This is a genomic window from Pseudomonas sp. B329, assembly GCF_023127835.1.
In the GTDB taxonomy this organism is placed as follows: domain Bacteria; phylum Pseudomonadota; class Gammaproteobacteria; order Pseudomonadales; family Pseudomonadaceae; genus Aquipseudomonas; species Aquipseudomonas synxantha_A.
In genome coordinates, this window is record NZ_SPKP01000027.1 from 102,469 (window position 1) to 153,786 (window position 51,318).

Here is a 51,318-nt window from a genome sequence, read left to right on the forward strand (position 1 = left end):
TGCGGTGTTGTTGTCGGGAGTTTTGCTTGGCGCGATGGTGCTGCCAACCGAGATCAACCCAGAACTGCCGATCCCCTGTGGGAGCTGTCGAGCTTCAGCGAGGCTGCGAAAGCGGTGGTTCAGGCGATGAAAATGTTGCCTGTGCCGCCGCCATCGCAGCCTCGCCGGGGCCCGACAGCTCCCACATTTGGGCGGTGTTGTTGTCGGGAGTTGTGCTTGGCGCGATGGCCCTGCCAACCGAGATCAACCCAGCACTGCCGATCCCCTGTGGGAGCTGTCGAGCTTCAGCGAGGCCGCGAAAGCGGTGGTTCAGGCGATGAGGATGGGTCAGAGCTTCGGCAACTGCCCGACGCGGCCCATCATTTCAGTGACGATCTGCAGGTCCAGCAGGAACTGCTCAACCGTTTTGAACTCACTGTCGGTGTGCCCGGTGTACTTCTCTTCCGGACGGGCCAGGCCAAATTGCACCCCGTTGGGCAAGTCGTGCACCGAGGTTGCACCGGCCGAGGTGCCGAACTTGTGCGGCATGCCCAGGTTTTCCGTGGCGACCGCCAGCAAGGCTTTGACCCACTCACCTTCAGGGTTGCGGTACATCGGTGTATCCAGCGAATAGGCGAAGCTCACGTTGACCTTGGCTTGCTGGTTCCAGGCATTCAGTTTCTGTTCGATCTGTGCCTTGAGTGCCTCCGGGGTTTTACCCTTCGGCGCCCGCAGGTTCACCGCCAGCTTGAAGGCTTTGTCATCCAGGCCGACAAAGGTCGGCGAGGTGGTCAACGGCCCCATGAAGTCATCGGCGAAGCCCACGCCCAATTTGCCGCCCAGGTAATCCAGGCCCCAGTTGTCCGCTGCATAACGCGCCGCATCAGTGATGTGGTTGTGCTTGAGGGCAATCTTGCCGTCGACGCCGTGGATCAGTTCCAGCATACGAGCCACCGGGTTGACCCCGGTTTCGGGTTCGGAGGAGTGGGCGGATACGCCGGTGACAGTGAGTTTGACGTCCTTGCCATCGACCTTGGCGCTGACCTGGAAATTGCCGCCGTTGCGCTTGGCATAATCATTACCGGCCTGCTGCAGGCTGGCCGCTAACTCAGCAGGCTTATCGCTGACCAGCGTAGCGACCGAAACCGATGGAATCTGGTTGGTGGCCTTGCCGCCGGTCATTGCGATGATTTCTGCGCCTGTGCCTTCACCTTTGCGCACCGGGAAGGTCGCCATGACGGTGCCCGAGCCTTTCTCGGCGATCACCACCGGGTAGCCGCCATCCAGCGCCAGGTTGTATTGCGGCACGGGGTTGCGTTCGAAGTAGTAGGGAATCGCGTCACCGGCGGTTTCTTCGGTGGTGTCCACCAGCAGCTTGAACGTGCGCGCCAGCGGCAGTTTTTCTTCCTTGATCACCTTCATGGCATACATCGCCACGACGATGCCGTTCTTGTCATCTTCGGTCCCACGGCCATACATGCGGTCGCCGATCAGCGTGACCTTGAACGGGTCGAGCTTGGTGCCATCTTGCAGCACCCAGTTTTCCGGCGTGACCGGCACCACATCGGCATGGGCATGTACGCCGACGACTTCATCACCGCTGCCTTCCAGGGAGATTTCGTACACACGGTTATCGACATTACGGAAGTTCAGGTTGAAGGATTTGGCCAGGGCCTGGATCTTGTCGGCGATCTTGAGGAATTCCGGGTTTTTGTACTGTGGCAGCCCGTCTACGTTGAAGGTCGGAATCTCCACCAGTTCGCGCAAGGTTTCCAGGGCAGCCTTGCCGTACTTCACACGGGTGTAGATACCGAGCAGGCGATTGATCTCGTTCTGTTGCTCGGCGTTCAGGGTTTTGTTGTCGAGAAAGGCGCTGATAGCCGGGCCGACGTCAGCCGATTTACCCAGCTCGCCCTTGGCCAGGTTGCCGAGGAAGCTGCGGAAATCGGTGACCGATGTCTCGCCGAAGCTCTTCACAATCGCCGCGCTTTGGTCTGCGCTGATGTTGGCGAAAGCGGGGGTTGAGAGTGCCGAAAGGCTAGCCGCGAACAGGGTGGCAACGGCCAATTGCTTGAGTGGAAAGTGCATTGTTTAAGGCATTCCTTTGCAGGTAGTGAGTAGGGTGTTTCTGACAGGTAAGTCGGAAACATTTCCACACACTACCACTACTCAGGTGCCCAAGGTCAATGCTGGCCAGGATGGGGCTCAGGGTATTCATCCGTCACGCTCAAGGCTCTGGCGTAGGGCCCGTCCCACAGTTGCTCATGCAATTGCCCTACACGCCTGGCCATCGCTTCACTGCGCATCACCACCTCCAGATTGCGCGAGTTATCCAGGTAACCGCCCAACCAGTTGCTGGTGCCGATCCACGCCACTTGCCCGTCGATCTCCATGGTCTTGCTGTGGATCACTCGGGCATAAGGGATAAAACCTTGCTTGGCTTCGGGCAGGGTGACGATCTTGATTTCGACGTTGGGCAATACCGCCAGGCTCTTGAGGTAGGGCAGTTCCAGCTTGTCGGTGTTCCAGTTGGACACCATCAGTTTGATCGACACCCCACGGGCAGCAGCGGCACGCACGGCGTTGTCGATCACCGCGTAGTACGGGCGGGTTCGATCAGGCCCGTAGGACAGTGGCGCGTAATCGAGCAGTTGCACACGCACTTCTTTTTTGGCTTCGCCCAGCAGGCGTGGCAGTTCCAGCTGTGAGTCGCCTACGCCTGGCGGGTTGTAGCGTTGCGGGCTGGCCACCAGGTAGTTGCCGGTACGCAAGGGAACTTGGCCGGGGGCGGGCAGCGGTACCGGTTGTTTATCGGCGAGCGCGGCCTGGGCTTGCCAGTCTTGATCGAAGATCGCCTGCACCTGGCCCACGACGGCTGCGTCACTGATACGCAGCCCGGTTTCGTGGATATGTTCCAGGGAGCGCCAGTCGAAATTCTGGCTGCCGATAAACGCCTGCGTGCCATCCACCAGCAGGTATTTGGCGTGGATGATGCCGCCGCTCAGTTGCCCGTAGGGCAGCACCCGCAAGGTCAGGTTGGGGATCGCACGCAGGCGTTCCAGGGTGGCAGCTTCCGACAGCCTGAGGCCTTTTTCTTCCAGCAAAAAACGAATTTTCACGCCGCGCTTGCCGGCAGCCTCAAGGCGTTCGATGACCGTGTTCATCACCGAGCCGGGATGGTCGACGGCGTAGAACTGGCCGATATCAATGCGGCTCTTCGCACTGTCGAACAGCTCGATCCATACCGGGCCAGTCTGGCGCAAATCGGCGGTGACCAGGGCGGTATCCACCGGCACGGTGTGCACCAGCTCAAACCCCGGAATGGAAAAGTCCGCCTGGGCCAGCGGACTGAGCAACACGCCGGCGAGGCTGGCGATACGCAACTTCATCGAAAGGGACATAGGCGTCTCATCGGACAAAACAAAGGGGCGGGCGTATTACGCGCCCGCCCGACGGGTCACGCTGTGCGGCTGTGCAGGGAGGTCGGTACAAGGTGCGGCACTTCGCCTTGTACGCGGGCTCCGCTGGCCGCGCGGATCAACAGGATCTTCAACTGGTCGTTGATGCGTTCCAGGCTGTCCTGGAAAAAGTTGTGGAACACCACGCAGAACAGCGCGATGGCAATACCCAGGCCGGTGGCGAACAAGGCCGTGCCGATACCACCGGAAATCTGCCCTGGGTCGGAAACACCCGCCGTGGCCAGCGCCTTGAAGGTGTCGATAATGCCGAGGATGGTACCCAGCAAGCCCAGCAGCGGGGCGGCGGTGGTAATGGTCTCGATGATCCACAGGCTGCGGGCCAGCGGGGCGCGTGTCTTGAGGTATTGGGTGTCGATTTCGTCGTCCAGGTCCTTGCGTGAACCGTTGGAGGCTTTCTGCGCCAGCACCGGCAGGATCATGTTCAGCGGCAGGCTGTCGCGACGGCTCAGGTTTTCCGGCAGGTCACGCTCGCTGTGCACGGGGGCGCCGAGGGCGTCGATCAACGCCCGAGCCTGGCGGCGCACGTAGGCAAAGTAGATGCCGCGTTCGATGGCGATGAAGATCGCAATGGCCATCGCTGCGTACATCACATAGAAGGTGACGTCGTGGAGCAGGTTCATATCCATGCTGGTGTTCCTCTTGGGTCAGTCTTAGAAATTCGCTTCCAGCGAAACCGTTACGGTGCGGTCCAGGCCAACGATGTAGGCCGGGTCGCCATCGCGAAAACCGCTGTAGCTGGCCGCGTTGGTCTTGGTGGTGTACACGCCGTCCAGGTACTTCTTGTCGAACAGGTTGTCGACGTTCAGGCGCAGGGTCGCGTCCTTGACGACTTTCTTGTCCACCGGCAGGTAGATACCGGCGCCAAGGTTGAACACGGTGCGTCCGGAAATGGCTTCGTCGTTGGTCAGGTCGCCATAGAGCTTGCTGGTGTACTTGCCGCCGAAGGTGCCGTAGAAGCGCCCGTCGTCGTAACCAACGTTGGCCGCCAGCATGTTCTTGGGCACGTTGGCGAACTGCTTGCCGCTGGTGGGCAGCACGATGGGCTTGCCGGCGTTGTAGACGGTCAGGTCATCCTGCTGCTCGGCCTTGGTGTAGGTGTAGGAGGTGTAGTAGTTGAAGTGGTGGGGCAACTGGCCACTCCATTCCAGCTCCAGGCCTTTGTTGACCACGGAGCCCGCGTTGATGTCGGCAAAGTCGCCGTTGATGTCCCGGGACGAAACCTGGCGGTTCTTGAAGTCCATGTAGAACAGGGTGGCGGCCAGGGTCATGTCGTCGCCGCTGTAGCGCCAGCCCAGTTCATGGTTCCAGCTGGTTTCCGGTTCGGCGTCGATCGAGCCGGCGCCTTTGTCGTAGAGCACGTAGTTCTGCGGTACCCGCATGTTGCGCGACAGGCTGTAGAACAACTGGTCACGCTCGTCCAGCTGGTATTTCAGGCCGGCGTTGGGCAGCAGTTTGTTGTAGGTCTGGTTACGTTTTTCCGGGCGTTCGTTAAGGCTGCCATGGTTGGTGCCTTCACGCTCGACGTTCATGTAGGCCAGGCCGGCGATGAAGGTCCAATCCGGGTTGATGTACCAGGTGTCCTGGGCCCAGACCTTTTGCGCCGGGGTCACGGTGAAGCGGTCGCGCCCCTGGACCTGGTTGCCGTTGGCATCGACGATGGCGCTGTTGGAATCCGGCCAGGTATCCACTGGCTTGCCGTTGCTCTTTAGGGGAATGAACGGCTGGGTCTGGCTCTGGCGTGCGCGCTCGTACCAGTAGCCGAATTGCAGGCTGTGGTCGCCCAGGTCCCAGGTCAGTTTGGTGGTGATGCCCGGCCGCCAGGTTTGCGTGCGTGAAGGGCGGTAGTACACGCCGCTGTTCGGTGTGCCATCGGCGTTGTACTGGGCGGCGGTGGGCAGGTTGCCCAGATCGAACACGCCACCCTGGTTGGAGCCACGGTTGAGCGCATAGGCGGACGAGCCGACGCCGCTGCCGTTGCCCCAGTAGTAATACGGGATCACCGACAGCGCCAGGTTGTCGGCCAGTTTGAACTGGGTGTTGAGCACGGCGGTGAAGGTCTGGAACGGGTTCTGCGCCAGGGCGTAGTAGCTGTTGTACTTGCCGTTGCTGCCCACGCTCGGCGTGGCCGGGTAGGGATCGTACTTGCGGCCGTTCTGCTGGAACTGCGCCTTGGTCAACTGGCTGTAACTGTTGTTGTCCTGCTCGTGGTACTTGAGGATCAGGTTGGCGGTGTTGCCGTTGCCGGCGTCGAAGAAGCTGTTCCACTCCACCTTGTCCGCACGCACCGCGCCTGAGCCACGCCACATCTGCCCTTCGGTATGGGACACCGACAGCCAGTTGCTAAGACCGTTGATTTCACCGGTATTGAGGCGGGCGAAGGTCTTGCGCGTGGCGTTGCTGCCGACCACCTGTTTGACGAACGCGCCGGTTTCCTTGGTCGGGCGAATGGTCACGATGCCGATGTTGCCGCCGCTGGAACCAATGTGCGGGCCGTCGGATTCCGAAGCACCCTGGGTGACGAAGATCTGGTCGATGTTTTCCGGGTCGCCCAGCAGGTTGGAGTACAGCGCGTAGTTGCCGGAGTCGTTGATCGGCATGCCGTCCACCGACATGCCCACCTGGTCGGAGTTCATGCCGCGCATGGTGAAGCGAAAACCCGAGAGGCCGGTGTTGTCTTCACTGGAGATGTTCAAGCCTGGGGTGTACTTGAGCTTATCGATGGCATTGCCTGTTGCTGCCTGCTTGTCCAGTGCTTCCTTGGTCACCGTGGAGCGGCCCTTGATGCTTTCTTCCGGGACCATGTAACCGCCCCCTGCGCTCGCCTTGCCTTGTACCCCAATGGTGCCGACATCACTGTCGCTGGTCTCTGCCATGACCAGTCCCTGGCTCATGCTGGTCGCGGCAACGAGTGCCAGATGAATGCGGGTGAACTTCATCACTGTCGTCCTGATGTCGGGTGCTTATTGCACGCTGTAGTTGAAGGTGGCGGTGAAGCGCTGCTCATTGCGGCCCCCGAAGGCTTGTTCGGGGAACGGTTTGACTTGCTTGATGCGACGCAAGCTGTTGGTGGCGGCCCGGTTGAGCAACATGCTTGAGGCCTGAGTCTGCAAGCCGGAATCGAGCACACGGCCCTGGCGGTCCACCAGCAACCACACCACCACCTCGCCGCTGGGGCGTTCGAGCGACGCCTGGCGCCCGGTGGGGTACTGCTTGTAGGTGTCCAACTCGTTGCGCAAGCCTTTGAGGTAACCGCCTTCCAGGGCCTGGCCATCGACCTTCGGTGGCGCCGGTGGGGCGGGCGTCGGTGCCGTTTGGGCGACGGCGGCCGGGGCTGGCTTGGCGGCCACCGGTGGCGGCGTTGGCGCGGGCTTGGCGACCACGGGCGCCGGCTTGGGCACAGGTTTTGGCTTGGGTTTGGGTTCGGGTTTAGGCAGCGGCTTGGGCGGTGGCGGTGGCGCCGGCGCGGCCTCTTCCTCTTCTATTACCGGCGGTGGCGGTTCTTGTTCCACCACCGGTTCCGGTATGACTTCCGGTTCCGGCTCGACCAAGGCCAATTCGACCGCCGACTCGTCATACACCGGCTCGACCTTCAAGGTCTGGGACTGGATACCCAGTGCAATCAGCACCAGGGCGATCAGGGCCGGGACACTGCCCAGCAGCTGACGCGCACGAAACAGAACGTACATGATCAAGACTTACGCGTAGCAATGGACACGGAGGTGAAGCCACCCAGGCGCAGGGTGTCCATCACTTCCACCAGGCGCGAAACCTCTACGCCTTTGTCGCTGTTGACGATGATCGTCGACTTGGTGTCGGGCTTCTCGGCCGCCTTCAAGGCCGGCACCAGGGCATCCACCGTCAGGTCCTTGCCGTCCAGTTGCAACTGGCCTTCCAGGCCCAGGGTGAGGATGAATTTGTTTTGCGGTTTGAGCTGCTGCGAGCTGCTGGCGCTGGGCAATTGGGTCTTCATGCCGAGCGCGGGAATCACGTTCAGGCTCACCAGTACGAAAAACACCAGCAGGAACATCATCACGTCGATCATCGGGATCAGTTCGATGTGCGCCTTGCGTTTCTTGGGTTCGTCCCAGGTTCTCATTCCGTTACCCCGTTATTGAATTAGGGGCAACACGCTAGCAAGCAAAAATGACCGAATGGTTAACTTTAATTGACGGTTTAAAGGCTCTAGGACGGGTCTTTCAGAAAACTTACCGGTCAGTTTTGGCACGTAATGAAACTGACACTCGGGGCGTACATGCTTGAGAAATTTATCTTGAGAGCCAGCTTCCATGGACACAGCATTGCCTCAATTGACTACCCCGCGGCTGCTGTTGCGAGCACTGGAAATGCACCAGGCCCAGTTGCTTTTCACGCTCGCCAACGGCCCGAAAATTGCCGACAACACGGCGAATATTCCATCGCCCTACACTCTGGAAACCGCCGAGGATTTTATTGCAGGGATTGCCGATAAATACCGCACTGGTGAACTGCTGAACCTGGGGATGCATGTGCTGGGCACACACGAGTTGATTGGCATGGTCAGCCTGCGCATCAATGCTCGTCATCACTATGGGCACTTGGGGGGCTGGGTGGCGGCGCACTGCCGTAACCAGGGGTTCGCGGCAGAAGCGGCAAGCGCGGTGATGGACTTCGGCTTCGGCGAGCTGGGTTTGCAGCGCGTGGGCAGCCAGTGCTTTGGTCGCAACAAGGAATCGGCGCGGGTCATGGAAAAGATCGGCCTGCGCTATGAAGGCTGCATGCGCCAGGCGTTTCTAAAGAACGGCGTGTATGAGGACTTGCTCGGGTTTGCCGCCGTGCGTGACGACTGGGAGCGCTGTCTGTGAGCGGCGGGGTAGACCACAACCGGCGCCGGATACTTGGCGGGCTGGCGGTCGCTACCGCGTTTTCGATCCTCAGCCCGTTTGCGCGCAGTGCCGGGGTGGATTATCCGTTCACCCTCGGCGTGGCTTCCGGCGACCCGTTGCCGGATGGCTTTGTGATATGGACGCGCCTGGCGCCGTTGTTCAACGCCGCGGATGGCCGTGGCGGGCTGAGTCGCTCAGTGCCAGTGCGTTGGCGGGTGGCCAGCGATGCGGCGATGACGCGTATTGTGAGGCAGGGGGAGGTGCTGGCGACGCAGCGTTTCGCTCACGCAGTGCATGTCGAAGTGGCGGGGCTGGCGGCGGATCGGCCGTATTGGTACCAGTTTGAAGGGCTCGGTGCGCAGAGCCAGGTGGGCCAGTCCCGCACGATGCCGCCGCTGCAGGCCATGGCATCGGCCCGGCTGGGGTTTGTGTCGTGCTCGCACTGGGAGCGCGGTTACTTCAGTGCCTACCGACACCTTGCCGCGGAGCGGCCCGACCTGGTGTTTTTCCTCGGCGACTATATTTACGACAGCTCCTACGCGGCGGATTCTGGCAAGGTTTTTCGTTCTCACGGCAGTGGCAATGCGCAAAGCCTGAGCGACTATCGCAACCGCTACGCGTTGTACAAGACCGATCCGGACCTGCAAGCCCTGCACGCCGCCGCACCCAGCGTGGCGACCTGGGACGATCATGAAGTGCAGAATGACTATGCCAACCGCTGGTCCCAGGATCCCAAGGTTGCGGTGGCGCAGTTTCTCCAGCAACGGGCGGCGGCTTACCAGGCGTTTTACGAACACATGCCCTTGCGCGCCAGTAGCGTGCCCAAGGGCGCGGACATGCGTATTTATCGACGTCTGGACTACGGCCGGCTTGTACGTTTCCATGTGCTCGACGGGCGTCAGTATCGTTCCGAGCAACCGTGCATCGCAGCCAATGGCAGCCACCAGGGGCATGTTGTCACCACCCCTTGCAGCAACTTGCGTGACCCCGCCCGCACGTTGCTCGGCTGGCAACAAGAAGCCTGGCTGGACCAGGGTTTTGCCCAGTCGAAGGCGCAATGGAATGTGATCGCCCAGGATTTGCTGGTGGCGCCGCTGATCCAGCGCGATCTCACCAACCACAAGCCGGGGCGCTGGACCGATGGGTGGGATGGCTACATGGCTAACCGCTCACGGATGCTGGCGTCGATTGTGCGCAATCGCGTGAAGAACCCGGTGTTCTGGGGCGGGGACATTCATTCGTTCTGGGCCACTGACCTGCATGCTAACGCCGACAACCCGGACTCGGCGGTGGTTGCCACCGAGTTCGTTGGCTCGTCGGTGACCTCTGACGGCCCGCCCTATGACGCGTTCATGAAGATCATGCCGCTTAACCCCCATGTGAAGTTCTTCGACAGCCGCCAGCGCGGGTATGTGTCGGTGGAGTTGGCGGCCGACAGCATGTTGACGAATTTTCGGGCGATCAGTGACCCGCGTGACCCGGCGGCGACGGTGTCGACGTTGAAGTCGTTCGTGGTCGAGCCGGGCAGGGCAGGGGCGATTGCCGTCTAGCCTATTTCTCTGTGGCGCATCGGTCCACTGTGGGAGGGGGCTTGCTCCCGATAGCGGTGGATCAGTTACAGGTAAGCTGACTGACACACCGCTATCGGGAGCAAGTCCCCTCCCACATTAGTTTCAATTTCATAGCGCACCGACAATGCGCCCTTTTTCTCCGATAGCGCCAGGATCGTCACCTGGCCCAGCTCGCTCAACGCTTGCACATGAGTGCCGCCACAGGCGTAAGCCGGCAATTCACCGAAGCCGACTTCGCGGGTGCCTTCATCCAGCGTCATATGCCGTGGATAGTCAGCGGCGATCCATTGGTTGACCCATTGCTGGAGCGTTTGCGCATCCATGTCTTGCGCGCTTTGGCCACGGATAAAGGTGATCTTGCCTTCGCCCGGCCAGTGGTGGGCCTTGATCGGCATCCAGCCCAGACGTTCGCCGGCGTTGCCGATCAAATGGCCCGCCGAATGCAGGCGGCTGTGCAAGGCTCGACGCTGTGCGTCGACTCGTGCAATGACCGGTCCAGGTTCCAGAGGCCGGTCGACGTAATGCACCACCTGTTCGGCTTCCTGCACGACCCGCAGTACCTGGCTATCGCCGAGCCAGCCGGTGTCGAACGGCTGGCCGCCGCCTTGGGGATGAAAAATCGTCGACTGCGCAATCACGGCGAATTGCTCTTCGTGCGGGGTGCAACTGAGCACTTCCAGCTCGGCTGTCAGGTGGTCATGGGTAAAAAACAGGCGCTCGGTCATGGTCTACATCCGCATCAGGGTTCTGTGGGCAGTATAAATAGTGCGCAGATGAGTGATAATCCGCTCAATTATCAATGGACCTGTGCGTCATGAGCATCAATCTTCCTTTGCCGTTGTTGGGTGAAATGGCGATTTTCGTCAAGGTCGTGGAAACCGGCAGCTTCTCCGAAGCGGCGCGGCAACTGAGCGTCTCCCCCTCGGCGGTGAGCCGCAGCATTTCACGCCTGGAGCAAGCCCTGGCCACGCGCTTGCTGCAACGCACAACGCGCAAACTGCGCCTGAGCGAGGGCGGTGAAGAGGTGTTCAAGCGTTGCCAGGAGATGGTCAGCGCGGCCCGCTCGGTGATGGAAATCAGCGGCCAGTTCACCGATGAAGCCGAGGGCCTGGTACGGGTCAGCGTGCCCAAGGCGGTGGGGCGGTTCGTGGTGCATCCGCATATGCCGGAATTTCTGCGGCGCTACCCCAAGGTGGATGTGCAATTGATCCTTGAAGATCGGCATGTGGACCTGATCGACGACAATGTCGACTTGAGCATTCGTATCACTGACAGTCCACCTCCCGGCCTGGTCGGGCGCCAGCTATTGCCCATCGAACACCTGCTGTGCGCGACGCCGCAGTACCTGGCCGAGCATGGCACCCCAAGCCATCCTCATGATTTGCTCGAGCACAGTTGCATTTACCTGGGGGAAACGTCCGGCGATTCACGTTGGAAATTTCGCCAGGCCGGCAAGGCGGTGACGGTTGGCGTACGCGGGCGTTATGCAGCGAACCACACTGGGGTGCGGTTGGATGCGGTATTGCAGCATGTGGGGATTGGCAGCTTGCCGTATTTCACGGCGCGGCATGCGTTGGCGGCGGGCCAGTTGGTGCAAGTGTTGCCAGCGTGGGACTTTATTGCGTCTTACCATGGCGAGGCGTGGTTGCTGCATTCGCCAACGCGGTACTTGCCGCCGAAGTTGCGGGTGTTTATCGATTATCTGGTGGAGTGCATGGCCAAGGAGCCAAAGCTAAATGTGGGAGGGGGCTTGCCCCCGATAGCGGTCTGTCAGTCACCTTTACATTGACTGACCCACTGCTATCGGGGGCAAGCCCCCTCCCACATTTGAATCTCAGTGCTTGAAAAGTCAGTGCTTGCTCTGGTCCTGGGGCATGGCCAGCAGTTGCTTTTCCTGGTTCCAGTCGAACGGTTCGTCGTTCTGTTCGGCCTCATAGCGACGTTCTTCCAGGGCCTGGTACAGGTCCAGTTCTTCGTCGGGCATGAAGTGCAGGCAGTCGCCGCCAAAGAACCACAGCAGGTCGCGTGGCACCAAGTGGGCGATTTGCGGGTAGCGCAGGATGACCTGGCTCATCAGGTCCTGGCCCAGGTACTGGCTTTCGATCGGATCGATCGGCAACAGGGCGCGCAGTTCGTCGAAACGCTCCAGGAACAGCGAGTGGCTTTCCTCGGGTACCTGTTCGGCTTCGCCGACGGCAACCAGGATGCTGCGCAAGTGGTCGAGCAAGACGAGATGATCGGCAACGACGTTGGACACGAGATAAGTCCTCTAAAGCAAAAACGGGCGCGAGAGTATATGCCTCTCGCGCCCGTTTTTATATGACCGCCGGTATCAGCGGACTTTACCCTCAACCTGCATCAGCTCTTCCTTGCTGAAATCATCCACGTCAATCACCTTGCGCCGTGCCGCTTCGGCATCGCGCAGGGTTTGCGCTTCACCTGGTTGCAGCACGCCGGCATGCAAGGCGGCATCGATGGCAGACTCACCGGCAGTCGGTTTGACCTGCCCGCTTTTAAGCGCGGTATGCAGTTTTTTCTGCAACGGATGGCTGGCGCCGAGCAAATCGTAGGCATGTTGCAGAGCGCCTACTGGATCTTCCGCCGCTTGCGGTCGATAGCACCCGGCTAGCAGTTCTTCCAGGGTCGGGTCGCCCTTGGCACGACCGATTACCGCCGCCACTTCGGCATCCAGTGCATCGGAGGGCCCGGTATGCCGACGCCCGAACGGGAATACGATCACCCGCAGCAGGCAGCCGAGTACCTTGTTCGGGAAGTTGCTCAGCAGTTCATCCAGTGCGCGTTCCGATTCACCCAGGCTCTCTTCCATGGCCCAGGCAAACAGCGGCTCCAGATGGTCTGGCGAATCCAGGTCGTGATAACGCTTGAGCGCTGCGGACGCCAGGTACATATGGCTCAGTACATCACCCAGGCGGGCGGACAGGCGTTCGCGGCGCTTGAGCTCACCACCCAGCAGCATCATGCTCAGGTCGGCCAGCAGGGCAAATGCAGCCGCCTGGCGGTTCAGGGCGCGGAAGTAGCCCTGGCTCAAACGGTTGCCGGGGGCTTTTTCGAAATGGCCGAAGCCCAGGTTCAGCACCAGGGTGCTGGCGGCGTTGCTCACGGCAAAACCGATGTGTTGCATCAGCAGGCCGTCGAACTCTTTCAACGCCTGGTCATGGTCTTCGCGACCGGCCAGGGCCATCTCCTTGAGCACGAAAGGATGGCAGCGAATTGCACCCTGGCCGAAGATCATCAGGTTGCGCGAGAGAATATTCGCGCCTTCCACGGTGATGAAGATCGGCGCACCTTGCCAGCTGCGGCCCAGGTAGTTGTTAGGGCCCATGATGATGCCCTTGCCACCGTGCACATCCATGGCGTGGCTGATGCACTCGCGGCCACGCTCGGTGAGGTGATATTTGAGGATCGCCGACAACACCGAGGGCTTCTCCCCCAGGTCAACGGCATTGGCGGTGAGCATACGCGCGCTGTCCATCAGCCAGGCATTGCCGCCGATGCGCGCCAGGGCTTCCTGGATACCTTCGAAGGCTGACAGTGGCACATTGAACTGCTCGCGCACCTGCGCGTATTGCCCGGTCACCAGGCTGGTGAACTTGGCGGCGCCGGTGCCGACGGCAGGCAGGGAGATCGAGCGGCCTACCGACAGGCAGTTCATCAGCATCATCCAGCCTTTGCCGAGCATTTCCTGGCCACCGATCAGGTATTCCAGGGGAATGAACACGTCCTTGCCGGAGTTGGGGCCGTTCATGAAGGCAGCGCCGAGGGGCAGGTGACGACGGCCTATTTCTACGCCGGGCGTATCGGTTGGAATCAGCGCGAGGCTGATGCCCAGGTCTTCTTCTTCGCCCAGCAGGTGGTCTGGGTCATGAGCCTTGAACGCCAGGCCGAGCAAGGTCGCGACCGGGCCAAGGGTGATGTAGCGTTTTTCCCAGTTCAGACGCAGGCCGAGGGTTTCCTTGCCTTGCCATTCGCCTTTGCAGATCACCCCGGTGTCGGGCATGGCGCCTGCATCGGAACCGGCCAGCGGGCCGGTGAGGGCGAAGCACGGGATGTCGTCGCCACGCGCCAAGCGCGGAAGGTAGTGGTTGCGTTGTTCTTCGGTGCCGTAGTGCAGCAGCAACTCGGCCGGGCCCAGGGAATTGGGGACCATCACGGTGGACGCAAGGTCACCGCTGCGGGTCGCAAGCTTCATCGCAACCTGAGAGTGCGCATAGGCAGAGAAGCCCTTGCCGCCATACTCCTTGGGAATGATCAGGGCGAAGAATCCGTGGGTCTTGATGTGCTCCCAGGCCGCTGGCGGCAGGTCCATGGCTTGACCGATCTCCCAGTCGCTGACCATGGCGCAGAGTTCTTCGGTGGGGCCGTCGATGAACGCCTGTTCTTCTTCGGTCAATTGAACCTTGGGGTAGGCCAGCAATTTATCCCAGTCGGGGCGCCCGCTGAACAGTTCGCCGTCCCACCAGACGGTGCCGGCATCGATCGCATCGCGTTCGGTCTCGGACATCGGCGGCAGTACTTTCTGAAACCAGCTGAACAGCGGCTTGGTGAAGTATTGGCGGCGCAGGTCAGGCAGCAGCAACGGCGCGGCCACCACGGCGATGAGCACCCAGAAGATCAGCAGCAGCCAGCCCGGCGCGTGGCTCCAGGCGCCCATCGCCAGCAGGTAGACGGCGACCACGCCCAGGGCGGGCAGGGGGGCAGTTCGGCGGTGTGCCAGGTAGGCAATGCCGACCACCAGCACCAGTATCCACAACAACAGCATATGCAATCCTCCGTGAAACCAGGGGCGAAACCACCAGGGAGCTTAGTCCGCATCCGAACAAGCCGGGTGATCAGGGTGTTACAAGTTGTACTGGGGATACCCATCAGCAGGCGCCGACATTTGGCGTAATCGTCGTTATCTCTGTGGCAGGCCTGTCGTTAAACTCCAGGCTCACTTCGGAGATCAAGCTTATGAATGCGTACTTGAGTCCCAGCCGCTTCATCGATAGTGACCACCCTGCGGTGGTGGAGTTCGCCGAAAAACATCGCGGAACCCGCACGGATTTAAGTGACCAGGCAGTCAGTCTTTATTACGCCGTACGTGAGGCGATTCGCTACAACCCCTACACCTTCAGCCGCGACCCCAACACATTGAATGCCAGCTTCGCACTCGCTGCCGGCGAAAGCTATTGCGTGCCCAAGGCCACCTTGCTGGCCGCCTGCGCCCGTCACTGTGGCATCCCCGCGCGCATTGGCCTGGCAGACGTGCGCAACCACCTGTCCACACCGCGCCTGCTTGCCCTGCTCAAAAGTGACGTGTTCGCCATGCACGGTTATACCGAGCTGTACCTGAACGGCCGCTGGGTCAAAGCGACTCCGGCGTTCAATCAGCAACTGTGCGACGTGTTTGATGTGCCGCCACTGGAATTCGATGGCTTGCATGACAGTGTCTTCCACGCGTTCAATCGCCAGGGCCGTCGCTCAATGGAATATGTGGTGGATCACGGGCAATTTGCTGACGTCCCCGAGGCATTCTTTTTCGCGCATATCCGCCAGTGTTACCCGCACTTGTTTGCCGACAATGCACCGACCCTGCTGGGCGATCTGCAGGACGATTTAAGCCGTGGCTGATCCGGCGTATGCTGCTGCCTTCATCCAGCCAAGTTCATCCACAATAAGGCGCGGTCATGCTGAAAATCTGGGGTCGTAAAAATTCATCAAACGTCAGGAAAGCACTGTGGTGCGCCGAGGAACTCGGCCTGGACTATGAGGCAATTGATGCGGGCGGGGCTTTTGGTGTGGTCGACACCCCGCAATATCGGGCCCTGAACCCCAATGGCCGGGTGCCGATGATCGAAGATGGCGATTTTGTGCTGTGGGAATCCAACACCATCGTGCGCTACCTGTGCGCCAAACAGGCATCGGACTTCTACCCCAGCGACCTGCAAGCCCGGGCCAATGCCGAAAAGTGGATGGACTGGACCACCTCCACGCTCGCCGACCCGTTCAAGGCGGTGTTCTGGGGGATCGTGCGCACCCCGGCTGACAGGCAAAACTGGGACAGTATCAATGCCGGGCGCCAAGCCTGTATCGACGCGCTCAAAACCGTCGACCAGGCCCTTGCCGAGCAACCCTACCTGTCCGGTCAGGCGTTCGGCATGGGTGATATCCCTCTGGGTTGCTTCATCTATGCCTGGTTCGAGATGCCCATCGAGCGGCCGGCAATGCCCCATCTGGAGGCCTGGTACCAGCGCCTGCAACAGCGCCCGGCGTATCGCAAAGCGGTGATGACCGCGTTGACTTAATACACACTATTAATACGGGTGACTGTACTTGTGCGGCATGGGCAAGCACCATGCACGCATTGCATCGTCGGTTGAACTACCTGCGCTGCGCCCTCATCTATTCTTTCTATTCCCTTCTTTGGTGCGTATTCCGATATGAGTTCCGCTCTGTCCATCCGGCAGCTAACCAAAACCTACGGCAACGGTTTCCAGGCCCTGAGTGGTATTGATCTGGACGTCGCCGAAGGTGATTTCTTCGCCTTGCTCGGCCCCAACGGCGCCGGCAAATCCACCACCATCGGCATTCTCTCCACCCTGGTCAACAAGACCAGCGGCACGGTGAACATCTTCGGCCACGACCTGGACAAGTCCCCGGCGGCGCTCAAGCGCTCCATCGGCGTGGTGCCCCAGGAATTCAATTTCAACCAGTTCGAAAAGACCTTCGACATTGTTGTGACCCAGGCTGGCTATTACGGCATCCCGGCGAAAATCGCCAAGGAACGCGCCGAGCAGTACCTGACCCAACTGGGCCTGTGGGACAAGCGCGATGTGCCTTCGCGCTCGTTGTCCGGCGGCATGAAGCGGCGCCTGATGATCGCCCGTGCGCTGGTGCATGAGCCGCGCCTGCTGATCCTCGACGAACCCACTGCAGGCGTGGACATCGAACTGCGTCGCTCGATGTGGACCTTCCTCACCGAGCTGAACGAGAAAGGCATCACCATCATCCTCACCACCCATTACCTGGAAGAGGCTGAGCAGTTGTGCCGCAACATCGGCATCATCGACCACGGCACCATTGTCGAGAACACCAGCATGCGCAACCTGCTGGGCCAGTTGCATGTGGAAACCTTCCTGCTCGACCTGAAGAACAATCTGTCGGTGGCGCCGCACCTGCTGGGTTACCCCAGCCGCCTGGTAGATAGCCACACCCTGGAGGTGCAGGTGGACAAAGCCATGGGCATCACCGCGCTGTTCACCCAGCTGGCCACTCAGAACATCGAAGTGTTGAGCCTGCGTAACAAAACCAATCGCCTTGAGGAGTTGTTTGTGTCCCTGGTGGAGAAAAATCTGGCGAAGGTGGCGGTATGAGTTCCGAACTGCAACCCAACCTTGTCGCGCTGCAAACCATCGTTTATCGCGAAGTGAAACGCTTTACCCGGATCTGGCCGCAGACCCTGCTGCCGCCGGCGATCACCATGGTTCTGTACTTTGTGATCTTCGGTAACCTGATTGGCCGGCAGATTGGCGACATGGGCGGTTTCACCTACATGGAGTACATCGTGCCGGGCCTGATCATGATGTCGGTGATCACCAACTCCTACGGCAACGTGGTCTCCAGTTTCTTCGGCAGCAAGTTCCAGCGCTCCATCGAAGAACTCATGGTCTCGCCGGTGTCACCGCACACCATCCTGATCGGCTATACGCTGGGCGGTGTGCTGCGTGGCCTGATGGTCGGGGTGATCGTGACGCTGCTGTCACTGTTCTTTACCCACCTGCAAGTGCATCACCTTGGGGTCACCATTCTGGTGGTGGTACTCACGGCGACGATTTTCTCGCTGCTGGGCTTTATCAACGCCGTGTTCGCGCGCAACTTCGATGATATTTCGATCATCCCGACGTTCGTGCTGACGCCGCTGACCTACCTGGGCGGGGTGTTTTATTCCATTACCTTGCTGCCGCCGTTCTGGCAGACCGTGTCGCTGGCCAACCCGGTGCTGCATATGGTCAACGCCTTCCGCTACGGCATTCTGGGCGTGTCGGATATCAAGATCAGCGTAGCGATCACCTTTATGATCGTGGCGACCGTGGTGCTGTATATCGGTTGTGCGCGGCTGCTGGTGAGTGGGCGCGGGATGCGTACATAAGTACTGAGCTTAATGCAGTAGGTTTTTAGTTTTTCAGGGCCAGATCTATCAGGGCATGCAGTTCTTCAACCGCCAAAGGCTGGGCCGAAAACAGAATACGAAACACCGTCGGCGCCGCGAGCAGGTTGATCAGCCGGTCCACGCTCGGTGGCGCTGATAGCGGATAGCGATCAACCATCACCTGCAACTGCCCGCTCAGGATGCTCACGCAATACCCCTGCGTCGGGCTGCTTTGCACGTCGCGCATCATATTGCGCCCAACGTCCGAACTCATCTCATCCAGATATTGCTCAGCCCAGGCTTGCAGGTCGCCGCGCAGGCTACCGGTGTTGGCCGGTTCGGTATCGGGGCGCATACGTGCCAGGGCGACGTCGGCGAGCAGTACTGACAGGTCGCCCCAGCGCCGGTAAATGGTCGACGGCGTGACGCCTGCGCACGCCGCAATCATTGGCACGGTGACACCGGAACGCTCATGGGTTTCCAGCAATTGGCGCACCGCCCTGTGGACGGATTCTTGTACCCGGGCACTACGGCCCCCCGGGCGGAGGCCTTCTTTGATTGCCATGGGTAAAACCTTAACACAAAGAATTTGCTTTAAGCGCCAGCGAGTAGCACACTCCACAAAAGCAAAATATTAGCTTTAGCGGAGTGTGCCATGATCAGCGTCAATTCCCAGCGGTCCAGCCTGACGTTCCTCGTGATCACAGTGTTGACCTTTCTCGCCGCCTCCAGCGCGCCGACGCCGTTGTACCAGGTGTATCAGGACAACCTGCATTTTTCGGCCGCGATGCTGACGGCTATCTTTGGCGTCTATGCGCTAAGCCTGTTGGCGGCGCTGCTGACGGTGGGTTCGCTTTCGGATTACCTGGGGCGCAAGCCGGTGATCTTTGCCGCGTTGCTGCTGAATATCGTAGCGATGCTGCTGTTTATCAACGCGGACAGTACGGCCTATCTGCTCGCTGCACGTGCATTACAGGGTTTTGCGACCGGTACTGCCACAGCGGTGCTGAGTGCGACGCTGCTCGATACTGACCGGGTGCGCGGCCCGATGCTCAACAGCCTTGCGCCGATGCTGGGCATGGCCAGTGGCGGGCTGGGTAGCGGTTTGCTGGTGGAGTACGCGCCACGGCCGACGCAATTGATCTATCTCACTCTGCTGGGTTTGATGGTGCTGCAGGCCGTGTATGTCTGGCGGTTGTCCGAGACGGTCAGTCGTATACCGGGGGCCTTGAAGTCCCTGGCGCCCACCCTGCATGTGCCACCGCAAGCGCGCCGGGCCTTGTGGTTGGCGATGCCGTTGAATGTGGCGGTATGGGCGCTGGGTGGGTTCTTTTCTTCTTTGGCGCCTTCGCTGGTGCGGGTCGCCACCGGGTCGACCTCGCATTTGATCGGCGGGGGGCTGGTCGCGGTGGTCACGTTAAGTGGCGCGGTCATGATCTACAGCCTGCGCAACCGTGCGGCTGACAAGGTCATGCGCCTGTCGGCGGCGCTGCTGGCCGTCGGCATGGGGCTGTTGCTGGTTGCCGTACAGACGGCCAGCCTGTGGTTGTTCTTTGTCGCCAGTGTGATCGCCGGCTTTGGTTTCGGCGGCGGCTTTATGGGCAGCGTGCGCAGTATCGTCGGGTTGGCGTTGCCCCATGAGCGCGCGGGGTTGATGTCGGCATTCTATGTACTGAGCTACCTGGCATTCTGCGTACCGGCGTTGGTGGCGGGCAATCTGAGCAGGGAGTTTGGCCTCGTCGTCACCACCGATGGCTACGCTGCGGTCCTTATTCTGTTGGCGTTGGGGGCTCTTGGCGGGCAGTTGTGGGAGGGCTCTGCCCGGGGCCGGGCAGCTGCGTAGATATGGCAAATATCTATAAAGTAGATAACAGTTAGAGATATTACCCGTTATATAGATATTCATTCAGGTTCTACCATGACCTCAACCTCATGCGAGGAAGAGGATCAAATCATGACCTGCTCGACCACCCACCGTTACAAACCTTTCAGCCACCTGACCCGTCCCCGGGAAGTGATTCGCCAGTTCACCCCGAACTGGTTTGCCGCCACCATGGGCACCGGGGTGCTGGCGCTGGCCCTGGCTCAGTTGCCGGTCACTTTGCCAGGCTTGCACGCTGTCGCTGAAGGCCTGTGGATGTTCACCATCGGCCTGTTCGTGTTGTTCAGCGTGTTGTATGCCGCCCGTTGGGTGATGTTTTTCCACGAGGCGCGGCGCATTTTCGGGCACTCCACGGTTTCGATGTTCTTCGGCACCATCCCCATGGGGCTGGCGACCATTCTCAACGGATTGCTGTTGTTCGGCCTGCCACGTTGGGGCAGTGATGTCATCCCGTTGGCCGAAGCCCTGTGGTGGCTGGACGTGGCCATGTCCCTGGCCTGCGGCGTACTCATCCCGTTCATGATGTTCACCCGCCAGGAGCACAGCATCGACCAGATGACCGCCGTCTGGCTGTTGCCCGTGGTGGCGGCAGAAGTGGCGGCGGCCAGCGGCGGCTTGCTCGCGCCGCACCTGGCCGATGCCCATGCGCAACTGGTGATGCTGGTGACCAGCTACGTACTATGGGCGTTTTCCCTGCCGGTGGCGTTCAGCATCCTGACCATCCTGATGCTGCGCATGGCCTTGCATAAATTGCCCCACGCCAATATGGCGGCGTCGAGCTGGTTGGCGCTGGGGCCGATTGGTACCGGTGCCTTGGGCATGTTGCTATTGGGGGGCGATGCGCCAGCGATCTTCGCCGCCAATGGCCTGGAGAATGTCGGTGAAATGGCCCATGGCCTGGGCCTGATTGCAGGTATCACCCTATGGGGTTTTGGCCTGTGGTGGATGTTGATCGCCGTGCTGATCACCCTGCGTTACCTGCGCGCCGGGATCCCGTTCAACCTGGGCTGGTGGGGCTTCACCTTCCCGCTGGGGGTTTACGCCTTGGCCACGCTGAAACTGGCGAACGTGTTGCATTTGGGGTTCTTCAGCATCTTCGGCAGTGCGCTGGTGGTGGCGTTGGCGTTGATGTGGCTGATTGTGGCCAAGCGCACCGTGCAGGGGGCTTATAAAGGCGAGCTTTTTGTTTCGCCCTGCATTGCAGGACTAGCGAATAAGTAAGCAGGATTAGGTAAAGTCGTGGCCTGATAAATAAAGGCCACGCAGGAACACGGACGACGATGAGCCATCCTTCCCAATTCACCTTGCTGCGCACACGGCGTTTCTTGCCGTTTTTCATCACCCAGTTGCTGGGCGCGTTCAACGACAACATCTTCAAGCAATCGCTGATCCTGGCCATCCTTTACAAGCTCAGCATCGAGGGCGACCGCTCCATTTGGGTCAACCTGTGCGCCTTGTTGTTTATCCTGCCGTTCTTTTTGTTCTCGGCACTGGCCGGACAGTTTGGCGAGAAATTCAACAAGGACGCGTTGATCCGTGCGATCAAGATCGGCGAGATCGTGATCATGGCCGTCGGCGCGGCGGGCTTCCTGACCAATCATCTTGAATTGATGCTGTTGGCGCTGTTTGCCATGGGCACCCACTCGGCGCTGTTCGGACCGGTCAAATACTCGATCATGCCCCAGGCATTGCACGACGATGAACTGGTCGGCGGTAACGGCCTGGTGGAAATGGGCACGTTCCTGGCGATCCTGGCCGGCACCATTGGCGCCGGGGTCATGATGTCTTCCACCCATTACGCGCCGGTGGTGGCGGTGGCGATTGTCGGCGTGGCGGTGCTGGGCTACCTTGCCAGCCGCAGCATCCCGCGCGCGGCGGCTTCGACGCCGCAACTGCGCCTGGACTGGAATATCTTCACCCAGTCCTGGGCGACGTTGCGCATGGGCCTGGGGCAGACGCCGGCGGTGTCGCGTTCCATTGTCGGCAACTCGTGGTTCTGGTTTGTCGGTGCGATCTATCTCACGCAAATCCCGGCGTACGCCAAGGAGTGGTTGTACGGCGACGAAACCGTGGTGACCCTGATCCTCACAGTTTTCTCCGTGGGCATCGCCCTGGGCTCGATGCTCTGCGAAAAGCTTTCCGGGCGTAAGGTGGAAATCGGCCTGGTGCCGTTCGGCTCGTTTGGCCTGACGGTGTTCGGCCTGCTGCTGTGGTGGCACTCCGGCGGCTTCCCGCAGAACGTCCAGGCCAACGATTGGCTCGCGGTGCTCAGCTACGGCCAGGCCTGGTGGGTGTTGTTCGATATCCTCGGCCTGGGCGTATTCGGTGGCTTCTATATTGTGCCGCTGTATGCGCTGATCCAATCGCGCACCGCCGAGAACGAACGGGCACGGGTTATCGCGGCCAACAACATTCTCAACGCATTGTTCATGGTGGTCTCGGCCATCGTTTCGATCCTGCTGTTGAGCGTGGCCAAGCTGTCGATCCCCGAGTTGTTCCTGGTGGTGTCGCTGCTCAATATTGCGGTCAACACCTACATCTTCAGGATCGTCCCCGAATTCACCATGCGCTTCATGATCTGGCTGCTCAGCCATTCCATGTACCGCGTGGAACATCGCAACCTGGAGGCCATTCCGGATGAAGGCGCGGCGTTGCTGGTGTGCAACCATGTGTCGTTTGTCGATGCGCTGTTGATCGGTGGCGCGGTGCGTCGGCCGATTCGCTTTGTCATGTACTACAAGATCTACCGTTTGCCGGTACTCAACTTTATCTTCCGCACCGCCGGGGCGATTCCGATTGCCGGGCGCCATGAAGATATGCAGATCTACGAACAGGCGTTCGCGCGGATTGCCCAGTATCTGAAGGAAGGTGAGTTGGTGTGCATCTTCCCGGAAGGCAAGCTGACAGCCGATGGCGAGATCAATGAATTTCGTGGTGGGGTGACGCGCATTCTGGAGGAGACACCGGTGCCGGTGATTCCGATGGCGTTGCAGGGGCTGTGGGGGAGTTTCTTCAGTCGCGATCCGCACAAGGGCTTCTTTCATCGGATCTGGTCGCGGGTGGTGTTGGTGGCGGGTGAGCCGATTGTTGTGGAGGCGGCAACGCCAGTGCAGTTGCAGGCAGTAGTGGGTGGTTTGCGGGGGAGTGTCAGGTAGTTTTCGTTGTTTGTCAGGGCCTCATCGCAGGCAAGCCAGCTCCCACCTTTTGAATTGTGAATACAGTCAAATGTGGGAGCTGGCTTGCCTGCGATAGCGTAGTGGCTTAAGTGGAAATTTTGAGCCCAATCAGCCCGCAAATAATCAACGCCACACTCGCCAACCGAAACAACGCCATGGACTCCCCAAACAGGATAATCCCGGCAATCACGGTGCCCACGGCACCGACGCCGGTCCAGATCGCATAGGCGGTGCCCAGCGGCAACTCTTTCATGGCCAGCCCCAGCAACCCAAGGCTGACGGCCATGGCGGCAATCGTCAGGGCGGTGGGCAGTGGCTTGCTGAAACCGTCGGTGTATTTCAGGCCGACGGCCCAGCCAACTTCAAACAACCCGGCAAAAAACAGAATGATCCAGGACATGATGACCTCGCTTCTACAAAGTGGGGTCGTCCCCTGGTAAGCGCTTGATAGCGTCGCGAGGTCGTCCTCGCGAAGCTTGGTAGAGTGCCGAAAACGGATCAGGCGATCAAGCTTACGGGGCGGTTTCCAGGGCGCGACGGTCTTCCTTTTCGCTCATGCGGCGGAAATACGTCGACAGCAATGCGCCGGAAATATTGTGCCAGACACTGAACAACGCACTGGGAACCGCCGCCAGCGGCGAAAAGTGCGCACTGGCCAGCGCGGCACCCAGCCCGGAGTTCTGCATACCGACTTCCAACGCCAACGACTTGCGTTGCGCCAGCGGCAACTTGAACAAGCGCCCGGTGAAGTAGCCCAGCAGGTAACCGAAGCTGTTGTGCAGCATCACCACCGCCATGATCAGCAGGCCCGATTCGGCGATCTTCGCCTGGCTTGCGGCAACCACTGCCGCGACGATGATCACAATACTGACCACCGACACCAGCGGCAGCACGTCCACCGCATGACGAACCCGCTCGCCCAGCACCCGTTGCGCCACCACGCCGAGCACAATCGGCAGCAGCACCACTTGCAGGATCGACCAGAACAGCTCCATGAACGATACCGGCAGCCAGGCCGAGGCCAGTAGCCAGATCAACGCAGGTGTGAGCAGTGGGGCGAGGAGGGTGGTGACGGCGGCAATCGCCACCGACAACGCCAGGTCGCCGCGGGCCAGCCAGGTCATCACGTTGGACGAGGTGCCGCTTGGGCAGCAGCCGACCAGGATCACGCCGACGGCAATTTCCGGCGGCAGGTGAAAGACCTGGCACAACAACCATGCCACGCCCGGCATGATCACAAAATGCGCGACCACGCCCAAGGCCACGCGCCATGGATGGCGAGCGACTTCGGCGAAGTCTTCAAGTTTCAAGGTCAGCCCCATGCCGAACATCACCAGGCCCAGCAGCGGGACGATGGCGCTTTTCAGGCCGATGAACCAGCTGGGTTCGAGGAAGGCGAGCACGGCAAATATCAACACCCAGTAGGCGAAGGTATTGCCGACGAAGCGGCTCAAGGCAGCGAGTGCACGCATGGGGATGTCCTTGTTATTAGAGTGTTGAATAGGGCGACGCGATCAAATGTGGGAGCTGGCTTGCCTGCGATAGCGGTGTATCAGTCGGCACTACTCTGGCTGACACTCCGTTATCGCAGGCAAGCCAGCTCCCACACTGACCGTGCCCACATTGGATCGGTGTTGTTTAGATGCCCTGTGGGGTTTCTTCCCCGCCCAGCGCTTCCACCAACGCCGGCAGGAACTCACCGAAGGTCAGCATCATCAAGGTAAAGCTGGCATCCAGTTGGCCCAGGGCTTCGTCGCCGCCGTCCTGTTCCGCCTGGTCTTGCAGCAGGTCTTCGAATTTCAGGCGTTTGACGGTCATCTTGTCATCGAGCATGAAGGACAGCTTGTCCTGCCACGCCAAGGACAGTTGGGTCACGACCTTGCCGGTGGTCAGGTGCAGTTGGATCTCTTCGCCGGTCAGGTCCTGGCGCTTGCAGCGCACGATGCCGCCGTCTTCATGGGTGTCGCGCAGTTCGCATTCGTCGAGGACGAAGAAGTCATCGGCCGGTTTCTGGGTAGTGACCCAGTCGGTCATGATTGCGGTCGGTGCGGTTTTTACCGTCAGCGGACGGACGGGCAGGGTGCCGATCACTTCACGCAAGGTCGACAGCAGATCTTCAGCACGCTTGGGACTGGCCGAGTTGACCAGGATCAGGCCCTGTTTCGGCGCGATCGCAGCAAAGGTCGACGAGCGACGAATAAAGGCACGCGGCAGGAAGGCCTGGATGATTTCATCCTTGATCTGGTCGCGCTCCTTCTTATAGACCTTGCGCATTTGCTCGGCTTCGATCTCTTCGACTTTCTCTTTCAGTGCGTCACGCACCACGCTACCTGGCAGGATGCGTTCTTCCTTGCGCGCGGCGATCAGCAAAAAATCTCCGCTGACGTGAACCAGGGGAGCGTCTTCACCTTTACCGAAGGGTGCAACGAAACCGTAAGTGGTCAACTCCTGGCTTGCACACGGGCGCGCCAGCTTGGTGGCCATGGCCGCTTCCAACGCCTCGGCATCAACAGGCAGATCTTGGGTCAGGCGATAGATAAGCAGGTTCTTGAACCACATGGGGTGAGTCTCTCCTCTATACAAAGGGGGGCATTATTCTCTTGATCACGCCGTAGGCCAACCCTGCCTAAGCCATTGGAAGGGCTGAAAAAAAAGATTTAAGAAAGTGCTTGCCAGACATGGGGTCGCTACGTAGAATGCGCGCCACACCGAAACGAAGGGTGATTAGCTCAGCTGGGAGAGCATCTGCCTTACAAGCAGAGGGTCGGCGGTTCGATCCCGTCATCACCCACCATTCGCTTCATGTGTTACGCGCAGCGGTAGTTCAGTCGGTTAGAATACCGGCCTGTCACGCCGGGGGTCGCGGGTTCGAGTCCCGTCCGCTGCGCCATATTTTGCTTCCAGGCCCACTGAACACCTGGAAACTACGAACAAAGCGGCCATTGGCCGCTTTTTTTGTGCCCGGATTTTTTCTCGCCGTTCCTCTCCAACCATAGCGTTCGCTCGCCCATCCTAGCTTCCTCATCGTCTTATTTGGGTCGCCAATCCTGCGCTGTCAATCGTCACGCCTCCAGGGTTCGTGCGCAGCCTTTATCCCTATTGAAGAACCTTGTCAATCCTAAGTGCTGATAGGAGTGCCAGTTCGTCTTGCTGCGGTAAGGTCTCGTGGACATTGGTTCTAACGGAACGGCCGAAGATGAATCGCACCTGCATGGCCATGCCTTATTTCGAAATCCCCGAACGTCACCTTGAAGCGTTCAAGGCGTATTGCGCCGTGTTTATCGAAAAGACCTCTAAAGAGCCCGGATGCCTGTACTACGGTTTCAGCTTCAATGGCACCCAAGGCCATTGCCGGGAGGTCTACAGCGATGCCCAAGGGCTTTTGAACCACTTGGTCAATATCGCTGAGCTGAATTCCGAGGCGTTTCACCTGGCTTCAATTGTTCGCTATGAAGTGCATGGGCCCCGAGAGGAGCTGGACAAGTTACGTGGCCCCCTGGCGTTTATGAAGCCGCAGTTCTTCGAACTGGAACAGTGTTTCAGCCGGCCGTCTGTGGTGGCGTGAACCCGATGTATCTACAAGAGGCCTCAAGACATGTCAGTTGAACAATTACTCGGCCTGGGTGTGACGAACGCTGCGCGTGCGCCGCGTCAGCCTGCCTTCAGCCTGTTGTTTTTTTCCGATGTGCGCGAAGACATCAGCGCCAGCGAGAAATATGAGTTCGCTCGGTCGTTGACGTTGTTTGGCGATGCGCAGGGTTTTGAGGCCGTGTATTTTCCTGAGCGTCATTTCCACGAGTTTGGCGCGATTTACCCCGATTCCGCAGTAATGGCGGCGTCACTCATCCCCCAAACCCGACACATTCGTTTTCGCACCGCAGGCATCAGTTTGCCCCTGCATCACCCGGCGCGCGTGGTCGAAAGTTGGTCGATGAACGATGTACTCTCTGGCGGAAGGGTAGACCTTGGGTTCGGCTCAGGTTGGAGCCGGCCTGATTTTCTCTTGGCGCCGCATGCCTACGAGGACCGGCGCGAGGTGATGTGGCAACGCATCGAGCAGGTACGTCGCTTATGGGCGGGTGAGCGCCTTTCATTCCCGGGGCCTGGTGGCGATCCAGTGTCGGTCGTCACCTTTCCCCGACCCCTACAGACCAGCCTGAATGTCTGGATCCTGGTAGCGCAGAATACAGAGTCGTTCATTGCCGCTGGCAAGGCGGGTTTCAACGTCTTCACGATGTTGTACGGCATTGACCTGCCGGACCTGGCCGAAAAAATTGGGCTTTATCGCCAAGCGCGCCGCGATGCGGGATTCGACCCGGCTTCCGGGCGCGTCACCCTTATGCTGCATACCCTGGTGGGGCCCGATAGCGCCTGGGTTCGCCGAGCCGTCGAAGCACCGTTCAAAGACTATATCCGCAGCTCACTGGTAGCCCACATGAAAGCACGGGCGACGCCTGACGGTCGTCCCCTGGATGCCACAGAGCAGGAAAACGTCCTGCAATACGCATTTGAGCGGTATTACGAAACCGGCGCGTTGTTCGGTACGGTCGATGAGGTTCGGTATCGAGTCGGCCAAGTGCTTGAGACCGGCGTCGATGAGATTGCCTGCCTGATGGATTTCGGCGTGGACTACGCCGTGGTGCATCAGTCCTTGCCCTACCTTGAACAACTCGTAGCCTCGTTCCAGGAGCGGTCAGCACAGTGAATATCGAACGCAAGAAAGCTCGCCTCGCCGCCGCCATCAATGCCTCGCTCAAGGCCCAGCCTGCCCCGTCCTTTCCTGAACCGGTGGCGATCATCGGGTTGTCCGCCAACGTCGCGCAGTCGGCTAGCGTACGTCAGTTCTGGCAGGCGCTGGATGATGATCGTTCGTTGATCGAGGAGATCCCGGCGACGCGCTTTGACTTCACGTCCTGCTACGCCGGATCGAATATTGAAGAAGGGAAAATGCGCACCCGTTGGGGCGGGTTTATACCCGCCATCGATCAATTCGATCCGGTCTTTTTTGGCATGTTGCCGGCGGAGGCGCGCAAGATGGATCCGCAACAACGCTTGTTGCTGATGTCGGTGCGCCAGACGTTTGAAGACGCCGGTTATCGCCACACTGACTGGAAAGGCTCGGCCACCGGTGTATTTATCGCCGCCGAGCGTAACGAATACCACCTCAACCTACTCCAGGCCCAGATTGATCCCGGCGAAGGGCTGGACCAGGCGGCCAGTATGCTCGCCAACCGGGTGTCACATTTCTATGACCTGCGTGGGCCAAGCGAACGAATCGATGCGATGTGTGCCGGCGGTGCCGTCGCGCTTCATCACGCGGTCACCGCGCTGCGCAGTGGCCAGATCAATGCTGCGATCGTCGGTGCCTGCAACTTGCTGCTGCGCCCGGACGTGTTCGTGACGTTGTCGCAAAGCGGGCAAATGAGCCCCGAACCGACCGTGAGATCCTTCGGCGCCGGCGCTGACGGCTACCTGCGCGGCGAAGGCGTGTGCAGCCTGTTGCTCAAGCCGTTGTCGAAGGCTGAGGCCGACGGCGATCATATTTATGGGCTGATCCGCAATACGGCGGTCAATTACAACGGCGGCGACGCGGCGTCAATCGCTGCGCCCAGTGTGTCCGCACATTCAAGCCTGGTACAGGATTGCTACCGACGGGCGGGGATCGATCCACGCCACGTCAGCTACATCGAAGCCCAGGGCATGGGCAACCCCGTGGCAGATATCGCTGAGTGGGATGCCCTTAATCATGGCTTGCTGGCCTTGGGACGGGAGCAAGGCGTGCAGTTGCAGGAAGGCCAGTGCGCTATCAGCACGCTCAAGCCGATGAGCGGACATATGCATGCCGCTTCAGCCATTGGCGCGCTATTCAAGATCATCCGCAGCTTGCAGACCGAAAAGATTCATAAAATCCTCGACTTTGAGCAGCCCAATCTCCACCTGCATACCGCCGGACAGCCTTGCAGGCTCGCTACCCATACCGTTGATTGGCCACGCCAGGCTACCCCGCGCCTGGCGGGTTTGCATTCCTATGGCGCAGGCGGAAACAACGCACACATTCTAGTCGAAGAATATGTGCACCAAGCGCCCGGTCGTGTGGTGCCGAGTCAGGCCCCATTGCTGTTCCCCCTTAGCGCGCCGACCCCGGCGCTGCTGGCGCTGCTCGCGGCACAAATGCACCAGGCCTTGATCGATGAGCCGACGCTGTGCCTGGAAAGTGTCAGTGACACGCTCAAATTCGGGCGCGAGAAATTTGCCGCCGCCGTTGTCATCGTGGCCATGGAGCGCCCAGGCTTGCTCGATGTGCTAGCCCAGTTACACACGGGCGATCTTACGGGCGCAGTTGTCTTCGCCAAGGACGTCGCAGCGCCTACGGACGCGGCGCTTGACCCTTGGGCCGAGCTCTGGCTGGCGGGTGAGCGCCCGATGGCGAAGGCCACCCGCGCACCACGGGTGCCCCTGCCGACGACCCCCTTTGATACCCAGTCGTTCTGGTATGACGCGCCTGCACCCATGGCGGCGTATCCGGCTCCTGGTACATCGCGTACAGGGCGCCGAGCCTGGAGCCCGGACGCCGCCGAGCAAGCGGTACGTGAAGCATTGGCCCAAGCGCTGGAACAGCCTGCGGCATCACTGGATCTGGACGCGCAGTTCAGTGAGTTGGGTTTTGATTCGATGATGGTGCGTCAACTCTGCCGGCATATGCGCGACCAGGACATCGTGGTCGAGCCAGCGGTACTGTTCGAGCACGCTACGCCGGCGCGACTGGTGGCCTGGCTGGCTTGCGCGCCTGCGCAGCGCATTGCCGCCCCTTACCACCTGCCCAGTCCGGGCGCGCGTGGGCAGATCGCGATAATCGGCATGGCCGGGGTATATCCCAAGTCAGCGGATTTGTCGGCGTTCTGGGATTGCCTGGCAAACGCAGGGGACTGCATCGAAACCGTGCCCGAGCAACGCTGGAGCCTTGACGAGCATTTTAACGCGGACCGCCAGCGTGCGATCCAAGAGGGTAAAAGCTACGGTAAATGGGGTGGTTTCATCGAAGGCCTGGATGACTTCGACCCAATGTTCTTTAACTTTTCCCTGGCCGAAGCTACCTACATGCACCCCAAGGAACGTCAATTCATCCAGTGCGCATGGCATGCCCTGGAAGATGCCGGGTATACGCCTGCGTCTCTGGAGCAGGAGAAGGTCGGCGTATTCGTGGGAGTGTCCAAGGCCGGGCACGATAACTATAAAGATTCGTTTTTTTCGATCGCCAACCGCGTGTCTTATCGCTTCGGGTTTACCGGGCCTAGCCTGCCCGTGGATACCGCCTGTTCTTCTTCGCTGACCGCGGTGCATGAGGCCTGCCTGCACTTGCAGGCAGGCGAGTGCACCGTGGCGGTTGTCGGTGGCGTCAATGCCTACACCCACCCTTCCACCTTTGCCGAGTTCGCACGACTGGGCGTGTTATCCGCCGATGGCAAGTCGCGAGCGTTCGGTGCGGGGGCCAATGGGTTTGTTCCCGGCGAAGGAGTGGGGGCGCTGTTGCTAAAGCCGCTGGAACGCGCGCTGGCGGACGGTGATATGGTTCACGGCGTCATCGCCGCCAGTGCGGTCAACCATGGCGGCAAAGCCAATGGCTACACGGTGCCCAACCCCGAAGCCCAGCGCGCCATGATTCGCCTGGCATTGGACCGGGCCGGCGTCAGTGCTGACCAGGTTACCTATGTGGAGGCCCACGGCACCGGTACGGCGCTGGGCGATCCCATCGAATTTCGCGGCCTGGTCGAGGCGTTTCGCCAGGACACCGAGCGCACCGGCTTCTGTCGCCTGGGGTCGGTCAAGAGCAACATCGGCCATCTTGAAGCTGCGGCTGGTATCGCCGGCCTGAGCAAGGTCCTCCTGCAGATGCGCCACGGGCAAATCGCGCCGTCGCTGCATTCGCAGCAGATGAACCCGGATATCGACACCAGCCTCTCGCCTTTTCGCGTGCCTCAGGCGCTGGAAACGTGGGACGTCGACGGCGAGGGCGCGCAAGAGCGCATTGCATGCCTGTCATCCTTCGGTGCCGGCGGTGCCAATGCCCACGTGATCCTGCGCCAGGCCCCTGTGCGTGCCGAACCCGCCGAAGATGTGCGGGCCGACTACCTGATTGTCCTTTCGGCACGCCATGAGGCTGCACTTGTACGACAAGTGGACACCTTGTTAGTGTTTCTGGAACGCAATCCGTCGCTGCCCTTGCGTGACATTGCCTACACGCTGCAGGTGGGCCGCCAGGCCATGAATGCGCGATTGAGTTGCATCGCCACGTCGACAGCCGACCTCATGGATGCATTGCGTCGCTATTGTGCCGGTGAGGCCCACCCGGGCGTGCAGTCCACGACGCTCAAGGACGCCGACCGCCTGAGTTTGTTCGGTCAAGATGAATCAGCGCTGACGTTGCTTGATCAGTGGTATGCCGAGAGCAAATGGGCGCAATTAGCCCAGTTATGGAGAGCGGGGGAGGTGATCGACTGGGCGCGCCTGGTGGCGCCGGGTACTGCCCGTCGTATCAGTTTGCCGGGCTATTCGTTCGACCGTGAACCCATCCCCAGGGCACCGCAACTGGTGCCTCTTGGCAGCGTGGCCCGGCCCCCGGCGCAGCCTGGCAGGGCGCCCGTACCACCTACCACCGCCGCGACATTATTGGTGCGCCCGCGCTGGCAGCCGGTGCAGGCCTCACCGGCGGCGGCGGCGCCTCGGCGGCGCCACGTCATCCTGTGTGAGTGGCCTGGAGAACGGTCGGATCATCCAGGGTGGCAGGTGCTGACGCCAAAGGGCTTGCCGACAGAACGCTACGTGCACTGTGTCGGGCAAATTGCTGAGCATTTGCGCCAGATCATTGTCGATGCGGCGCACGAAGTTATCTCGGTACAAGTGGTAATACCCGTCAATCGGTCTGCGTGGCTGAGTGGCATTCATGGGCTGCTGAGGTCGGCGCAACTTGAAAGCAGCAAGCTGCGAACGCAGTTGGTTGAAATCGACCAGAGCTTCACTTTTACGCAGGTTCGGCACGCCGTGGAGCAGGCTGCGGCCCTGGAGGTTCATCCGTGGTTGCGGTTCGACGCTCAAGGTGGCCATGCCCGTCAGTGGACGCAGGCGACAGTACTGGATGATACGCACCGCTGTAGGTGGAAGAACGCGGGTGTCTATCTGCTGACAGGGGGAATGGGCGGGTTGGCGCAGTGTTTCGCCGCCGATATTCTCAGCCGTGTCGAAGGCGCAACCGTGGTACTGGTGGGGCGCTCCCCCTTGGGCCAGGCCGGCAAGGATCGGCTGGATGCCCTGCGGCGCATGGGCGGCCAGGTCAGCTATGAGCAAGTCGATATCAGTGACGAGGCGGCTACCGAACGGCTCGTGGCTGATGTGCAAGCCCAGTACGGTGCGCTCAATGGTGTGCTGCATTGTGCAGGAACGCTGCACGATGAGTTCTTGCGCAATTTCAAACACCAACACGGCGATGGGGTGCTGGCGGCCAAGGTGGGCGGTACCTGGTCGATCGATCAGGCGACGCGTCACTGCGACCTGGACTGTTTCGTGCTGTTTTCATCCGCCGCGGCAGCCGTCGGGCACCCGGGCCAGGCGTTCTACGCGGCGGCCAACGGCTTCATGGATGGGTTCGCCGAACAGCGCACCCAGCAGGTCCAGATGGGCGAGCGTCGAGGCCGAACCGTTTCGATTGCCTGGGGGCTGTGGCGCGACGGCGGCATGCAATTGGATGCACAGGCCAGTGCGTTGCTGGAGCGTGAGTCGGGCATGATCCCGTTGAGTCGCGAACACGGCGTTGCGGCGTTTCATCAAGTGATGGACAGTGATGCGTGCCAAATCGTGGTGATAGAAGGGGATGAACAGCGCCTGCGCCGGCGTCTGCATCCGCTGTCGAACGAGGCGACGCTGCCCGCTGATACACGCATGCTTGACGTGGTGAAAAGGTTGGCGGGGCAAGTGCTCGGCATCGCGACCAGCGAGCTTGAGGGTGACCACGACTTTGACAGCTATGGGTTGGATCAGGCGCGCTTTAATCAATTGATCCAAGCACTTGATCGCGAATGCGGGCTTGAGGTGTCGCCATTGGTTTATCGGCAAGTGCGTTGCCTCGACGATCTGGTGGCCCACCTGCCTGCCCAGCTACACGCCGGCACTGCGCCGCGTGCCGTGGCCGGCACCGCCTCAGCGCAAGTGCTGCTCGAGCATGCGTTGCAAGTGCTCAAACGGGTGCTATCCCCTGTGGTGCAATGGCCGGAGGATCGTCTGGACAGTGATGAGCCGCTGGAGCGCTACGGGCTCGACTCGATGATGGTCATGACGATCACCGCCGCGCTGGAGGCGCAATTCGGCGCGCTGCCCAAAACCTTGTTCTTTGAGTATTCGACGCTGCGCGCCTTGGCCGCATACCTGTGTCGCGAGCATGCATCGACGTTGGTGGCGCTGGTCGCCGACGTAGCGGGCACGCTGGCGTCAGGCCCCGATGAGGCGCGGGTGGCCGGTATTGCCAGCCACGACCCCGTGCCTGCCGACGCCGCGCAATCGCCTGCATCCGCCAAGGAGGCGTCGCAACGCTTTGACGTCGCCATCATCGGCCTTGCCGGGCGCTATCCCCAGGCCCGCACCCTGGAAGAGTTTTGGCAGGTACTCAGCCAAGGGCGCGACTGTATCAGTGAGATTCCCACCGAGCGCTGGGACCACTCCCGTTATTACAGCGCTGATGAAGACGCGCCGGGCAAGACCTACGCGCGCTGGGGCGGGTTCATTGATGGAGTGGCTGAATTTGATCCGGCGTTTTTCGGTATCTCGCCGCGTGAAGCGATGGCCATGGAGCCCCAGGAGCGCTTGTTCCTGCAGACCGCTCACGAGGCCATTGAAGACGCCGGTTATACCCGCCAGGGCCTGGCAGCCAGCGCCCGTCAGGAAGATGCCGAGGGCATGGTCGGTGTATTCGTCGGCGTAACGTACGAAGAGTACCAACTGTATGGGGCGCAACAGACTGCCGAGGGGCGGCCGCTGGTGCTGTCCATGAGCCCATCGTCGATTGCCAATCGCGTTTCGTTCGTCAACGGTTTCCATGGGCCAAGCATGGCCATCGATGCGATGTGTGCGTCCTCACTGACGACTATTCACCTGGCCTGCCAGAGCCTGCACAGTGGCGAATGCCAAGTAGCGCTGGCCGGAGGCGTGAATGTATCGATTCACCCCGCCAAGTTCCTCATGCTGGGGGCAGGCAAATTTGCCTCCCGACGTGGCCGCTGTGAAAGCTTCGGTGCCAGTGGCAGCGGTTACGTGCCCAGTGAGGGTGTGGGGGCTGTACTGCTTAAACCGCTGCATCAGGCCCAGGCCGATGGCGACCGTATTTATGGAGTGATTCGCGGGAGTGCTATCAACCATGGCGGGCGAACCAACGGTTATGCAGTGCCTAATCCGGCAGCCCAGGCCGCGGTGATCAGCCGTGCCTTGCGCCAGGCGAACGTGCAGCCGCGGCAGATCGGTTATGTAGAAGCTCACGGCACGGGTACGGTGTTGGGCGACCCGATCGAGGTGGCCGGCCTGTCCCGTGCGTGGCGGGCTTACACGCCGGACCGGCAGTTCTGCGCCTTGGGGTCGGTCAAGTCCAATATCGGCCATTGCGAAAGCGCTGCGGGCATCGCCGGGTTGACCAAGGTATTGCTGCAAATGAAGCACGGACTGCTGGTGAGCTCACTGCACGCTGAAACGCTCAATCCCAATATCGACTTCAGCGAAACCCCCTTTCGTGTGCAGCGTACGCTGGCACCCTGGGAGCGCCCGCTCGGCTCCGATGGCGTCCCGGGCCTTCGCATGGCTGCCATTTCCTCCTTTGGCGCCGGCGGGGCCAATGCTCACCTGATCGTCAGCGAGGCGCCGCTGGCCCAAGCTGCTCACGCGGCGATGACAGTGACTGCGCCGTTACCCATCGTTCTCTCTGCACGCTCTCGCGAAGCCTTACTGGAGGTGGCGCAGCGGCTCGTGGACTGGTGGTTGGACGCTGCGGCCAATCGCGAGCCAGACCTGCAAGCCCTGGCCTACACGCTGCAAGTGGGGCGCGAGGCCTGGGAGTGGCGGGTGGCGCTGTTGGTCACTTCGGGCGACGAACTGGTGCGTGAGCTACGCGCCTTTATCGATGGCGCGCTAGAGGGGCCGTCCTGGTGGTCCGGCTGCCTTCCCGAGGCGCACAGCCTGGCGACGCGTCCCAGTGAGCAAGCCTGCGCCGCCATTCGGCAGATGTTCGACCAGGCTGACTTGGGGGGCATCCTGCGTCGCTGGGTGCAAGGCGAAGCGGTTGACTGGTCACCGCTGTATCACTCGCACCGTCCAGCGCGCCTTGGCCTGCCGACGTACCCGTTTGCCCGGCAACGTTATTGGGCGCCGAGTGAGGTGGCGGTCTCGGTTGAGTCTGTGGCGTCCGTGGCGCAGGGCGGCAAGATTCGCCTGCGTGCACTGGATACTTTGCCTGTGGCTGATAGCGCACCCATCGTGCCGCCCGCGCCGCGGATACTCAGCCAACCCGCGCCTTTAGCGGCCAAGGCGGCGCCGGTCGTCCCAGTGGCCGACGACGAATGTGCACAGTTCCTGCGCCAGAGCCTGGCGGCCATGCTGTATTGCGAGCCAGGCCAAATACGCGACGGCAGCCGCTTCCTGGAGTTGGGCCTGGACTCGGTGATCGCCGCGCAATGGATCCGTGAAATCAACAAGCACTACCAGTTGAAGATTCCCGCCGACGGCATTTATACCTATCCGGTATTCAAGGCCTTTACGCAATGGGTGGGCACCCAGCTTCAGCCAACTCAAGCAACGGCTGCGCCGGTCCAGCGCGAGCCAGTGGCATCGGCACCGCAGCCTGGCGCGCAGGCAAGTGCGCAACGCGAGTCGATCCAGGACTACCTCAAGCAAAGCCTGGGTGAACTGTTGTTTCTCGACCCTGGGCAGTTGCGCAGTGGCGCGCAGTTCCTGGACCTGGGAATGGACTCGGTCACAGGCACACAATGGATGCGCGGGGTCAGCCGGCACTTTTCCATTCAACTAGCGGCCGACGCGATCTACACCTGGCCCACGCTCAAGTCCCTGGCGGATGAGGTCGATCGCCGGGTGCAGGTTGTACACAGCTCCGATGACTTGCTCGATACGATCCTGAACCAGGTGCAGAGTGGCGCCTTGGCGGCTGACAGCGCTTGCGCAGTGGTCGAAGACGTGTTGGCGCAGCGGTAGCAACCATGACTTTCAATGTCGCAGGTAAGTAACGATGAGAACTGCCTATTTGGCCTCCACCGCCTATGTCCTGGGTGAACAGGCCCATGATTATCGCGACGCGGCTTCTTTCGAGGCGGTGTGCAAGCAACACAGCATGCCCGATTTCGCCAGTGTGTTTGGCTGGGGCACCTACTGGCGTACGACACGCTCGGTCGGCGAACTGCTGGTTGAGTCAGTCGCCAGCACATTGGCCAGCAGCGGCTTACGGGGCTGTGACATTGATGCGCTGGTGGTGTGCAGCAGCAATTTCGAGTCGGGCCAGGTGGTGGACTATCTGCCGCTGCTGCGCGAGCTGCAACTGGATCGCGCCTTCCCGCTGGGCGTGACATGGGGCGATTGCACCATGCTGTTGGCAGGCCTTGAGGTCGCCCGCGCCCAGGTATTGGCCGGGCTGGACAATGTGCTGGTGGTCTCGGCCAATCGTATCGAAGACGAAGCTTTCCGGTTCCAGCATTACGCGTTGTTCAGTGATGGTGCTGCCAGTTGCCTGGTGACTTCAGGGCGCCGCCGCGGCTTCGAGATGCTCGGCAGCCTGGCCAGGTCAAATGCCGGGCTGGCACACGACCCCAAGGAGGATGACACCCGGCTGTTCCGTGAGGTGCATGAGCAGTTTATGCACCGCCAGCAGATTAATACGGCGGACCTGGAACAGGTGGTGTGCAGCAACGTGTTCCTGCCAGTGCTCAAGATCAAGGAAGGCCGGCAGGGGGTGAGCGGTACACAGTTGTATGTGGATAACGTGACGCGGGTGGGGCATTGTTTTTCCGCTGATTCGCTGATCAACCTGTGCGATTACCAGGCGCGTGCGCAGCAGGTGCATGGCGGCCTGGTGATGTTGACTGCCAATGCCGATGGGCTGCGCTGCCAGACATTGTTGCAACGGGTGAGTGATGCCTGAAACCGGCGGGCTACCTTGGCTGTGTGGGCAAACCTATAACCGCTCATAGGTTTGGTCAGGATCGAATTCTTGTAAGTTGAGAATGATGTGGGGTCGCCTGGCGGCCATTCCTCAAGAATTCTCCAAGGGTCGATACTGAATATGGTCAAAGACTTCGACAGCAATGAGAATGCCGGCAATGCGTCCGGGTCGGATACCCACCCGCATGCTTTCGACATTGCGATTATCGGGCTGGCGGGCCGCTATCCCCAGGCCGAAAATATCGAGGAGCTTTGGGAAAACCTCAAGCTGGGTCGCGATTGCATTACCACGGTACCTTCGCAACGTTGGGACCACGACGCGATCTATGACCCATCCAAGGGTGTCTCCGGCAAGACCTACAGCAAGTGGGGCGGCTTCCTGCGTGGAGTCGATGAATTCGATCCGCGCTTTTTCAACATTTCACCGCGTGAAGCCGAGATCATGGACCCGCAGGAGCGCCTGTTTCTGCAGTGCGCCTACCACGTGCTCGAGGACGCCGGCTACACACGCCAGAGCTTGAGCGCCAAAGGCCGGGTTGGCGTCTATGTTGGCGTTCAGTACACCGAATACACCGCCTTCAGCACCGCACAGACGCTGGTCGCCGCACTGCCTGCCTCCATCGCCAACCGCGTGTCATTCTTCTGTGATTTTCGCGGCCCCAGCCTCACGCTCGACAGCATGTGCTCATCCTCGCTGACCACTATTCACCTGGCGTGTCAGAGCCTGCGCAGTGGCGAGTCGGAGTACGCCATTGCCGGAGGCGTTAATGTGTCGATCCATCCCAACAAGTACCTGCTGCATGCCCAGGGCCGTTTCGCGTCCAGTGTGGGTTGCTGCAAGACCTTTGGCCAAGGGGGCGACGGCTATGTGCCGGCCGAAGGCGTGGGCGCCGTGTTGCTCAAACCGTTGCCCCAGGCCATCGCCGACGGCGACCGTATCCATGCAGTGATAAAGGGCAGTTCAATCAACCATGGCGGACGGGCGACCGGGTTTACCGTGCCCAAATCGTCGGCCCAGGCCGTGGCCGTGCGTTCGGCGTTGCACCAGGCCGGCCTGGCGTCCAGCGACCTGAGCTACATAGAAGCGCATGGCACCGGCACGGCCCTAGGCGACCTGATCGAAATCGAAGGTTTGCGCACCGTGTTCGAAGCTGACGGCTTTGAACCGCAAACCTGCGCCATCGGCTCGATCAAATCGAATATCGGCCATTGTGAAAGCGCCGCGGGGATAGCCGGCCTGACCAAGGTCTTGTTGCAGCTCAAGCACCGCCAGTTGGTGCCGTCGCTGCACTCCACGCAGCTCAATCGCAATATTGATTTTGCCGGCAGCCCGTTTCACGTCCAACAAACCCTGGAGCCCTGGCTACCCAAGGGCGCCGCCGATGCTGTGCAACCGCGCCGTGCAGGTATTTCGTCATTTGGTGCCGGCGGTTCGAACGCGCACCTGGTGGTCGAGGAGTATTCCCTCCAGGCGCAGGCCCACACCCACGTACCGACGTTGCCGAGCGACGTCCTCATCGTGCTGTCGGCACGCACGCATGAGCGCCTGCAGGCGGTAGCGGCGCTGTTGCTGGGGCGCCTGGAGCAAACGCCACTGGCCTGCGACCTGGCGGGTTTGCATGATCTTGCCTACACCTTGCAGGTGGGCCGCGAAGCCCTGGACGCGCGGGCCGCGTTCACGGCCCAATCAGTGCAGGTGCTCAAGGAACGCTTGGTTGCCTTGGCAGACGGGGCCCAGCATCCCGACGTGCTCATTGGCCAGGCGCTCAAGCCGGTACGCCTGCGTGCGGGCGAAACGGCGGTGCCAGTGCAATCGCCGGCCATGGACGATAACCAGGCGGTGATGCGTCACTGGGTCAGCGGCGGTCAGGTCGAGTGGGCGCAGTTGTATCAAGGGTTCCAGCCGGCCCGAATCAGCCTGCCGCTGTACCCGTTCGTTCGGGAACGCTGCTGGGTGCCACCTGCGCCGCAGACTGCAGTGCCCGGGCGCTTCGCTGCACCCGGCGACGGCCCGCATCCGCTGCTGTCACGACAGATCACGGCAGGTGACAGCCAGCAATTTGAAGCGCAGTTTTGCGGCGACGAATTTTTTCTCGACCACCACCGTGTCAACGGGCGCAAGGTGCTGCCGGGCGTGGTCTACCTCGAAATGGCGCTGGCGGCGCTTTCGCGGGTTTCTGGGCAAGCCGACCTGGCCCTGAACAGCATCCTGTGGGTGCGCCCCTTCGAGTGCTTTAACGATCCAGTCACCCTTACCCTGGCTGTGGAACAGGCTCGCAAGGGCAGCGGTTGGGAGTTCGAGTTCTTTGCCTGGCTTACCCGTGAGCCGGGGGGCGAACCGGTGCGCCAGGTCTATTGCCGCGGCCAGGCGTCGGTGCCTGCAGAGCCCGCCCCCCTGGCCCACCTGGACGTGAACGCACTCGCGGCGCTGGCGCAAGGCGCGGCGTCGACCACCGAGTTCTATCGCCATTTTGCCGCCGTGGGTATCGAATATGGCCCTGGCCATCAGGGCCTGCATGCCTTGCGTGGCGGCGCCGAGCAAGTGCTGGGGCATGTGCGCTTGCCAGACTTCCTCAAGCCGGGTGATGAGTTCCGCTTGCATCCTTGTCTGCTCGACAGTGCACTGCAGGCAGCCATGGGTTTCACCACAGGCAGTGAGTCATCGCAAGGGCCCCAGGTGCCTTTCTCCCTGGAGCAATTGACCCTGGGCCGTTCCAGGCGCACACCCGCCTGGGTGAGGCTTACTGCACACACATCGGGTGGCGGTCGTGGCAGCTTTGCCTTCGATGTGGAGGTGTTCGACGCTCAAGGCGAGCCCTGTGTGCATCTGCATGGCCTGCGCTCACGGGTCATGGCACGAGCGCCTGCGCCGCCCAGCCTGGCCTTGATGACACCCGGCCTTGAGGCATTTGTCGAACCTGCTTGGGCCGGCCTTTCACACGCTCACCGGATTTACCTGTGCCCGGGCAGCGAAGCTCACGCCGCCCAGGTTGCCGAGCACTTTCCCCAAGCCCAATGCGTACTGCTCGAATCCGGCGATGATCAGGGGCTGACATTGCCTGAGCGCTACTGCCGGGCCGCGCAAGCATTGAGCGAGCACCTGCGCCAATTACCGCACGACGGGCAAGGTTGCCTGGCGCAACTGGTCGTCGCCGACGACGATAGCTCAGGCCTGTTCGCCGGGTTGTTCGGGCTGCTGCGATCATTTGCCCGCGAGCAAACTTCATTGCGGGTGCAACTGCTCCACCTGCAGCCGGGCGATGCGTTGCCGCCACTGCTGCAGAGCGCCTGCACCGCAGATGCGGAACTCGCCCTGCACCGTCGTGATGGTCAACTGTTCAGCGCCAGCTGGCAGCGCCGGCCTGACGAACAACTGCCGGCCGAGCCGGGTGCCGCGCCGTGGAAACCTACGGGGGTTTACCTGCTCACGGGAGCTTCTGGCGCCCTGGCACGCAGCATCGCGCTGGATATCGCCCGCGCAGCAGAGGGCGTGAGCCTGGTACTGGTGGGGCGTGGAGTGCCGGATGACGACATGGCGGCCCATATCGAGCAACTCGAGAGCTTGGGCGCGCAGGTGTTGCATCGCACGGCCGACCTCGCGGACGCGACAGCTTTACGCGCACTTGTGCAGGAAGTATCAGCTCGCGTGGGATCGCTCACGGGTGTGCTGCACATCGCCGGCTGTCGTCAGGATGGGTTGCTCAGGAACAAATCGGCCGAGCACCTGCGCCAGGTGTTGCTGCCCAAGGTTGACGGCCTGTGGAACCTGGACTGCGCGACGCAAGACCAGCCCCTGGAGTTCTTCCTGGCCTTTGCCTCCATCGCGGGTGCCTTGGGTAATGCGGGTCAAAGCGACTATGCCTGCGCCAACGCGTTCATGGATCAATTCGCTGAATATCGTAATCGACAGGTGGCTGACGGCACTCGACAGGGCCATACCATCGCGATCGACTGGCCGCTGTGGGAGGACGGAGGCATGCAGTTGAGCCCTGAGCACATGGGCGCGATGACCAAGGCAACCGGCCTGCGGCCTTTGGCGACGACGCAGGGACTACAGGTGCTGCGCCATATCATCCACCAAGGCGGCGCACGCTGGTTGGTACTGCCAGGGCAGGGCGCCACCTTCGAGGCACTGGTAGCCGGGCTTGGCGTGGGGGTTGCCGCTGCCGTGGCACCGCGCAGTCAGGTGGACCCAAGCGATACTTTGCGTGGGCTGGTCGGGCAGATCCTCAAAGTCGACGCGCAAGAGATCGACGACACCACGGCATTTGCGGACATGGGCTTTGACTCGGTGATGCTGACCGAGCTGGCAACCGCCATCAATCGCACCTACACACTCGAACTGGGTACCGCGGCGCTGTTTGAGCATCCGACGCTGCAAGCACTGGCGGCGCACCTGCAAGGGGCGCGGACGGCCGAATCGCAGCCGCCGGCACCGGGCTTGACCCGGGCGCAGGTTGCCCAGGGCGTGCGGGAAGTGGTCGCCGAGGCCCTCAAAGTGCGTTTGGAGGACATCGGCGATGATGATCCCTGGAGTGACTACGGGATGGACTCGGTGAGCAGTGTCCAAATGACCGGGCTGCTCAACGAACGCTTCGATATCCAATTGGCCGCCGATACGTTCCAGGCTTTTGGCAACGTGGTTGAATTGACCACCGCGATTGCCGACATCCAGGTGGTGATGGCGTGTGCCGATATCGAGCGCCAGCCCAGCGCTGGCGGTGGGGTAATTGCTGATACAGCGCTGCTCGATGAGTTGGTGGCATTGGTGTGTCAATTGTTGAAAACCGTCGCGGGCGATATCGACCCGCACACCGATCTGCATGACTTCGGTTTCGACTCGGTACTGCTGACTCAACTGTTGGCACAGATCAGCAGTACCTACGGCGTCGAACTCGACCCCGGGAGTGTTCTGGAAGATGCGACCGTGGCCGGTTTGGTGGCTCAGGTACAGGCGCAGCGCCATGGCGCAGAGCCGGCTTCGCTGCGGGTGCCGCAGGTGCAGGAGCGCCCGGCTCCTCAACGCGTGGTTACCCTGGCGGAGCCTGAGCAACGGGCCGACCGGCAAAGCCCGGTCGTGGTGCTGTTATCGGCCGGCAGTGCGGCGCAGTTACGGCAGGTGGCGGACAACTTGTTGCACCTGATCGACGGCCAGGCCGACCATGACGTGGACCTGCACACCCTCGCCAGGGTGACCCAGGCCGGCAGTGGCTTGATGCCCGTACGGTTGGGGCTCAGTGTGGCCAGCCTGGAGGCATTGGCCGAGCAGTTGCGCGCCTATCTGCAAACCGATGAGCACAGCGCTTACGCTCAAGTGGGTAACGCCGAGGTCGATGCCAGTGTGCTCAATCGCGTCATGGCATTGCCAGGCCTGGCCGATCAAGTGCAGGGCTGGCTGGATCAAGGCGGCACCTTGCCGTTATTGCAGCTGTGGTCCCAGGGCCTGGACGTGGATTGGCGTTCGCTGGCGGGCGCGGACTCGCCAGCGTCCGCGCTCAGCCGCATGCCTGCGTCGCCGTTGCGTGAGCCCGCCCCGGTCGTGACGCTGCTCAATCACGCTGGCGAGCAAGGGCTCTTCTGTTTCCCCGCCGCAGGTGCGGGCGCGCAGTCTTTTCATGCATTGGCCGCGGCCCTTGGCGATGTCGCGCAGTTGCAGGTGCTGGAGTACCCACCGCTGGATACGCAGGCACCGCCAGACCTGTCGATGCAGCGCATGGTCGCTGCGCATGTTCATACCGTCACCCGTCGCTGCCCCGCTGGCGTCGTCCGTTTGCTCGGACACTCTTTTGGGGCCAGCGTGGCTTTCGAGGTGGCGGTTGAACTCCAGGCACGCGGACGCCAGGTGCAGTTGTTCATGCTCGACAGCTTTTTCTATGTGCCTCAAGAGCTTCAAGGTGAGGTGTTGACCAGCGCGCAGTTGCGCTACTTCCTGGGTGATACACCGCTCTGCGCACGCCTGCTGGACGCCCAGGACAAAGGCGCCGTGGTGTCCCTCAAGCAGGTACGCGAGCTGATGCGTGATGCCAGCCTCAACCAGGGCCCCGCACAGGGTCCGGGTGCATGGCTGGCGGCGCAGATCGCCATGAGTGTCGACTATCGCCCCACCCACACCTTCACCGGCGACACCTGCGTGATCATCGCGGCGCAAAGCATTCTCGGCGCAAGCAGTCTTCCCCACACCCTGGCGCGCTATTGCGCCTACCTGACCGCGAGCCCCCATGTGGCCACGGTGGACGGTGGCCATATGTCGATGCTCAACCCGGGCAACGTCCATACCTTGGCGCGTGCGCTACGCCTGCACCTTGATACACCGGGTGGTAAGTCCCAAGGGCGACGCGCAGGCGAATTCTGAAGGTGGAGCGGCAAGGCTCCGCCTCAAGGGCGCGGCCGTGCCCGGGTTTGAGCAGTTCATAGGAGAAACCAGCGTGTCCATTGTTTTCATGTTTTCAGGACAGGGGTCGCAATACCGTCACATGGGGCGGGCGTTGTATGAGCGGCACGCCGGGTTTGGCCGGCACATGCGCGCGCTGGATGAGGTCGTGCGACAAACCGGCGGGTATTCGGTGCTGGATGGGTTGTATGGCGACCAGCCCCAGGCAGCGGCGCTGGACGACATTCTGGTGACGCACCCGGCCATCTTCATGGTCGAGTATGCGTTGGCGCAGTCGCTGATCGAGCACGGTGTATACCCCGACCATGTACTCGGCTCCAGCCTGGGAGAAGTGGCTGCGGCGGCTGTGAGTGGTGCGCTTGACGCCGAGCAGGCGTTGGGCTTTGTGGTTCGTCAGGCTCGATTATTCCATGAGCATTGCCCGGCGGGAGGGATGACCGCCGTACTGGCCGATATCGCCGTGTTCGAGCAATTGCAGGCCGACGGCATCGAGGTTGAGCTGGCGGCGATCAACTATCCGCAACATCTGGTCATCAGCGGGACAGTCTCTGCATTGGCGGCGGCGCAAATGCAGTTGGCGCGGCGCAACGTGGTGTTTCAGAGGCTTGATGTGAACCGCCCATTTCATTCTTCGCACATGGATCCATTGCGCGACGCATTCATTCAAACCAGCCAGGCATTGCAACTGCGCACACCGCGGATGGGCTATGTCTCGTCAACCCTTGGCGGCCCCGTCAGCCAGTTCGCCCCCGAGCACCTGTGGCATGTGGTGCGCTCGACACTGCAGTTGGCCCCCGCCATTGAATACCTTGAAGGCCTGGGCCCCCATGAATACCTCGACGCCGGCCCGTCCGGGTCGATGGCCAATTTCGCCAAACGCTGTCGCAGTGCCCACTCGGCATCCACCGACAGCCTCATTCTGAGTCCCTTCGATACCTCGGCACGCTCCTTCGAGCGGCGCATCACTTCTTCGGCACAGCGCGTTGTCAGCGCGGAGATCATGGCTATGAAACAAAGCAAAACGGTGTACATGTTTCCCGGGCAAGGCTCGCAGTTTCGCGGAATGGGTGAGGGCTTGTTCGAACGCTTTGCCGAACTGACGGCCTGTGCCGATCGCGTGCTGGGCTACTCGATCCGTGAGCTGTGCGAAAACGATCCGCGCAACGAACTTGGCCAGACCCGCTTCACCCAACCTGCCCTGTATGTGGTCAATGTACTGTCGTACCTGGCTCAGGCTGGCGATGCCGCGCCCCCCGACTATGTGCTCGGGCACAGCCTCGGCGAGTTCTGCGCTTTGTTTGCCGCCGGCGCCTATGACTTCGAAACCGGATTGCGCCTGGTCAAGCGGCGCGGCGAACTCATGTCCGAGGCCACCGGGGGCGGCATGTCGGCTGTGCTGAATCTGGATCTTGCGACGATCAAACAGGTGTTGCGCCAGGCTGGGAGTACACAGCTGGATTTCGCCAACTTCAATGCCCCGCAACAGACCGTATTGGCCGGACCGCTCGACGCACTGGAAAGCGTGCGTACGCAGATTGAAGACGCCTCGGGTATTTGTGTCGCGTTGAATGTCAGCGCGCCTTTCCACTCCCGCTACATGCGTGGCGCCCAAGAAGCGTTTGCGGCTGAGCTGGCCCGTGTGACCTTCAAGCCCCTGATGCTGCCGGTGATCGCCAATGTCGACGCACGCCCTTATGAGCAGGAAGCTATCGCCAGCCAGTTGGCGCGGCAAATGACGTCATCGGTGCAGTGGGTCGAAAGCATCGAGTATTTACTGCAGGCCGGCATCACCCAGTTCAAGGAGATCGGCCCCGGCAATGTATTGACCAATCTGCAAGCGAAAATCGAAAAAAACCGTTCGCCAGCCCAGCCAGTCGTGGCATCTGCCGTGGTTGCACCGCTGCCTTTGGCTGCGCGGCATGACGACGGCGTGCCGGGCCTGGCGCTGACAGCCGAGGGGTTGGGGAGCGCCGCATTCCGCCAGGCCTACAACCTGCGGTATGCCTATATGGCCGGTGGCATGTACAAGGGCATCGCGTCGGTGGAACTGGTGGTCAAGCTTGTCAACTCAGGGTATCTGGCGTTCTTCGGCGCGGGCGGCTTGAGTACCGCAGCGGTCGAACAGGCCATTGTCGAAATCGCTCAACGCACCCAACCGCGCGCTTTCGGCATGAACCTGGTCTGCAACCTGTCCAACCCCCACAAGGAAATCGAGCTGGTCGAGTTGTTCATGCGTAAAGGCGTTACGGTGATAGAAGCCGCGGCCTTCATGCAAATCACCCCGGCGCTGGCGCTGTACCGGTTGCGCGGCCTGATCAAGGTGGGTGACCGGATCGAGGCGCGCCACCGGATCGTCGCCAAAGTCTCGCGGCCGGAGGTGGCCCAGCAGTTTCTTGATCCGGCACCTGCGCGGGTGGTGGAAAAGCTGCTTGCGCAAGGGCTGGTGACGCCCGAGCAGGCGCAATGGGCGCAGTCGGTGCCGATGGCGGACGATCTGGTCGTAGAGGCCGATTCCGGTGGGCATACCGACATGGGCGTCACCGTGGTCTTGCTGCCGACGATCATCCGTTTGCGTGACAGCCTATGCCAGGCTGCCGGGTATACCGAACGGGTACGGGTGGGGGCCGCAGGCGGCATCGGCTCACCCGAGTCTGTGGCGGCGGCCTTCATGCTGGGGGCCGACTTTGTGGTGACCGGTTCGATCAACCAATGCACGCCCGAGGCCGGTACCAGCGATGTGGTGAAGACTCTGCTGCAGGACATCAACGTGCAGGACACCGATTACGCGCCTGCCGGTGACATGTTCGAACTGGGTGCCAGGGTACAGGTACTCAAGCGCGGGGTGTTTTTCCCGGCACGGGCCAACAAACTCTACGACCTGTGGCGTCGTTACGACTCACTGGACGAGCTGGATGAAAAGACCGCCCGGCAGATTCAGGACAGTTTCTTCAAGCGTAGCTTTGATGAAGTCTTCGAAGAAACGCGTGCCTACTACAGCAAGGTTGCGCCGCAGGAAATCGACAAGGCTCTTAGCAACCCCAAGCACAAAATGGCGCTGGTGTTCCGCTGGTATTTCATTCACAGCACACGCTTGGCCATGACTGGCAGCGAGGCGCAGCGCGTTGATTACCAGGTGCATTGCGGGCCCTCGATGGGCGCGTTTAACCAATGGGTCAAGGGTACCGACCTGGAGGACTGGCGCAACCGGCACGTCGACCTCGTGGCCGAGCGGCTGATGAACGCCGCCGCCGCTTATTTGAACACCCGCTTGCGCGCCATGCTGACGCCCGCAGCGCCGGCGCAGACGGAGGGGCGGCCCGCCTACGAGGGCGCCCCCTTACGCATCGCCGGGAGTGTGCGGACATGAAGAATCGACTGTCATCCTTGATTCGTCGTCTGGCCGGGCACACGCACACTGAGGGAGGCGTCGGCGATGCCGCGGAGGCCGGCAAGCATCGTCACCCCGGTGATATCGCGATCATCGGGATGGCCTGCCGGGTACCGGGCGCGGGCGACTACCAGCAGTTTTGGGAGAACCTGGCGAACGCGCGGGACAGCGTCACGGAGATTCCGGCGAGCCGTTGGGATTGGCGAGCATTCTGGGGCGACCCCACGAGTGAAGACGATAGAAGTCACGCACGTCATGCCGGGTGCATCGATGCGGTCGATGCGTTCGACGCACGCTTCTTCGGCATCGCGCCTGCCAGTGCGCGGATCATGGACCCCCAGCAACGCATCATGCTGGAGCTGAGCTGGGCCTGCCTTGAAGACGCAGGCGTGGTGCCGTCCGCGCTGGCCGGCTCGCGCACCGGGGTGTTCGTTGCCGCGTTCAATTATGACTACAAGCAACTGCTGGAAAGCGCCGGGTTGCCCATCGATGCCCATCACTCCACGGGCAACGCAGCGGCCGTGATTGCCAACCGTATTTCGCACTTCTACGACCTTCACGGCCCCAGCGTGCTGGTGGACACCGCCTGTTCCGGTTCGCTGAGTGCCATCCATCATGCCGTGCAGTCACTGCGCCTGGGTGAAACCGAGCTGGCCCTGGCTGGCGGGGTCAACCTGCTGCTGACACCAACCCGGCATATCGCGTTTGCGAAAACCGGCATGTTGTCCCCCACGGGGGCCTGCAAGAGTTTTGATGAAGCGGCGGACGGATATGTGCGCAGCGAGGGCGCCGGTTTGCTGCTGCTCAAGCCCCTGGCCAAGGCGCTGGCGGACGGTGATCCGATCCACGGCGTGATCAAGGGCAGCGCAGTCAATCACTGTGGCAAGACCCATACGCTGACCTACCCCAGCTCTGCGGCACAGGCGCAGGTGATAGAGCAGGCGCTTGGGGATGCGCACATTCCGGCGTCGAGTGTCAGTTATATCGAAGCCCATGGCACCGGCACCCCCAAGGGTGACCCTATCGAGATCCAAGGCCTGCGCCAGGCATTTTGCCCGCAGGCAAGCGAACCGCAGACCTGTGGGGTGGGCTCGGCCAAATCCAATATCGGCCATTTGGAGGCGGCGGCGGGCGTCGCGGGGGTGATCAAGGTCTTGCTCTCGTTCAAGGCCGGGCAACTGGCTCCCCTTTGCCATTTTTCTGCACTCAGTTCGCGGATCGACCTGCAAGGCAGTCCCTTCTACCCGGTGACCCGCCTGCAGCCTTGGGAACCAGCGTCAGGGGTACGCAGGGCAGGGGTCAGTTCCTTCGGATTCGGGGGGACCAACGGTCACCTTATCCTGGAACAACCGCCCGCGTGTGCCGAGGTCGACGTGGCGGCCCGTCCCGGCTGGCTCATCGCATTATCGGCCAAGACACCGGCCAGCTTGCGCCGCCAATGCAGCACGTTGCATGACTGGCTGCAGGGTGCCGGCGCATCTGCCAGCCTGGCGCAACTCAGCCAGGCATTGCTCACCGGCCGCGAACACCTGGCCTGCCGGCAGGCCTGGGTGGTCAGTGATCGCGACACACTGACTGCTCAACTACTGGCTGCCTCGCAGGCCGAGGTCCAGGCACCTGAGATGGACGAGGAGGGCGCAGCGGTGCGCCAACTTGATGCCGCACGCCTGATCAAGGCACTGCCGACGCTGGCACACGAGCCGTCGGCCTACCTGGCCCACCTGCAAACGCTGGCCGAGCATTATTGCTGCGCGGTGCCGGTGAAGTTCAGCGTGCTGTTCAGTGACCAGGCGCGCCACCACCTGGGCCTGCCGAGTTACCCGTTCGCCCGTGACCGCTTCTGGTTGCCGACCGCGCCGACCGATCTGCTGGAGTACCGCCTGCAACGGCATGACCCGTCGATTGGTGACCATGTGATTGCCGACCAGCATCGGGTCGCCGGGGCTGTGACGCTGGCGGTCGCGGCTCGCGCCTGGGGGGCGCTGCCGGCGGGGGGCTGGTGCGCCAGCCAGGTGGCGTGGCTGCAGGCCCTGGACGTGCCGCTACAGGGTGCGCTGCTGCGTGTGAGCCTGCGACCAGCAAGCGCCGGGGCAACCGATTTCGAGGTGCGCCTCGAGGGCCTGGTGCATCCGTTGTGCAGCGGCACACTGGCGCCCGGCCAGACTGATGAGGTGCGGCGTGACGTGCACGCGTTGAGGCGGGCTCACCCTGACGTCTGGCTGACGCGGGAGGTGCTGTATGAGCAATTACGCAACGTCGGCATGGCATATGGGCCAACATACCGGGTGTTGCAGGACAGCCACCTGCAAGGTGATCAATCGTTGCTGGCGTTGGTCGTGGTGCCTGCGGGTGCGGCCGATGACCTGCCGTTTTCTCCCGCCGCTGTCGATGCGGCTTTTCAAGCAGCGGTGCTTTTGGCCATACGTCAATCCGGTGAGCAAGCCAGGCTGGGATTTTCGGTCGGCCAGTTGCAGCTGTCGGCTCCGTTGCCTGAGCGCTACTGGGTGCATGTCAGCGCTGCCACGACGGGCGCACAGCAGTGCCGATTCAATATTGAATGGATCGCCGAGGACGGACGCGTTTGCGCCACGGCCAAAGATTTTGTACTCAAGGCCGCCCCAGTCCAACAAGAGCAATCGCCCAAGGCCAAGGTCCACAGCGTCGAATGGCGTGTGCTGCACCCTGTTGAAGAAGGGCATGCAGAGGCACAGCGCCGCACGTTGATTATCAGCGCCGACCCGGCACAGGCACAGGCCTGGTCAGCTGGCAGCACCCAGGCCAGCGTGCTGGCAGGTCAATCGGATTGGTCGGCAGAGCAATGGCGGGACGCGCTCGGCAATGCCGGCGCTTTCGAACGCCTGATCTGGCTGGCCCCGATCCCGAGCGGCGAAGCCTGGTCTGCACAGGCTGCCACTGCTGCGCAGGAACACGGGGTAATGGCGCTGTTCGCGCTGTGCCAGGGGCTGTTGATGCTGAAGGTGCGCGAGCACCCGCTGGAGTTGCTGGTGGTGACTCGCCAGGCACTGCAGGTGCTGCCGGGCGAGCGCCATGACCCCACGCATGCGCCCGTGCACGGTCTGGCGGGCACGCTGGCGAACGAGTGCCCAACGTGGCAGGTCCGCGTGGTGGACCTGCCCCTGGCGCCGATGGCGGCTTCACCGTCGCTTGTGCCACTGGCTGCCCTGCCGGTAGGCGCGAGCGGGGCGTGGCGCGAAGGTCAGTGGTATTGCCAGGTGCTGCGGGAGGTCAATTATTGCGCGGCGCCTCCGGTCTACCGAAAGGGTGGGTGCTACATCATCATCGGTGGTGCCGGCGGGATCGGTGTGGCCTGGACGCGACGCCTGATCGTCGATTACCAGGCTCAGGTGTACTGGATAGGCCGGCGACCTCTGGACGAAAACATCCGCGCCGACATCGAGCGTCTGGCGAGTGAAGGGCCGGCCCCGATTTACCTGCCTGCCGATGCGGGCGATCCGCAAGCGTTGCGCGAGGCTCTGGACTGGGTGCACGGCCAGCACGCCCAGGTGCATGGCGTGATCCATGCAGCCATGGTCATGCGGGGCAAGAGTGTTCAACGTATGAGCCGCGACGAGTTCAGCCAGGTGCTGGCGGCAAAGGTCGCTACCGGCGCGGCGCTGGAGCAGGCGCTGCAACGACCGCCCTTGGATTTCCTGGTGTTTTTCTCCTCGATCAATGCCTTCGAGCGATCGCCCAATCAGAGCAACTATGCAGCCGGGTGTTGTTTCATCGATGAACTGGGCGGCTATTTGGCGCAGCACTTGCCTTGTGCGGTCGCCGTTATCGACTGGGGTTACTGGGCGGACGCAGGCGCATTGGCCGGTTCGCCTGCGCTGCAAGTGCTACGTGAGAAAACAGGCGCCGGCTTGATCGGTTTGTCGGCGGCAATGGAGGTGGTTGGCCTGGCGTTGTCCCGGCCATGGCTGCGCGTTGCAGGGACGGGGCGGGAGGCACGCACGCCGCTGGCATTGGAATGCCCGCGGCAACTGATCAGCGTGATGCCTTGCGAAACACAACGGATGGCAAACATGCTCGCGCTGTTTGCCACGGCCGTCGAAGGTCGTGGCTCGCTGCAATTGCGTGGCGGGCTGATGCTGGAGCCTTTACAGACACTATTGTGCCAGGTGCTGTTGGTGCAATTGCAGGCAGCCGGGCTGTTCGACCAACCCACGCCGCAGACCACCCAAGCCCTGTATCAACGCTTGCAGGAACGCTCCAGCGGGA

30 protein-coding genes and 2 tRNA genes are annotated in these 51,318 nt (G+C 61.4%); 19 read left to right on the plus strand and 13 right to left on the minus strand.

Features of this window, described 5'->3' with window-relative positions:
* Positions 1-327: 327 nt before the first annotated feature.
* From E4P00_RS16095 to E4P00_RS16120, 6 genes are all read right to left on the minus strand, one after another.
* The gene (locus E4P00_RS16095) at positions 328-2,067 is read right to left on the minus strand and encodes a dipeptidase (protein WP_032877050.1); all 1,740 of its coding nucleotides are present in this window, start codon (positions 2,065-2,067) and stop codon (positions 328-330) included.
* Positions 2,068-2,162: 95 nt separating this feature from the next.
* Positions 2,163-3,380 (minus strand): phospholipase D-like domain-containing protein, encoded by a 1,218-nt coding sequence (locus E4P00_RS16100; protein WP_103735107.1) that lies wholly within the window; start codon positions 3,378-3,380, stop codon positions 2,163-2,165.
* Between the two features lie 56 nt (positions 3,381-3,436).
* Positions 3,437-4,084: a MotA/TolQ/ExbB proton channel family protein gene (locus tag E4P00_RS16105; protein ID WP_005786664.1), complete on the minus strand. Its 648-nt coding sequence runs from the start codon at positions 4,082-4,084 to the stop codon at positions 3,437-3,439.
* A 24-nt stretch (positions 4,085-4,108) separates the two neighbouring features.
* Positions 4,109-6,394, minus strand: a complete 2,286-nt coding sequence (locus E4P00_RS16110) for a TonB-dependent receptor (RefSeq protein WP_216090976.1) — start codon at positions 6,392-6,394, stop codon at positions 4,109-4,111.
* A gap of 24 nt (positions 6,395-6,418) precedes the next feature.
* A complete protein-coding gene (locus E4P00_RS16115) occupies positions 6,419-7,144 on the minus strand; it encodes an energy transducer TonB (RefSeq protein WP_148852257.1) in 726 nt (241 codons plus the stop codon).
* A gap of 2 nt (positions 7,145-7,146) precedes the next feature.
* Complete coding sequence (locus tag E4P00_RS16120; RefSeq protein ID WP_005786670.1) at positions 7,147-7,554, minus strand: biopolymer transporter ExbD; 408 nt, start codon at positions 7,552-7,554, stop codon at positions 7,147-7,149.
* 190 nt (positions 7,555-7,744) lie between these two features.
* Here E4P00_RS16120 and E4P00_RS16125 point away from each other — a divergent pair, with 190 nt between their 5' ends.
* Together E4P00_RS16125 and E4P00_RS16130 are read left to right on the plus strand one after the other, a co-directional pair.
* Positions 7,745-8,299 carry a GNAT family protein gene (locus E4P00_RS16125; protein WP_148852256.1) on the plus strand — a complete coding sequence of 185 codons (555 nt, stop codon included), beginning with the start codon at positions 7,745-7,747 and terminating at the stop codon, positions 8,297-8,299.
* On the plus strand, positions 8,296-9,870 hold the full coding sequence (locus E4P00_RS16130) for an alkaline phosphatase D family protein (RefSeq protein ID WP_148852255.1): 1,575 nt from the start codon (positions 8,296-8,298) through the stop codon (positions 9,868-9,870). The genes E4P00_RS16125 and E4P00_RS16130 overlap by 4 nt, the downstream gene beginning before the upstream one ends.
* Before the next feature lie 65 nt (positions 9,871-9,935).
* On the opposite strand, the gene E4P00_RS16135 is transcribed toward E4P00_RS16130, so the two are convergent.
* Entirely contained in the window at positions 9,936-10,616 is a 681-nt protein-coding gene (locus E4P00_RS16135) for an alanyl-tRNA editing protein (RefSeq protein WP_216090977.1), read from the minus strand.
* Between the two features lie 89 nt (positions 10,617-10,705).
* On the opposite strand from E4P00_RS16135, the gene E4P00_RS16140 reads away from it, so the two are divergent.
* A complete protein-coding gene (locus E4P00_RS16140) occupies positions 10,706-11,680 on the plus strand; it encodes a LysR family transcriptional regulator (RefSeq protein WP_078820764.1) in 975 nt (324 codons plus the stop codon).
* A 60-nt stretch (positions 11,681-11,740) separates the two neighbouring features.
* Here the strand turns inward: E4P00_RS16140 and E4P00_RS16145 are convergent, their stop codons facing one another.
* The gene (locus E4P00_RS16145; protein WP_003190109.1) at positions 11,741-12,148 is read right to left on the minus strand and encodes a PA2817 family protein; all 408 of its coding nucleotides are present in this window, start codon (positions 12,146-12,148) and stop codon (positions 11,741-11,743) included.
* A gap of 75 nt (positions 12,149-12,223) precedes the next feature.
* On the minus strand, positions 12,224-14,671 hold the full coding sequence (locus E4P00_RS16150) for an acyl-CoA dehydrogenase (RefSeq protein ID WP_032877043.1): 2,448 nt from the start codon (positions 14,669-14,671) through the stop codon (positions 12,224-12,226).
* Between the two features lie 191 nt (positions 14,672-14,862).
* On the opposite strand from E4P00_RS16150, the gene E4P00_RS16155 reads away from it, so the two are divergent.
* The 4 genes from E4P00_RS16155 (at position 14,863) to E4P00_RS16170 (ending at position 18,040) form a co-directional block, all read left to right on the plus strand.
* Complete coding sequence (locus tag E4P00_RS16155; protein ID WP_103735112.1) at positions 14,863-15,522, plus strand: transglutaminase family protein; 660 nt, start codon at positions 14,863-14,865, stop codon at positions 15,520-15,522.
* 56 nt (positions 15,523-15,578) lie between these two features.
* Complete coding sequence (locus tag E4P00_RS16160) at positions 15,579-16,196, plus strand: glutathione S-transferase (RefSeq protein WP_005786686.1); 618 nt, start codon at positions 15,579-15,581, stop codon at positions 16,194-16,196.
* A gap of 135 nt (positions 16,197-16,331) precedes the next feature.
* Complete coding sequence (locus E4P00_RS16165) at positions 16,332-17,264, plus strand: ABC transporter ATP-binding protein (protein WP_032877040.1); 933 nt, start codon at positions 16,332-16,334, stop codon at positions 17,262-17,264.
* Positions 17,261-18,040 carry an ABC transporter permease gene (locus tag E4P00_RS16170; RefSeq protein ID WP_005786689.1) on the plus strand — a complete coding sequence of 260 codons (780 nt, stop codon included), beginning with the start codon at positions 17,261-17,263 and terminating at the stop codon, positions 18,038-18,040. Before E4P00_RS16165 ends, E4P00_RS16170 begins: the two co-directional genes overlap by 4 nt.
* Before the next feature lie 25 nt (positions 18,041-18,065).
* On the opposite strand, the gene E4P00_RS16175 is transcribed toward E4P00_RS16170, so the two are convergent.
* Positions 18,066-18,605, minus strand: a complete 540-nt coding sequence (locus tag E4P00_RS16175) for a TetR/AcrR family transcriptional regulator (protein ID WP_248132123.1) — start codon at positions 18,603-18,605, stop codon at positions 18,066-18,068.
* Between the two features lie 90 nt (positions 18,606-18,695).
* On the opposite strand from E4P00_RS16175, the gene E4P00_RS16180 reads away from it, so the two are divergent.
* The 3 genes from E4P00_RS16180 (at position 18,696) to E4P00_RS16190 (ending at position 23,077) form a co-directional block, all read left to right on the plus strand.
* Positions 18,696-19,883, plus strand: coding sequence for an MFS transporter (locus E4P00_RS16180; protein ID WP_078820767.1), 1,188 nt, complete (start codon positions 18,696-18,698; stop codon positions 19,881-19,883).
* Positions 19,884-19,994: 111 nt separating this feature from the next.
* Positions 19,995-21,143 (plus strand): TDT family transporter, encoded by a 1,149-nt coding sequence (locus E4P00_RS16185; protein ID WP_032877036.1) that lies wholly within the window; start codon positions 19,995-19,997, stop codon positions 21,141-21,143.
* A gap of 59 nt (positions 21,144-21,202) precedes the next feature.
* Positions 21,203-23,077, plus strand: coding sequence for an MFS transporter (locus E4P00_RS16190; RefSeq protein ID WP_078820768.1), 1,875 nt, complete (start codon positions 21,203-21,205; stop codon positions 23,075-23,077).
* Between the two features lie 106 nt (positions 23,078-23,183).
* Here the strand turns inward: E4P00_RS16190 and sugE are convergent, their stop codons facing one another.
* The 3 genes from sugE to rdgC all read right to left on the minus strand — a co-directional run bounded on the left by sugE (position 23,184) and on the right by rdgC (position 25,657).
* On the minus strand, positions 23,184-23,498 hold the full coding sequence (gene sugE / locus E4P00_RS16195) for a quaternary ammonium compound efflux SMR transporter SugE (protein ID WP_010211634.1): 315 nt from the start codon (positions 23,496-23,498) through the stop codon (positions 23,184-23,186).
* 112 nt (positions 23,499-23,610) lie between these two features.
* On the minus strand, positions 23,611-24,570 hold the full coding sequence (locus tag E4P00_RS16200) for a bile acid:sodium symporter family protein (RefSeq protein ID WP_032877033.1): 960 nt from the start codon (positions 24,568-24,570) through the stop codon (positions 23,611-23,613).
* Positions 24,571-24,736: 166 nt separating this feature from the next.
* Positions 24,737-25,657 carry a recombination-associated protein RdgC gene (gene rdgC / locus E4P00_RS16205; protein WP_003172886.1) on the minus strand — a complete coding sequence of 307 codons (921 nt, stop codon included), beginning with the start codon at positions 25,655-25,657 and terminating at the stop codon, positions 24,737-24,739.
* Between the two features lie 159 nt (positions 25,658-25,816).
* Here rdgC and E4P00_RS16210 point away from each other — a divergent pair.
* The 9 genes from E4P00_RS16210 to E4P00_RS16250 form a co-directional block, all read left to right on the plus strand.
* Positions 25,817-25,892: transfer RNA gene (locus E4P00_RS16210), tRNA-Val, on the plus strand.
* A 19-nt stretch (positions 25,893-25,911) separates the two neighbouring features.
* Positions 25,912-25,988, plus strand: a tRNA-Asp gene (locus E4P00_RS16215).
* Between the two features lie 306 nt (positions 25,989-26,294).
* Positions 26,295-26,663 carry a hypothetical protein gene (locus E4P00_RS16220; RefSeq protein ID WP_032877032.1) on the plus strand — a complete coding sequence of 123 codons (369 nt, stop codon included), beginning with the start codon at positions 26,295-26,297 and terminating at the stop codon, positions 26,661-26,663.
* A 30-nt stretch (positions 26,664-26,693) separates the two neighbouring features.
* The gene (locus E4P00_RS16225) at positions 26,694-27,803 is read left to right on the plus strand and encodes a MupA/Atu3671 family FMN-dependent luciferase-like monooxygenase (RefSeq protein ID WP_032877031.1); all 1,110 of its coding nucleotides are present in this window, start codon (positions 26,694-26,696) and stop codon (positions 27,801-27,803) included.
* Positions 27,800-36,337: an SDR family NAD(P)-dependent oxidoreductase gene (locus tag E4P00_RS16230; protein ID WP_248132125.1), complete on the plus strand. Its 8,538-nt coding sequence runs from the start codon at positions 27,800-27,802 to the stop codon at positions 36,335-36,337. The genes E4P00_RS16225 and E4P00_RS16230 overlap by 4 nt, the downstream gene beginning before the upstream one ends.
* A 34-nt stretch (positions 36,338-36,371) precedes the next feature.
* Positions 36,372-37,277 (plus strand): hypothetical protein, encoded by a 906-nt coding sequence (locus tag E4P00_RS16235; protein ID WP_078820770.1) that lies wholly within the window; start codon positions 36,372-36,374, stop codon positions 37,275-37,277.
* Between the two features lie 141 nt (positions 37,278-37,418).
* A complete protein-coding gene (locus E4P00_RS16240; RefSeq protein WP_248132127.1) occupies positions 37,419-43,649 on the plus strand; it encodes an SDR family NAD(P)-dependent oxidoreductase in 6,231 nt (2,076 codons plus the stop codon).
* Between the two features lie 73 nt (positions 43,650-43,722).
* Positions 43,723-47,055: an ACP S-malonyltransferase gene (gene fabD / locus E4P00_RS16245; RefSeq protein WP_248132130.1), complete on the plus strand. Its 3,333-nt coding sequence runs from the start codon at positions 43,723-43,725 to the stop codon at positions 47,053-47,055.
* Positions 47,052-51,318: SDR family NAD(P)-dependent oxidoreductase (locus E4P00_RS16250; protein WP_248132132.1), on the plus strand; the 4,267-nt coding region annotated here is incomplete at its 3' end. The genes fabD and E4P00_RS16250, both read left to right, overlap by 4 nt.

Coding starts and splice junctions, on each gene's coding strand:
- E4P00_RS16175 (WP_248132123.1), bottom strand. CDS start 18,605: ATGGCAATCAAAGAAGGCCTCCGCCCGGGGGGCCGTAGTGCCCGGGTA.
- E4P00_RS16200 (WP_032877033.1), bottom strand. CDS start 24,570: ATGCGTGCACTCGCTGCCTTGAGCCGCTTCGTCGGCAATACCTTCGCC.
- E4P00_RS16180 (WP_078820767.1), top strand. CDS start 18,696: ATGATCAGCGTCAATTCCCAGCGGTCCAGCCTGACGTTCCTCGTGATC.
- rdgC (WP_003172886.1), bottom strand. CDS start 25,657: ATGTGGTTCAAGAACCTGCTTATCTATCGCCTGACCCAAGATCTGCCT.
- E4P00_RS16240 (WP_248132127.1), top strand. CDS start 37,419: ATGGTCAAAGACTTCGACAGCAATGAGAATGCCGGCAATGCGTCCGGG.
- E4P00_RS16120 (WP_005786670.1), bottom strand. CDS start 7,554: ATGAGAACCTGGGACGAACCCAAGAAACGCAAGGCGCACATCGAACTG.
- E4P00_RS16235 (WP_078820770.1), top strand. CDS start 36,372: ATGAGAACTGCCTATTTGGCCTCCACCGCCTATGTCCTGGGTGAACAG.
- E4P00_RS16220 (WP_032877032.1), top strand. CDS start 26,295: ATGAATCGCACCTGCATGGCCATGCCTTATTTCGAAATCCCCGAACGT.
- E4P00_RS16135 (WP_216090977.1), bottom strand. CDS start 10,616: ATGACCGAGCGCCTGTTTTTTACCCATGACCACCTGACAGCCGAGCTG.
- E4P00_RS16155 (WP_103735112.1), top strand. CDS start 14,863: ATGAATGCGTACTTGAGTCCCAGCCGCTTCATCGATAGTGACCACCCT.
- E4P00_RS16170 (WP_005786689.1), top strand. CDS start 17,261: ATGAGTTCCGAACTGCAACCCAACCTTGTCGCGCTGCAAACCATCGTT.
- E4P00_RS16160 (WP_005786686.1), top strand. CDS start 15,579: ATGCTGAAAATCTGGGGTCGTAAAAATTCATCAAACGTCAGGAAAGCA.
- E4P00_RS16150 (WP_032877043.1), bottom strand. CDS start 14,671: ATGCTGTTGTTGTGGATACTGGTGCTGGTGGTCGGCATTGCCTACCTG.
- E4P00_RS16100 (WP_103735107.1), bottom strand. CDS start 3,380: ATGTCCCTTTCGATGAAGTTGCGTATCGCCAGCCTCGCCGGCGTGTTG.
- E4P00_RS16190 (WP_078820768.1), top strand. CDS start 21,203: ATGAGCCATCCTTCCCAATTCACCTTGCTGCGCACACGGCGTTTCTTG.
- E4P00_RS16225 (WP_032877031.1), top strand. CDS start 26,694: ATGTCAGTTGAACAATTACTCGGCCTGGGTGTGACGAACGCTGCGCGT.
- E4P00_RS16110 (WP_216090976.1), bottom strand. CDS start 6,394: ATGAAGTTCACCCGCATTCATCTGGCACTCGTTGCCGCGACCAGCATG.
- E4P00_RS16105 (WP_005786664.1), bottom strand. CDS start 4,084: ATGGATATGAACCTGCTCCACGACGTCACCTTCTATGTGATGTACGCA.
- E4P00_RS16165 (WP_032877040.1), top strand. CDS start 16,332: ATGAGTTCCGCTCTGTCCATCCGGCAGCTAACCAAAACCTACGGCAAC.
- E4P00_RS16125 (WP_148852256.1), top strand. CDS start 7,745: ATGGACACAGCATTGCCTCAATTGACTACCCCGCGGCTGCTGTTGCGA.
- E4P00_RS16115 (WP_148852257.1), bottom strand. CDS start 7,144: ATGTACGTTCTGTTTCGTGCGCGTCAGCTGCTGGGCAGTGTCCCGGCC.
- E4P00_RS16140 (WP_078820764.1), top strand. CDS start 10,706: ATGAGCATCAATCTTCCTTTGCCGTTGTTGGGTGAAATGGCGATTTTC.
- E4P00_RS16185 (WP_032877036.1), top strand. CDS start 19,995: ATGACCTGCTCGACCACCCACCGTTACAAACCTTTCAGCCACCTGACC.
- sugE (WP_010211634.1), bottom strand. CDS start 23,498: ATGTCCTGGATCATTCTGTTTTTTGCCGGGTTGTTTGAAGTTGGCTGG.
- E4P00_RS16095 (WP_032877050.1), bottom strand. CDS start 2,067: ATGCACTTTCCACTCAAGCAATTGGCCGTTGCCACCCTGTTCGCGGCT.